The sequence below is a fragment of the Erysipelatoclostridium sp. MSK.23.31 genome (genome assembly GCF_019125875.1).
Lineage (GTDB): Bacteria > Bacillota_I > Bacilli_A > Erysipelotrichales > Coprobacillaceae > Thomasclavelia > Thomasclavelia ramosa.
In genome coordinates this window covers 1-57,671 of the sequence record NZ_JAHOCB010000001.1, presented here as the reverse complement: position 1 = coordinate 57,671, position 57,671 = coordinate 1, and the positions used below count along the sequence as shown (strand labels likewise).

General features: G+C 31.5%; 53 protein-coding genes and 5 tRNA genes. 48 read left to right on the top strand and 10 right to left on the bottom strand.

Annotated features, from left to right (window positions below; genetic code table 11):
* Positions 1-43 precede the first annotated feature (43 nt).
* Together KSU54_RS00280 and KSU54_RS00275 are read right to left on the bottom strand one after the other, a co-directional pair.
* Positions 44-976: an AAA family ATPase gene (locus KSU54_RS00280; protein WP_117791856.1), complete on the bottom strand. Its 933-nt coding sequence runs from the start codon at positions 974-976 to the stop codon at positions 44-46.
* Positions 973-1,209 carry a hypothetical protein gene (locus tag KSU54_RS00275; RefSeq protein ID WP_003537166.1) on the bottom strand — a complete coding sequence of 79 codons (237 nt, stop codon included), beginning with the start codon at positions 1,207-1,209 and terminating at the stop codon, positions 973-975. Before KSU54_RS00275 ends, KSU54_RS00280 begins: the two co-directional genes overlap by 4 nt.
* 301 nt (positions 1,210-1,510) lie before the next feature.
* On the opposite strand from KSU54_RS00275, the gene KSU54_RS00270 reads away from it, so the two are divergent.
* On the top strand, positions 1,511-1,981 hold the full coding sequence (locus KSU54_RS00270; RefSeq protein WP_003537168.1) for a helix-turn-helix domain-containing protein: 471 nt from the start codon (positions 1,511-1,513) through the stop codon (positions 1,979-1,981).
* Between the two features lie 505 nt (positions 1,982-2,486).
* Here the strand turns inward: KSU54_RS00270 and KSU54_RS00265 are convergent.
* Entirely contained in the window at positions 2,487-2,702 is a 216-nt protein-coding gene (locus tag KSU54_RS00265) for a helix-turn-helix domain-containing protein (protein WP_008790957.1), read from the bottom strand.
* A gap of 11 nt (positions 2,703-2,713) precedes the next feature.
* A complete protein-coding gene (locus KSU54_RS00260) occupies positions 2,714-3,877 on the bottom strand; it encodes an AIPR family protein (RefSeq protein ID WP_008790958.1) in 1,164 nt (387 codons plus the stop codon).
* 482 nt (positions 3,878-4,359) lie between these two features.
* Between KSU54_RS00260 and KSU54_RS19260 the strand changes: the two genes are divergently transcribed.
* The 14 genes from KSU54_RS19260 (at position 4,360) to KSU54_RS00195 (ending at position 18,307) form a co-directional block, all read left to right on the top strand.
* Positions 4,360-5,304: a PDDEXK nuclease domain-containing protein gene (locus KSU54_RS19260; RefSeq protein WP_226816553.1), complete on the top strand. Its 945-nt coding sequence runs from the start codon at positions 4,360-4,362 to the stop codon at positions 5,302-5,304.
* A gap of 169 nt (positions 5,305-5,473) precedes the next feature.
* Positions 5,474-6,625, top strand: coding sequence for an HNH endonuclease signature motif containing protein (locus KSU54_RS00250; RefSeq protein ID WP_008790960.1), 1,152 nt, complete (start codon positions 5,474-5,476; stop codon positions 6,623-6,625).
* Positions 6,585-6,911, top strand: coding sequence for a hypothetical protein (locus KSU54_RS19255; protein WP_003537178.1), 327 nt, complete (start codon positions 6,585-6,587; stop codon positions 6,909-6,911). Before KSU54_RS00250 ends, KSU54_RS19255 begins: the two co-directional genes overlap by 41 nt.
* Positions 6,912-7,255: 344 nt before the next feature.
* Positions 7,256-7,783 (top strand): putative immunity protein, encoded by a 528-nt coding sequence (locus KSU54_RS00245; protein ID WP_003537179.1) that lies wholly within the window; start codon positions 7,256-7,258, stop codon positions 7,781-7,783.
* A gap of 217 nt (positions 7,784-8,000) precedes the next feature.
* The gene (locus KSU54_RS00240; protein WP_003537180.1) at positions 8,001-8,429 is read left to right on the top strand and encodes a hypothetical protein; all 429 of its coding nucleotides are present in this window, start codon (positions 8,001-8,003) and stop codon (positions 8,427-8,429) included.
* Positions 8,430-8,503: 74 nt separating this feature from the next.
* Entirely contained in the window at positions 8,504-9,244 is a 741-nt protein-coding gene (locus tag KSU54_RS00235) for a hypothetical protein (protein WP_003537183.1), read from the top strand.
* Between the two features lie 828 nt (positions 9,245-10,072).
* Positions 10,073-10,369 carry a transcriptional regulator gene (locus tag KSU54_RS00230; protein ID WP_003537186.1) on the top strand — a complete coding sequence of 99 codons (297 nt, stop codon included), beginning with the start codon at positions 10,073-10,075 and terminating at the stop codon, positions 10,367-10,369.
* Between the two features lies 1 nt (position 10,370).
* Positions 10,371-10,967 (top strand): hypothetical protein, encoded by a 597-nt coding sequence (locus KSU54_RS00225; protein WP_003537187.1) that lies wholly within the window; start codon positions 10,371-10,373, stop codon positions 10,965-10,967.
* A gap of 750 nt (positions 10,968-11,717) precedes the next feature.
* Positions 11,718-13,031 carry a PTS sugar transporter subunit IIC gene (locus tag KSU54_RS00220; protein ID WP_117791855.1) on the top strand — a complete coding sequence of 438 codons (1,314 nt, stop codon included), beginning with the start codon at positions 11,718-11,720 and terminating at the stop codon, positions 13,029-13,031.
* Positions 13,032-13,049: 18 nt separating this feature from the next.
* The gene (locus KSU54_RS00215; RefSeq protein ID WP_003537189.1) at positions 13,050-13,472 is read left to right on the top strand and encodes a zinc ribbon domain-containing protein; all 423 of its coding nucleotides are present in this window, start codon (positions 13,050-13,052) and stop codon (positions 13,470-13,472) included.
* 11 nt (positions 13,473-13,483) lie between these two features.
* Positions 13,484-13,933 carry a zinc ribbon domain-containing protein gene (locus KSU54_RS00210; RefSeq protein WP_003537190.1) on the top strand — a complete coding sequence of 150 codons (450 nt, stop codon included), beginning with the start codon at positions 13,484-13,486 and terminating at the stop codon, positions 13,931-13,933.
* Between the two features lie 212 nt (positions 13,934-14,145).
* Entirely contained in the window at positions 14,146-14,898 is a 753-nt protein-coding gene (locus tag KSU54_RS00205) for a class I mannose-6-phosphate isomerase (RefSeq protein WP_254878342.1), read from the top strand.
* Between the two features lie 11 nt (positions 14,899-14,909).
* Positions 14,910-16,349, top strand: a complete 1,440-nt coding sequence (locus tag KSU54_RS00200) for a glycoside hydrolase family 1 protein (protein WP_003537193.1) — start codon at positions 14,910-14,912, stop codon at positions 16,347-16,349.
* Positions 16,350-16,360: 11 nt separating this feature from the next.
* Entirely contained in the window at positions 16,361-18,307 is a 1,947-nt protein-coding gene (locus KSU54_RS00195; RefSeq protein ID WP_117791854.1) for a BglG family transcription antiterminator, read from the top strand.
* A gap of 64 nt (positions 18,308-18,371) precedes the next feature.
* Here the strand turns inward: KSU54_RS00195 and KSU54_RS00190 are convergent, their stop codons facing one another.
* Positions 18,372-20,303: a putative bifunctional diguanylate cyclase/phosphodiesterase gene (locus KSU54_RS00190; RefSeq protein ID WP_050754563.1), complete on the bottom strand. Its 1,932-nt coding sequence runs from the start codon at positions 20,301-20,303 to the stop codon at positions 18,372-18,374.
* 187 nt (positions 20,304-20,490) lie between these two features.
* Here KSU54_RS00190 and KSU54_RS00185 point away from each other — a divergent pair, with 187 nt between their 5' ends.
* The 3 genes from KSU54_RS00185 to KSU54_RS00175 all read left to right on the top strand — a co-directional run bounded on the left by KSU54_RS00185 (position 20,491) and on the right by KSU54_RS00175 (position 22,797).
* On the top strand, positions 20,491-21,351 hold the full coding sequence (locus KSU54_RS00185; protein ID WP_003537199.1) for a helix-turn-helix domain-containing protein: 861 nt from the start codon (positions 20,491-20,493) through the stop codon (positions 21,349-21,351).
* Between the two features lie 121 nt (positions 21,352-21,472).
* Positions 21,473-22,207: an N-acetylmuramoyl-L-alanine amidase family protein gene (locus KSU54_RS00180; protein WP_009009626.1), complete on the top strand. Its 735-nt coding sequence runs from the start codon at positions 21,473-21,475 to the stop codon at positions 22,205-22,207.
* Between the two features lie 281 nt (positions 22,208-22,488).
* Positions 22,489-22,797, top strand: a complete 309-nt coding sequence (locus tag KSU54_RS00175) for a hypothetical protein (protein ID WP_008790970.1) — start codon at positions 22,489-22,491, stop codon at positions 22,795-22,797.
* Between the two features lie 12 nt (positions 22,798-22,809).
* Here the strand turns inward: KSU54_RS00175 and KSU54_RS00170 are convergent, their stop codons facing one another.
* Positions 22,810-23,304: a putative ABC transporter permease gene (locus tag KSU54_RS00170; RefSeq protein WP_003537203.1), complete on the bottom strand. Its 495-nt coding sequence runs from the start codon at positions 23,302-23,304 to the stop codon at positions 22,810-22,812.
* Positions 23,305-23,492: 188 nt separating this feature from the next.
* The gene (locus tag KSU54_RS00165) at positions 23,493-23,969 is read right to left on the bottom strand and encodes a glutathione peroxidase (RefSeq protein WP_003537204.1); all 477 of its coding nucleotides are present in this window, start codon (positions 23,967-23,969) and stop codon (positions 23,493-23,495) included.
* Between the two features lie 180 nt (positions 23,970-24,149).
* Between KSU54_RS00165 and KSU54_RS00160 the strand changes: the two genes are divergently transcribed.
* The 10 genes from KSU54_RS00160 to KSU54_RS00115 all read left to right on the top strand — a co-directional run bounded on the left by KSU54_RS00160 (position 24,150) and on the right by KSU54_RS00115 (position 35,251).
* Positions 24,150-24,226, top strand: a tRNA-Ile gene (locus tag KSU54_RS00160).
* A gap of 26 nt (positions 24,227-24,252) precedes the next feature.
* Positions 24,253-24,329 (top strand) — tRNA-Ile (locus tag KSU54_RS00155).
* Between the two features lie 26 nt (positions 24,330-24,355).
* Positions 24,356-24,432, top strand: a tRNA-Ile gene (locus KSU54_RS00150).
* 18 nt (positions 24,433-24,450) lie between these two features.
* Positions 24,451-24,526: transfer RNA gene (locus KSU54_RS00145), tRNA-Ala, on the top strand.
* A 56-nt stretch (positions 24,527-24,582) separates the two neighbouring features.
* Complete coding sequence (locus KSU54_RS00140; protein WP_009009628.1) at positions 24,583-25,338, top strand: putative ABC transporter permease; 756 nt, start codon at positions 24,583-24,585, stop codon at positions 25,336-25,338.
* Positions 25,339-25,340: 2 nt separating this feature from the next.
* The gene (locus KSU54_RS00135; protein WP_226814572.1) at positions 25,341-26,702 is read left to right on the top strand and encodes an MATE family efflux transporter; all 1,362 of its coding nucleotides are present in this window, start codon (positions 25,341-25,343) and stop codon (positions 26,700-26,702) included.
* Position 26,703: 1 nt separating this feature from the next.
* A complete protein-coding gene (locus tag KSU54_RS00130) occupies positions 26,704-27,699 on the top strand; it encodes a PTS transporter subunit IIC (RefSeq protein ID WP_217746572.1) in 996 nt (331 codons plus the stop codon).
* A gap of 103 nt (positions 27,700-27,802) precedes the next feature.
* Positions 27,803-28,570, top strand: a complete 768-nt coding sequence (locus KSU54_RS00125; RefSeq protein WP_008790974.1) for a MurR/RpiR family transcriptional regulator — start codon at positions 27,803-27,805, stop codon at positions 28,568-28,570.
* 285 nt (positions 28,571-28,855) lie between these two features.
* Positions 28,856-33,247 carry a fibronectin type III domain-containing protein gene (locus KSU54_RS00120; RefSeq protein ID WP_003537217.1) on the top strand — a complete coding sequence of 1,464 codons (4,392 nt, stop codon included), beginning with the start codon at positions 28,856-28,858 and terminating at the stop codon, positions 33,245-33,247.
* Between the two features lie 12 nt (positions 33,248-33,259).
* Complete coding sequence (locus tag KSU54_RS00115; RefSeq protein ID WP_117791853.1) at positions 33,260-35,251, top strand: glycosyl hydrolase; 1,992 nt, start codon at positions 33,260-33,262, stop codon at positions 35,249-35,251.
* 156 nt (positions 35,252-35,407) lie between these two features.
* On the opposite strand, the gene KSU54_RS00110 is transcribed toward KSU54_RS00115, so the two are convergent.
* Together KSU54_RS00110 and KSU54_RS00105 are read right to left on the bottom strand one after the other, a co-directional pair.
* Positions 35,408-35,629 (bottom strand): hypothetical protein, encoded by a 222-nt coding sequence (locus KSU54_RS00110; RefSeq protein ID WP_003537221.1) that lies wholly within the window; start codon positions 35,627-35,629, stop codon positions 35,408-35,410.
* A gap of 113 nt (positions 35,630-35,742) precedes the next feature.
* Positions 35,743-38,949 (bottom strand): SNF2-related protein, encoded by a 3,207-nt coding sequence (locus KSU54_RS00105; RefSeq protein WP_003537224.1) that lies wholly within the window; start codon positions 38,947-38,949, stop codon positions 35,743-35,745.
* A gap of 133 nt (positions 38,950-39,082) precedes the next feature.
* On the opposite strand from KSU54_RS00105, the gene KSU54_RS00100 reads away from it, so the two are divergent.
* The 10 genes from KSU54_RS00100 (at position 39,083) to KSU54_RS19090 (ending at position 44,850) form a co-directional block, all read left to right on the top strand.
* Positions 39,083-39,158 (top strand) — tRNA-Thr (locus tag KSU54_RS00100).
* Between the two features lie 131 nt (positions 39,159-39,289).
* Positions 39,290-39,640 carry a hypothetical protein gene (locus KSU54_RS00095; protein WP_008790977.1) on the top strand — a complete coding sequence of 117 codons (351 nt, stop codon included), beginning with the start codon at positions 39,290-39,292 and terminating at the stop codon, positions 39,638-39,640.
* 342 nt (positions 39,641-39,982) lie between these two features.
* Positions 39,983-41,338 (top strand): hypothetical protein, encoded by a 1,356-nt coding sequence (locus KSU54_RS00090; RefSeq protein ID WP_117791852.1) that lies wholly within the window; start codon positions 39,983-39,985, stop codon positions 41,336-41,338.
* Between the two features lie 82 nt (positions 41,339-41,420).
* Positions 41,421-41,657: a hypothetical protein gene (locus KSU54_RS00085; RefSeq protein ID WP_008790980.1), complete on the top strand. Its 237-nt coding sequence runs from the start codon at positions 41,421-41,423 to the stop codon at positions 41,655-41,657.
* Between the two features lie 39 nt (positions 41,658-41,696).
* Positions 41,697-42,416 (top strand): ParA family protein, encoded by a 720-nt coding sequence (locus KSU54_RS00080; protein ID WP_054322147.1) that lies wholly within the window; start codon positions 41,697-41,699, stop codon positions 42,414-42,416.
* A gap of 1 nt (position 42,417) precedes the next feature.
* Positions 42,418-43,416 carry a ParB/RepB/Spo0J family partition protein gene (locus tag KSU54_RS00075; RefSeq protein ID WP_117791851.1) on the top strand — a complete coding sequence of 333 codons (999 nt, stop codon included), beginning with the start codon at positions 42,418-42,420 and terminating at the stop codon, positions 43,414-43,416.
* A 31-nt stretch (positions 43,417-43,447) separates the two neighbouring features.
* Positions 43,448-43,879 (top strand): hypothetical protein, encoded by a 432-nt coding sequence (locus KSU54_RS00070; protein ID WP_009301161.1) that lies wholly within the window; start codon positions 43,448-43,450, stop codon positions 43,877-43,879.
* Positions 43,876-44,421, top strand: coding sequence for a hypothetical protein (locus KSU54_RS00065; protein ID WP_054322148.1), 546 nt, complete (start codon positions 43,876-43,878; stop codon positions 44,419-44,421). The genes KSU54_RS00070 and KSU54_RS00065 overlap by 4 nt, the downstream gene beginning before the upstream one ends.
* Positions 44,414-44,719, top strand: a complete 306-nt coding sequence (locus KSU54_RS00060; RefSeq protein ID WP_117791850.1) for a hypothetical protein — start codon at positions 44,414-44,416, stop codon at positions 44,717-44,719. Before KSU54_RS00065 ends, KSU54_RS00060 begins: the two co-directional genes overlap by 8 nt.
* Entirely contained in the window at positions 44,716-44,850 is a 135-nt protein-coding gene (locus KSU54_RS19090) for a hypothetical protein (protein WP_264291920.1), read from the top strand. The genes KSU54_RS00060 and KSU54_RS19090 overlap by 4 nt, the downstream gene beginning before the upstream one ends.
* A 409-nt stretch (positions 44,851-45,259) precedes the next feature.
* Here KSU54_RS19090 and KSU54_RS00055 read toward each other — a convergent pair whose 3' ends face one another.
* Positions 45,260-46,093 carry a hypothetical protein gene (locus KSU54_RS00055; RefSeq protein WP_117791849.1) on the bottom strand — a complete coding sequence of 278 codons (834 nt, stop codon included), beginning with the start codon at positions 46,091-46,093 and terminating at the stop codon, positions 45,260-45,262.
* A gap of 88 nt (positions 46,094-46,181) precedes the next feature.
* On the opposite strand from KSU54_RS00055, the gene KSU54_RS00050 reads away from it, so the two are divergent.
* From KSU54_RS00050 to KSU54_RS00005, 10 genes are all read left to right on the top strand, one after another.
* A complete protein-coding gene (locus KSU54_RS00050) occupies positions 46,182-46,382 on the top strand; it encodes a helix-turn-helix domain-containing protein (protein WP_054322150.1) in 201 nt (66 codons plus the stop codon).
* 30 nt (positions 46,383-46,412) lie between these two features.
* The gene (locus KSU54_RS00045; RefSeq protein WP_054322151.1) at positions 46,413-46,715 is read left to right on the top strand and encodes a hypothetical protein; all 303 of its coding nucleotides are present in this window, start codon (positions 46,413-46,415) and stop codon (positions 46,713-46,715) included.
* A 320-nt stretch (positions 46,716-47,035) separates the two neighbouring features.
* On the top strand, positions 47,036-47,257 hold the full coding sequence (locus KSU54_RS00040; protein ID WP_117791848.1) for a hypothetical protein: 222 nt from the start codon (positions 47,036-47,038) through the stop codon (positions 47,255-47,257).
* Positions 47,258-47,389: 132 nt separating this feature from the next.
* Positions 47,390-47,725 (top strand): hypothetical protein, encoded by a 336-nt coding sequence (locus KSU54_RS00035; protein WP_009301149.1) that lies wholly within the window; start codon positions 47,390-47,392, stop codon positions 47,723-47,725.
* 592 nt (positions 47,726-48,317) lie between these two features.
* Positions 48,318-49,499: a hypothetical protein gene (locus tag KSU54_RS00030; protein WP_117791847.1), complete on the top strand. Its 1,182-nt coding sequence runs from the start codon at positions 48,318-48,320 to the stop codon at positions 49,497-49,499.
* 204 nt (positions 49,500-49,703) lie between these two features.
* Positions 49,704-52,427, top strand: coding sequence for a SpaA isopeptide-forming pilin-related protein (locus KSU54_RS00025; RefSeq protein WP_117791846.1), 2,724 nt, complete (start codon positions 49,704-49,706; stop codon positions 52,425-52,427).
* Positions 52,417-54,228, top strand: coding sequence for an isopeptide-forming domain-containing fimbrial protein (locus tag KSU54_RS00020; protein WP_054322154.1), 1,812 nt, complete (start codon positions 52,417-52,419; stop codon positions 54,226-54,228). Before KSU54_RS00025 ends, KSU54_RS00020 begins: the two co-directional genes overlap by 11 nt.
* A complete protein-coding gene (locus KSU54_RS00015) occupies positions 54,215-55,039 on the top strand; it encodes a class C sortase (protein WP_117791845.1) in 825 nt (274 codons plus the stop codon). Before KSU54_RS00020 ends, KSU54_RS00015 begins: the two co-directional genes overlap by 14 nt.
* Positions 55,027-55,650, top strand: a complete 624-nt coding sequence (locus KSU54_RS00010; protein ID WP_117791844.1) for a hypothetical protein — start codon at positions 55,027-55,029, stop codon at positions 55,648-55,650. The genes KSU54_RS00015 and KSU54_RS00010 overlap by 13 nt, the downstream gene beginning before the upstream one ends.
* A gap of 217 nt (positions 55,651-55,867) precedes the next feature.
* Positions 55,868-57,671, top strand: a 1,804-nt coding sequence (locus KSU54_RS00005; protein ID WP_217749060.1) for a prealbumin-like fold domain-containing protein, incomplete at its 3' end; no start/stop codon positions are given.

Genomic DNA, 57,671 nt, shown 5'->3' with positions numbered 1-57,671 from the left:
TTCATGCAATCTTAATCGTTTAATATCCAACACCATGAAGTACCTATTTTTTTGAGCGGACATTTAATTCTGCCTTAGCTTGATTGAGAGTTCTTTCACATATATTATTTATTTTTGCTTGCTTAAATATTTCTACAGAGGCAACTGGACCAGATGAAAGTTGTTCTAAGATAAATTGGGTGGCTCTTGATTTTTCAGATTCTTTATGGTATCCGGCTAATAATTCATCGGAATTAATATCATATTTGCCAATCCATTGAAATCCTTTTTCTTTGCTTAATTTGAATGCAAATGCATCACCTTTTGGAGCAAGACTACTTTTATCATGAATAACTGCTCTAATATCTAGGTTGCTTTTTAATTCACCAACTATTAACACACTTCTAGCTGCAGCAGGAATATCAATGGTACCTATACCTCGATATATTGATTTATTACCTCTTGTTTTATTCATATGACCAACTAAAACGATTGCACAATTTTGTCTACTTGCAATATTTGCTAGATTTTTCATAAGTGGTCGAATTTCATTGGCTCTATTCATATCAACATTTGAACCTAGATAGGCTTGAATTGGATCAAGAATAAATAATTTTGCTTGAAGTCTAATTATTGCTTCTTCAATTCTTTCATCTAACATAGTTAAAGGTATATCCGCTTCATTAATAAATTGAATTTGAGAACAATCAGCATTAGCATCAAGTAATCTAGGTTTAATGGTATCATCATAACCATCTTCAGCAGTTTGATAAATGATTTTAATAGGTTCTTTGTTTATATCTTGATTTTCAAAAGGAAGAGGTTTACCTCTAGATAGGAGGGAAGAAAGACGGAGAATTAATGTTGTCTTTCCTCCGCCAGGATCACCTTGAATAATTGTTACCTTTCCTAATGGAATATACGGATACCATAACCAATCTACGCTTTTAGCATTAACTTCCTCTAATGAAATCAATTCTAATTTTGGTTTACTCATACACGAACCTCTTTAAAATATCCTGTTTCTTCCCATACTTTTTTATCAGGACAATAATAATTAAATTCTGAAGAATTTTCTCTTTTCAATGCATATCCAAATTTTAAGATACCCATTTGTAATCCGATACGAATGTATTGAGCATCTTTACCTATAGCTTTTGCTAATTCACTAATCGGTACATTTCTACCAGTAAAGGCTGGTAATTCAATATATACTCTTTTTTCTTCCATAAACTTATACCTCCTTTGTAAGAGTATTTGAATACGAAAGAATGTTTTGATATAATGTTCAAAGAAAGGACATTATAAAAACTGTTCTTTCGATACATAGTTCATTAGACAAAGTTTGGTCGCGGAGTCTAATGAATTTTTTTATTTTAACAATTTATCACCTCCAATTATATTTCAGAGCAATTATTGCTCTATAAAAATATTATACAGAGCATTATATACTCTGTCAACGATATTATAAAGTTTTATTGTAAAACTAAAATAGTATGATATAATTATAAGATATAAAGGAGACGTTATAATGACAACAGGTGATAAAATAAAAAAAATCAGAAATTATAGAGGATTAACACAAAAGCAATTAGGAGAGCTTTCGGGTATTCATGAGGTTGCTATTCGAAAGTATGAGTTGAACAAGGTTATGCCAAAGCAAGAACAGTTATTAAAAATTGCAAATGCATTAAATGTACCATTAAATACTTTTTATGAATATCATATTGATGAAAAACCTGATATATTACCTTTATTATTTGCAATAGATGAGAAGTTTCCTTTGAAAATACAAAGAAAAGGAACTAAATACACTTTAGAGTTTGATGATGATGATCTTAATCGTTTTTTACATAATTGGATGAGTTTAAAAGAAATGTTAACTGAAGGATTTGAAACGCATCAAAATTATGAATTATGGAAATTATTATGCCCATTTAATGAAAAGACGTATATTGATGTGGAAGATACAAGAAATGAAAACATTTCTAATAGAGATTAATTTAAATATTTTAAAATAATAAAAAGATGGTGTGATTTAATAAAATTAGAAAAATATTATTTAAAAAAATTTAATGATAAAATTTTTTATAGCAATATATTTGTTTATTAACTAAAAGAATATATTGAAAGCTAACTATATAGATATGGAAATTTTACAGAATATTATGGTTTTGATGATGTAAATAATATAAAGGTATTTCACATATGTTTTACATTAATATGTTATTTATTATGATTTTTTAAAGGGAACAACGTTTAGTTGTTTTAAATTAATACAGAAAATTTATATTGTTGAATGGTTTTGATTTTAATTTAAAGATTAGAATATTTAATAATTACATATATCAGATAGTTAACTAAATTTTATAATAAAAAAGCACATTAAAATGTGCTTAAAACAGATATTTAAATTTTTACGAGTGACAAACCCCGTCAAAATTTAGAGACCCATTAAAACAAATGGGTATTAATCTTTTTATTGAAAAACAAAAATTTTATCTCTGTTATTTTTTAGTGAGTTCAATTAAATCGCTAATATCTGTTATTTTTAGAACTTCTGCAATTTTGGCAATATGTTCAAAATTCATTACTGTTCGAGTTCCACGACAAATATCGCTTATTGTTGATTCTCTAATATTAGCCATTTTGGCAAGCTCTTTTTGTGTGATGTTTCTACTATCTAAAATTTCTTTTAATCGAATGTGTATAGAATAGCTCATAAACTCTCCTTTTACTCTTTTTGAAATAATACAGTCATATATGCTAAATCCCAAATATTTTGATCCTTACCAACTGCATTTGGATTATCACCAATTGAATTAGCAAAACTCATTATTTTATTTACTAATTCTACTTTGCATTTTTTCCAAATTTTAATTGGATCCACTCCATTATACCACTCATATTTTCCTGTTACATTGTTATCAACAACTAAAGTTCTAAAAGCAGCCACTACTGGATATAGAAGACCATCTGGTATTTTGTATGTAAGTTCATTTTGCTCAAATTTACTTTTTCCAACAATGCGTCCATCTTTATAACCAGAATATTTTTTTCTACCATATCGTCCTCCTGCTTCGTTATAAGCATCTGCAAACTCAGTTTCTATTGCATCATAAAGATCAAAAATATCTGGTGCAATATTAACGAATTTTCTATAGTGCTCAGGATTTTCAAGATATATGGATAACATTTTTGCTTTAGAAGAATATGCTTGAGTTGGGTGTGTTTTGAAATCAAAACGATCGATATTAAACATATTTATAATAGCAACAATTTCTCTAGCATCAATCATTTTTAAATTTTTTCCATTTGTGTTATCAATTTCTATTTGATTTTGTTTGAAAGCAATTCTATTATAGAATGGCATTCCTTCAAGTCCTTCTTTAATTGGATCAAATTTATTAGCTAATTCAGCCATGGATTTTTCATCGACTTGTACAGATGTATTACGTGCCCTAGCCAAATCTTCTATAATATCTTCTACACCTGTCATAATCTCAAATTGTACATATTGATCAATTTTTGAATCATCTTTGTGTTCGCAAATAATTTTATATGTATGACCACCATCAATATTTCCATGGAGGGCGTTATCATCAAATTCAATCGTTACTTCCTCTTTCTTGTTATTAAAAATGACTTTTCCTGCTGATATTACAATACCACGATTTTTTAAATGAAAGTACCCATCATTGCTACATAATGATTCCTCAATGGCTTTAGCAACAGATGAAGATAATTTTTGTTCACGTGGATTGGTTGCCATAGGAATTCCCTCAGGGATATCCGATGTTTTTACATAAAATACATATTTTTTTGATTTTCCATTTTCAAATGGATCATCTAATTTTCTAAATGTATTTGCTTTAACTTTAAATGTTTTTGTAATCATATTTGTCTCCTTTTCTCTACTTAACACCATAGTGTTAACAGAATTAATATTTTATAAAGTTAGCTTTTATAATTACATTATAGCGAAATATCGTTATAACGTCAACATCAAATGAGATTTTTTTAAAATACTAATAATAATTTTAATAAAACTAAAATATTAAAAAATCATAGTAATAAATTGGTTTGAAGTGGTTTGGCAAATAAGCAGGTAAGATGCAAAATCAATAAAAAGTGCTGATTTTATCATATCTAGGAATTAACAAAACGTTAGTAATAACAGTAATGAGATGTTTAGAGAAGTATTTGGACTTTGTGAGAAGTTTAGATACTTCTTTTTTTCTTTTTAAAATAAGGGTATAATAAGAATAATTAATATTGAAAGTAGTAGTTGATTGTGGGAAATAATTTGTTAAACAATGAAGCATTAGTAAATGAAATCGCTAGTATTATTACAAATGCTAGAACTAATGTCATTAAAATATTAATACTGAGTTAATTAATGCATATTGGAATATAGGACGTATTATAGTTGAGGATGAGTTAAAATCTCAGCGTGGCGAATATGGAAAAAAACAATTACTTACACTATCGAAAACTCTTACAAATAAATTTGGAAAAGGATTTTCTCGAGCAAATCTTCAAAATATGAGATTGCTTTATTTAAAATATCCAAATTGCCAGACACTGTCTAGCAAATTAAGTTGGTCACATTATTGCGAATTATTATATATATCTGATGATGACAAACGTAGTTTCTATGAAAAAGAAGCAATTAATGCAAATTGGTCAGTAAGAGAGTTAAAAAGACAAATTAGCACTTCATTACTTGAAAGATTGTTATTATCAAATGGGGAGACTAATAAAAAGAAGGTTCTTGAATTAGCGTTAAAAGGAAATGAAATTGCTAAACCAGAGGATATAGTAAAAGATCCTTATGTTTTTGAATTTCTTTGTCTGCCAGAAAATAAACCAATGATGGAATCTGATTTGGAAGAAGCTCTTGTTAGACAAATTGAAAAGTTTCTTTTGAAACTTGGAAAAGGATTTATGTTTGTAGGAACTCAGCAAAGGATAACATTCGGAAATACGCATTATTATGTGGATATGGTTTTCTATAACAAAATTTTAAAATCTTATGTATTGATAGAATTAAAAACTATCAAATTAATGCCTGAAGCAGTTGGGCAACTTAATATGTACTTGAATTATTATACAGCAGAAATTAATGATGAAAATGATAATCCACCAATTGGATTGATTTTATGCACTGATAAAGGCAATGTTGATATGCAGTATGCATTAGGAGGATTGAGTAATAATATTTTTGCTTCAAAATATGTAACATATATGCCTGATAAGGAACAATTAATTGCTCAGGTTGAAGCTGTATTATCATCTAATGATAATAAAAACGAATTGACTTAAATTATTTTGTTTTGATAATGTAACAAAACCACTTTAAAAATCTTGTTTTATCGTATTTTACAGTTGTCAAAACGTAAATGTTGTCATGAGAAGATTAGATACTTCTTTTTATGAATAGGAGTATAATCTCTCTCATTTAAGATGAACTATGGAAAGGAGCAATTATACGATGAGTAGAGAAAGTATATCAGAAGATGTTAAAAGAAAATTATATGCAGAATCAATGGGAAGATGCATGAATCCTAGCTGTCAAAGAGAATTGTTTAGAAAAGATGGAGATATAATTGAAAAGGCACATATTCTTCCTTATTGTGAAACTGCTGATAATTCATTTGAAAATCTAATAATCTTGTGTCCTAATTGTCATAAGGATTTCGATAAAAATTCTTTGTTTACAGCTGATGAAGTTAAAGAATGGAAGAAAATTAGAGAAAATGAGGTTAATAGATTTTTTCAAAGAAAATTTGAAACTTTTGATGAATTAAAGAAAGAAGTAGCACCACTTCTTTTAGAAAATAAAACAATTTATGAAAATTATTATTTAGGTCATAATAAGAAATTATGGGATAAATTTGAACTTAAAATATTAGTAAATAATAGAAAAATAAAAAAACTGTTTGAGAAAAATTTTGACTTGATTCAACGTCATCCAAAAAAAGAATATTCAAATTTAGCATATATACATAGATTTATGTTACATATAGATGAATTTGAAACCACTCGTGGTGAAGATGAAAAGAATAGACAGGTTCTTTTTCCTAAAATAATTAACTCTATGTTTGGAATAAAGCCAATTGAAGAGTTTCTTTTACCATCTACAGAAACCTTAGAAGATTTAATAACAAAATTAACAGCTGATGGTAAATTTGAAACTATAGTTTTGGGAATAGATAATCCATATATTCAATTAATTGAGAACGATGAATCAAGTAAATTGTATTTATTTGATACCCCCAGATTGAGGCAATTATATTTTGACTATGATTGTTGTAAATATGCTAAGGTTAGATTAGAAAGTTTAAACTTTGCATTAAAATATATGAAATCCAGAGACGTATTTTATAGATTTTTTACGTACAACAATTTAAGAGAAGTTGATGTGAATGGTGTCAAATTAGTTTTTGTATATGAATATTGTTTGAGTGAGGTTGAACTATTAAATCTAATGCCAGAAGAAAATGATGTTATTGTTAATTTACATAATTGGAACGGGGAATCTTGTATTTCCAAACAAGCATATGAACTTGCCGAAAAAATGAAAGTAACATTGTTAACTATGAATGATTTTTATAAATACATATATGAGATTAAAAAGCAATAAAGAGATAAGTAGATTAATTAAACAACATATTACATTGTTTGAAAATTTCAATTATGTTTATTTGTTTGGGTCATTATTAGACGTTAATAAAGTTCCAAATGATATTGATATATTACTTATTTATTCAGAGAGATCGGATAATATAATACACGATTTAAATTTTATTTGTTCCATTTTAGAAAAGGAATGTGGATTACCAGTTGATTTTACAGTGTTAAGTATTGAGGAGGAAAGAGAAACTAATTTTTTAACAAGAATTAGTTCGTCATATCTAAAGTTGAAATAAATAATTGAAGTAATTAATAATATTAAATAATAAATCACTTATGAACAACAATAAAAATTTGTGATTATAAAAATCTGTTTTAATAGATAGTGTTCACTTGTTTTAGCAATGCAACAAGTAAGCGACAAAAAGACTTTAAAACACTTATTTTATAAAGTTTCGGAGTTCTCAAAACGTTAATTTTATCAAATGTGTTGTTTATAAAATCCTTGATTATTCAAGGATTTTTTCTTTTTATAAGTAACTAAACAGAAGTAGGATTAATAACAATTTAATCGCTTGGAGAAGTTGATATGGGTATAATATTGTTATCGAAGCAATAGATTTAAGAAGGAGATAATTTTATGGTAAAATTAAAAAGAATGTTAGGCGATATAGATGATCCTACGGTGGTTGTATTAATGGCTTTAATTGAGAGTCAAAGTGCTGAAACATTAGCAAATTGGAGTTTGAATTACGTGGAACAAAATTTATTAAGTATTTATCAAGATAAATATCCTGATGATGCAAGGTTAAAACATATTATTTGTGAAACTAGAAAATATTTAGCTGGTACTAAAACAAAAAAAGAACAAAGAATGCTTTTAAAAGAAGCTAAGGAGCTTATCAAAGATGTTGAGGAGACAATTGTACCTTTGGCAATTGTGCGAGCAATTTTAATTGCATGTGCAACAAAAGATTCACCAACAAATGCTCTAGGTTATACTTTTTATGCTGTGGCAGCAATAGTGTATCATCAAGCTGGCTTATGTGAAAATAAAGAAATATATGATCAGCTTGCTAAAGAAGAGTTTAAAAAAGTATTAAAATCACTGCAACTGATAGCAATAGATAATGAAAATAATCCAGTTAAAGTTAAATGGTATTGTTAATTAAAAAAGAGGTATAAATGAGAAATTTTTATTTAATATATAGGTCTATTTTTGTGTTAAATTGTTTTCATCAATATTAATGTTAAATCGTCAATAAAAAATTTTTTATCATTACTTTTTCATAAAAATTATTTGCCTTTATAATTCTCAATATTACAAAGTACTTGTTAATAAAAAGTACTTTTGATATACTTAAATTAGAAAGGGGAGAGAAGAAATGAAAAAGGTTATCATATCTATATTTATTATTTTATTTCTATTTCTGGGAATCTCATATTTTTATTATGTCCATAATTCAAATGCGAGAAAATACATTAATAATTGGAACATTGAACTATCTTCTAACTTGAAATCACTATATGAGAAAAAAACAGAAATCGGATTTCAGGGAGACGGAACTATTTATGAAATTTTTGAGTTAGAAAAAACAAGTAAACTTCCAAACAATTTGTCTTCTAACAAAAATACTGATTTTGAAGCATTATTTAAGGAATACTTAGTTAACTTGAAAATTAATACAAATCAATATCCAGATTTCAAAAATGATTATTATTGGAAATACATTGAAAAAAATAATTCCGATAAATTGTTAGTAATTATTAACAAAAATAAGACAAGGCTATACATTATTCAATCTTTATCATAACCATTATAATTTATAAGAAAGAATATTCAAAATCTATATATTTTTAGGTAATATTTATAGAAAGAAGGAAGAATATGAAAAATAAAATTAAGCTCATCCGATGTATTAGTGTTGTTACTTGTATGTGCCTGCTGCAAACTAATGTTTATGCACAATCAATTAATCAAGAAGAAAAAACTTATGAATTATTAGAGCAACAAATAGAATCAGAACATATAGATATTATTGCAGAGTTAGACAAATTGACTAATGAGTATCAAGAAATACTTGTAATTGAGACACAAAATAAAAATCTGACCGAAATTAATAAGATTAAAGATTTAATAAGCGGTTTAGAGAAAATAAAAAAAGAGTACATGGCTTTTATTCAAAATACAACTAGAGCAAATCAGCCTAATACCGCTGTTGCTGCAGTAATTGGTTATTTTAGCAATAAAAATTATAAATTAGCCTCTGAATTACTAATACATGCTACTGTAAATACAAACAAAAACTCCACATATAGTCCAACTAACGGCAGTAGAGTTAAGTCTCACAGTGTATTTGTTAAAATAGCAAATGGTTCTAAGACAAATGGAAGTGACATTTTCACAAATACTGGAGGAACTGCATCAAAGGATTGTTATTATGCACTTCATAGTTTTAACTATAGCAAACCGACTTCTAGTAGTAAATTAGTTAATATCTCAGATTATTATGATTATGCAAGTGGTGATTATAATGGAATGGAAGGTATTGCAGTAAATGCGATGTATCTAGCACAACAGTCGGGAGCCATCGTTCCTTATAATGTATTAATTTCCCAAAGACTATAATTTTAAATCATCTACTATATAACTATCTAAATAGTAAATAGATATGATACAAAATAAAGAGCTAAACTGTTATATGGGGGCAGTTTAGCTTTAAATTGTAGATTTATATAAAATAAGTTATAATATCCTTATATATAATCGAGGTTATACTAATGAGCAAAAATAACGATATTAATAAATTAAAAATAATAAATCAGGCTATTAAAGATACAGAGTATATTACAACGGAGTATTCACCATATCGTGGAATAATTAGTGTGTTTTGTAAATGGCTTATATGTTATTCTTCAATGATGTTACTTATATATGTAATCGATATCTTAAACTTTAAATTTGGTTTTTATAACTACAAATATTTCTACAATTTGTATAATGGGGGAAAAGTATTATTTAATATATGCATAAATTTATATATTTGGAAAACAATATGTTTAAAAGAACTATCGGTAAAAGAGCGTAGGTTTTTGAAATTATGGATTATTTTCCCTATTTTGTTTTCCATAGAAATAATTATCCCGATATTAACAAACTATCTAAACACTGATGCAATGATATCTTTTTATCAAACTATTTCTTTGTCCTATATTATAGTTTTAATTGAATTATTTTATATTTATTCCTACTTTAGAAACAAGAGAACAATGATTATAACTTTATTGTTTATATGTTATATTGTTGTATCTTTTATTCTTAAGGCTTACATTTATAGTTCAAGAGCTATTTCTAATTCTTTTGGTGTTTTTATGAATATATTTTATGATTTTGATACATATGGACTTGTAGCCATTATTATGTTATTTACTATTATTTTTCTAAAGAGGGATACGGATGATAAAAGGAAGAGAAACCTTTAAAATTTTTGAATCAAATATTAGGCTAAAAATGGTTGCAGGATTATCAAAATCTAATTTGACTTATAATCAGCTACGAGAGCTTTGCAATTGTAGTGATGGTAATATAGCAACACATACTAAAAAACTAGTTTCTGCTGGTTTTATAGATGTAAAAAAAGAATTTGTCAACAATAAACCAAAAACAACTTACAATTTGACAGAATATGGGCAAAAGGAATTTAAGGAGTACATTAAATTTTTAAAAAAAATTATTGAAGAAACGGAGAAATAAAATGAGAAAAATAATGTTTACATTCCTTTTAACACTATCAATGATAATGTTAATTAATATAGTTCCGACAAAAGCTTTTGATAATGAAACTGAGTTAGACTTATTAATAAGACGGATTGACCATATTAATGAAATTTATAATTCCAATTATTACATTTTATCTGAGGAAGAGTTTATTAACTCAGAAATTACGGATACTTTCAAGTCTTATGATGATTATGTTAAACATTTATTAAATTATGACTTAAACGAACTAGAAAATGAATTAATAGTCAATATTACAGTTGATAGTGAAACTATTAATGTAAATATCGAAACATATTTTCGTTCAACTTCAGGAAGTAGAACTTTATCATTTTATAACGGAAATAATAAAATGATATTAAAATATAAATATAGTGGTAGTAAATTTGATACAAGCTATAAACCAGGGGTAACTGTTACTAAGGTAAATACTAAAAACTTCTTTGAAATGAGTAGTCATACTGGGTCATTTAAGAATTCTAATAAAACATATAGCATTATTGCAAAGGGAAGAGTCATAACTCCTTCAGGAGTTGTATCAAACAAATCTTTTACAGTAAACTTTAATTTATAAGAATAAAAACCTGTTAACTAAAGTGTTTTTTAGTTCACTTCAGTTAACAGGCTTTTTGTATATAAACTTCTCTGGTAAGATGAATAAAGAACATCGCGTATTTCTTTATTCATCTACATGTCCTTCTATACATGATTGAGAAATGAGAACTTTGGGACGGATACTTATTTTCCTAAATATTATAACAATTATTTTTTATACTGTTTATTTTAAGAATTCTAAATCAAAAAATCTTTTGTAGTCAATTACTACTTCATCTTTGTCCTCAAAAGATGCTAGTATATATTTTTTATTGATCTTTGCTTTTACTAATATACTGCATCTATCATCTACGTTTTTGTATCTTTCAGCAAACCATTTAGTCTGTTTTAAAGAAGTTGATCAAGAAATACCTTTGTGAGCATCTTCTATTTTTTCTCAGTACTTATTTCCCGGAGAAATTGCGATGTTATCAAAGGTAAGTGTCAAAGAGTTTGTTTTATAAACTAGTACGTTGTTTGGTAAAGAAAAAAGTTATAAAAAGATTATTACAAAATTAAAAAATATAAATGATTATAAAACTGTAATATTACCAATAAGATGAGCAATTGGTGTGTTACAGTTTTTTCATAAATAAGAGTGAATATAGACATGTAATAAAACGGCACATATAAGCTCGTTTAGAAAAATTGATAAAATAGACATTAAAATCTATAATGATTTTAGAAAAAAGAAAGCGCTTATTTTTCGATTGAAGAGGAGGAGAGTATCATGTCTAAAAAGGAAAAAAATTCTTTTGTAGATAAGATTATGGGACCTATGGATAAAATTTCCAGTCCGTTAATCAAATTTGGTCGAATTCCATTTATTCAAGGTTTACAAAGAGGAATGGTTTCGTCAATTGGTGTTACAATGGTTGGATCAATCTTTTTGGTTATTTGTTTATTTGGAGCTGATGGAAATATTACAGAAAAAGCATTATTACCGTTTTTAACACCATATATTGACCAATTGTCATTAATTAATAGTTTGTCAATGAATATCATGGCAATTTATATGTGTGTGGCAATGGGAGCTGAATATGCTGATATTAAGGATATTAATAAAACTACTGGTGCTGTAGGAGCGTTATTTGCGTTCATTTTATTAAACTATAACGGTATCGCAGCAACTTCTGAAGGTGTAAATGCATTAGAAATTACATATTGGGGTAGTGCGGGGATTGTTACTGCTATTATTGCGATGGCGATATCTGTAAATGTTATTCATTTATGTTACAAATATAACATTATGATCAAATTACCAAGTAGTGTACCACCGGCAATTTCAGATAGTTTTTCATCTATTGTGCCATATTTATTTGTTGCTTTAATTTGTTGGTCAATTCGTACTATTATGGGATTCGACATTCCTGCAGTAATCACAAATATTTTATTACCAGTTCTTTCCGGTGCGGATAACATCTTTGTTTTCTGTTTTGCATATTTCTTTGCCTCATTATGTTGGGTATGTGGTATTCATGGTGATAATATTGTGGGGACAGTTATCTCTCCAATGTTACAAACTTGGATGATTGAAAATACAGAAGCATATACAGCTGGTTTAGCAGCACCTCATATATGGATTGATCAATTAAATAGATTATTCCAATATGTATCTACTTGTTGGCCGATCTTAATCTACATGTATATGAGTTCTAAAAAGTTACCACAATTAAAACCACTAGCTGTGTTATCAACACCATCAATGATTTTCTGTATTGTGGAACCTTTGATGTTTGGGTTACCTATTGTATTAAATCCTTTCTTAGCAATTCCATTTGTGTTAATTCATACTATTACTGCTGCAGTAAGTTATTTGTTAACCTCAATTGGTTTCGTAGGAAGATTTGTTATAAGCATTCCGTGGGCAACACCTTCGCCAATTTTAGCATATTTGGCAACTGCCGGATCAATTGGTGCAGTATTATTAGTATTTATTAACTTTGCAATCGGTATGGTTATCATGTATCCGTTCTGGAAAGCATATGAAAAGAACGAAATAAAAAAATTAGAAGAGCAGAAAGCTACTGAAGTAGCTGTTTAATGAAAAGGAGAAATTAAGATGAAGACTTGTCCATGCTGTCATAACGAAATACTCGATGATGCAATATATTGTGATTATTGTGGGAAGGAATTAACAAAAAAAGAAGAAGATGTTTCTAGAGTTGTTGAATTAAAAGAGAATCCACAAAAAAACTATTTCTGCCAACTGGGTCTTATCTTATTTCTATTTTCAATGGTTATTTTAGATTTTTTTATGGCAACTGTAGTTCATAATACTGTCGGAAACTCTCGTATTGTTTTCTATATTAGCAGTGTTTTCTATATACTAGCTTTAGCAACTGAAGGGTTTGCGCTTTTTGTTGATTACAATGCTGTTAAACAAGGATATAGAAAGAATGGTAATTTAGGATTAGCGTTAGCTACTATGGCTTTAAGTTCGTATTTTTTACTCGTAAATATATTTGGTGTTATTTTAAAATAAAGGAGAATTCTATGTATTGTCGAAAATGTGGGAATCCGATAGATAACAAAACAGTTTTTTGTAAAATATGTGGCGAGAAGATTATCAAGTTGGAACAAAAAAGTTATGAAGAAAAGTATTTAGAAAAAAATGCAAAAAGTGATTTGAAAAAGCAAGACAAATATTGTGATTTAAAGAATCCATATGTTATCCCAGCAATTACAGTTTCGTGTATTGGGTTTATACTAGGTGTTTTTCCTTATCCAGCAGCATGGGAAGTTGGTACAAGTCTATGGTTAAGTGTTGTTATTCTAGTCTTTGCATTATTGGGGGCTTATCATAGTGTAAAAGCAACCCAAGTTAATAGATTTTATGCACAAAAATACTGTTATACCATTAAAGAAAAAACAGTTAAGGTAGCGAGAATATTGTCAACAGTCACAATTTTAGCGGATCTTTTTGTATTCATGTCAAGAATTTAAAGACAATTTAAATTGTCTTTTTTTCAAAGGAGAATATAAATGAGTATATTATTTTTTAAGCCTATACCTCGTCCTGCAATATGGGGACATACACTTGTCAAAGATTATTTTGACTATTGCGATTTCCCGGATGGTATAGGGCAATCATGGTCTTTTAGCGGCAAGAAAACGCTTCTACAGTTTGTATTACTGAACCATTTGTTGGTAAGACATTGCATGAATTATGGAACGGTCATCAAGAATTGTTTGGTCATCCAAACGAACCATTCCCAGTTATTATTTCATTGGTTGGTCCTGAAGATGATTTAAGTATTCAAGTACATCCCGATAATATTTATGCTTTAAAAGAAGGTTTTAATAGCGGGAAAAATGAGGCTTGGTACTTTATTGAAGCAATGCCAAATTACAATATTGTTTATGGTCATAATGCTTCAAGTCCAGAAGATTTAAAGGATTATATAAGAAACGAACACTGGGATGATCTAATAAGATATCTAGATGTGAAATCTGATGATTTTGTATATTTGCCGGCTGGATTGTTACACGCCTTGAGAAAAGGGAGTGTAGTTTATGAAATACAACAAGCAACAGATATTACTTATCGTTTTTATGACTATCATCGAAAAGATTCTCAAGGTAATGAACGTGAATTACATTTAGATAAAGCTATTGAATGTCTAAATTATGATCAATCAAAAATGGAAAATAATGTTCAACCAATTGAAAAAAAATATGACAACATTAAGGAAACTGTCTATATATCCAATGACTCATTTACAGTTACAAAGTTAGAAGTAAATGGATTGAGTAGCTATATTTATAATAACTATCAACTAGCAACGGTTGTTAAAGGTTGTGGAAAGGCTGATGGTGTTGAAATAAAAATGGGAGATAATTTTATCATTCCTATAAATAATAAAGTAGAATTTGATGGTCAGATGATAATTATGATGACCACAAAATAAGAGGAAAGACGATGAAAAAGAAAGAATTAAGAAAAGATTTTTTATGGGGAGCTGCGTTAAGCAATGTTCAAGCAGAAGGTGGCTACCTAGAAGATGGAAAGGGATTAAATGTATATGACACACTTGTTGTTACACCTGAACCTGGGATTGAATCTCAATATAGTGATACTAAGGTTGCAACAGATCATTATCATCATTTTAAAGAGGATATTGATTTAATGGCCGAAATGGGCATTAAAGCTTACCGTTTCTCAATTATTTGGTCACGGATACATCCTAATGGCGACGATGAAGCTAATGAAAAGGGATTAGACTTTTATGAAGAAATGATTGATTATATGTTATCGAAGGGAATTGAACCAGTTGTTTCCTTAGTTCATTTTGATATGCCTGATCATCTGATGAGGGCATATAATGGTTTTTTTAATAAAAAAGTTATAGACTTTTATGTTGAACATGTAAGGTGTATTGCTAAAAGAATGAATGATAAAGTTAAATACTGGATTACTTATAATGAAACAAATCTTGCTCCATATCAAAGTGATTTGGTTGCTGGAACTAATAAGCCTGATTATATGAGTAAAGAAGAATTTTATTCTCAACTATATATTAATATTCAAGTTGCTCATGCAAGGGCAGTTTTAGCAATAAAAAAAGAAATACCTGATGCTATGGTTGGTGGAATGGTTAATTATTGTTTGTTCCAACCTGCAACTACTACTTCAAGGGATATGATTGCTTGTGAATTCTCGCATAAATTCATGAATTATCTTTCCTTTGATATTATGACATCAGGATACTTACCGGAATATTTTGTTTCTTTCATGGAAAAAAGAGATATTGAATGTGAATTTAATAATGAAGAACAAGAGGATGTACTTAAGGCTTCTAAAGAATTAGGATATTTAGCTATATCTTATTATCGTTCAATGATGGTTACATCATATAGAACTATTAAAAATGAATCAATAATAGATTTTGAAAACAATCTTTTATGGGGGAAAGGATTTGTACAAAATCCATTATATAACGCAAGTGAATGGAATTGGACAATTGATCCTGATGCTCTTAGATTGTCATTAATTCAATTACACGAACGTTATCATCTACCTATTTTTATTGTTGAAAATGGAATAGGTATCAAAGAGGAAATGATTAATGGTAAAATTTATGATGATAATCGTATAGATTATTATCAAGAACATATTCAAGCTATGAAAACTGCGATTGAAAATGATGGTGTAGATGTTATTGGGTATCTAGCTTGGAGTAGTATTGATTTTCTAAGTGCCCACAAAGAAATGTTGAAGCGATATGGATTTATTTATATTAATAGGGATGTTGAAGATTTAAAGGACCTAAAGAGATATCCAAAGAAATCATTTTATTGGTATAAAAAATGTATTGCAAGCAATGGTAATGATTTGGAAAATAATGTAGAGTATTGGTGAGGTGATTAATTATGGTTAGAGCTCAAATTTTTAATCAAGAAAGTTACTGTATTCAAATTATAAGATATTTATCTTTCTTAGATGATTATGCAACCTCTTATGAAATCGCAAATCATATTGGAATAAGTAGGAGATTAGTTAGAGATGAAATTATTAATGTGCAAGAATTATTAAATGAATTTGGATATCGATTGATTTCACGTACCCCTAAAGGGTATCGTATAGATTTTACAGATTATTTGGAGGCACTAGAGCTTATTAACAAGATTGAAAACCATGAGCGTAACCATAATTTTGATTACTATCTATATATAAATAGAACTTTTTATGTTGCAAAGCGACTCCTTGAATGCGGCACAGGAATTAAGATAGATGATCTTGCAGAAGAAATTTTTGTATCAAGATCAACTTTATCTAAGGAACTGTCTAATCTTAGAGAATGGTTTGCGAAGCATGAACTGAAAATAAACTCTAAAGCAAATGTAGGGTTGATTTTAGAAGGACGTGAAGAAAACAAACGAATTATATTATCAGATATTATTTTCATTAATTACAAGCACTCATATATTATGTTTGATTTTTTAAAGAGCCTTTATAAAAATAAAGAGATGTTAGATTATAAGATTATATCATTGTTAAAAAAATATAATGTTTCTTTATCTGATACATCTTTAATTGATTTCCTCGTTTACATATTGGTAATGATTTCAAGAGCTAAATCTAAGCATTTATTAACTGAAATTGATATTCCGGAAGAGTTTAACTTATCTATTGAAATGCAAGTTGCAAAAGAGATTGCATTAAAAATTAAAGATACTATAAATTGCCAGATTACCTATGATGAGATTAAACAAATTGCTATTGAATTGTTTGCTAAAGAAGATAAAGGGTCATTTTATTATAATAAAGAAATGTCTTTAACGATTGTCAATGAATCATTAAAAGCAATTGAAAATGAGTTTTTTATTATATTTAAAGAACCGCTTTTGAAAGATTTAAAGGAAGAATTGTTTACTATGGTAGATAAGACATTGTTTCATTGTAGTTTTAATACAAAACAGCGTAATACATACTATAATAAAGTTGAGAAGAATTACTCCAATTCATTTCAACTTGCTTTATGTCTCAAGAATATAATAGAGCAAAAAACAATCCACCATGTTTCGATGAGCAGTATATCGTCTTTTACAATTTTGTTCGAAAAGTTCATTTGTTTAACAAAACTCCAAAAACAGAAAGTTTTATTTGTATGTACGCTAGATCATCAAAATAGAGATTTATTATATAGGCAGTTATTGTTTGATATAGGATCGTATGTTGATATTGAACTATTTGGTAATGTAGGTAATATTTTAGAGTGTGACATAAATCAATATGATTATATCATTTCAACAATTTCAATGGATATTGATATCAATATCCCAATTGTTTTAATATCTGAGTTTTTAGATAACAATACAATGAGATACTTTAAAAATCTTGTAATGGAGACAAGACAAATCGAAATGAGTGAATTTTTATTTAATAAGAAATATTATTTTAATTGTGTTGATATTGATAATATCAATGGAATTTACGATTATCTCTATAGTGTATTAAAAAAAGAAGTCGCTATTTCATTTGATATATTTAAGAAAAACTTACTAGACAAAGATCAAGTAGAGATTATTGATTCATGTAGCCATAGTCTTATTTTTTCGAGTCATATGAAATTAAATTTAAAAAATCTATTAATTGTATTTGTACTAAAAAACCCTATTATCTATAATAAGAAAAAAGTATCAATAATCATTTTTTCGACTTTACAAGATGATTTTGAAGGAAATGTTAGAACCCAAGGATTATTGAAATCACTAAGATATCTATGTGACAATGAGCAGGGGTTTGATCAATTTATTAATAATCCCACTTATGTTTGCTTTATCAAAGGCATCAAGGATATAAGTGTGAAAAAGTGACCCGCTCCTCATTCGTTGGACTTAATGAATGAGATCGGGTCATTATTATAGACAACCATGTCTATTATTTTTCGGTAATTTTAGTTGTTTTGATTACATTTAAAGCTTCATCAAATGATACTGGTCGAGAAAAATAATAACCTTGCAATAAATCACAGCCGCATTTTTTCATAAATTCCATTTGCTCCTTCGTCTCGATTCCTTCAGCTAAGATATGTAAACCAATTTGATTAAATGCTTCAATCATTTTTTTAATAAGAATTGCAGCTTTCTCATCTTTCATTGCTTGCCAGATTAGGCTTTTATCTACTTTAACGACTTGAAAAGGGATAGTAAGGACATAGGTGATATTAGAATAACCAGTACCAAAATCATCTAGTAAGAATTGGATTCCACGATTAATCATATTTGTCATAAAATTTGTGATTGCATCAAAATTAGTTACCAGCATACTTTCGGTAATTTCAATTTTTATTAATTCATAAGGCAGTTGATGTTTTTCAATAACTTTTAAAACTTTATTTTCAAGATCATCTTGCATAAATTGTAATACTGAAAAATTAATAGAAACACCGGTAAAATCCTTTTTTTCAGCAATCACTTTTTTTATAAAAAGACAAGTTTTATCAAGTACCTGATAAGTAATTGGAGCAATCAACCCATTTTCTTCAGCGATTGGAATAAATTCCTCGGGAGAAATAAACCCAAGTGGATTGTCCGGTAAACGGAGTAATGCCTCTGCCTTGCAATAGCTATGTGTTTTGAGATCATAGATAGGTTGAAAATAAACTTCAAAACTATTGTTTTCTAAACAAATTCTTAATAAGTCAAGAATTTGATATTTTCGTCTAATTTGTTTGATCATTGCAGTAACACAAAAATTAATATTATGAGCATTATCCTTTTTTCCTAACGAAACAGCATATTCTAGACCGTTAATAATTTCTTCTTTGCTATGAGCAACTTTAGGATAAGCAATTCCTCCAGCTACATAACTAATGATAAAGTCAATATTTGAAATCTGCCATGGATTTTTCATTCGTGTTTCAATCTTTTCTAGAGCATTTATTACATTCTTTTTATTATAAAAAATTAATGCAAACTCATCTCCGCCATAGCGATACATTGCCTGCTTAGGCAATAAATAACGTAAATAATGACAAACTTCTAAAAGAATTTGATCACCTATTTCTTGGCCGAATTTATCATTAATAAACTTAAAATTTTTTAAAGAAATAACTACAGCAATAAAAGGTTTGTTATTATCGATTAAGATATCGATCATCTTGTTGAATTCTTGACGATTCAACAAATTCGTTAATGTGTCTGTGAACATTTGCTTGTTTTGTAAATACAAATAAATAATTAAAAGAGCACTAGTGGCTGCGGTACCTGTTAAAATATATTCAGGGTGAATATATTGAAATAGGATTACAAAGGCAGAAATAAAAGGGAATACCCCTAAAATATAACTTACATTTCGTTCGAGCGATTTCCTTTTATGAATTACTAGAATCAATGAAAAAAAGACATAAATATAAAAGACTAAATATGTAATAAATATCCAAGGTCCTTGTTGATAACCGGATACTTGATCAAACGAAAAGAGCAACGACGTATAGAAATTACTAAAAACTAAAAGAACGTATAATATTGATGGTAAACTGCAAAGTGCAGCATATTTCTTGACCTCTTTTTCATCATAAATATTAGCTAGTGCATAGATGAAATAGATAGCGCCCATTAACGGTGTGCTTAAATAGTAAATTAGTAGAAAAAAGCTATTAAAGAATAATGGTACTTGCTTATAATTTTGTAAAAGTGTTGTTGAAATAATATTAGAGCTGACTGAAAGAAAAGTAATGAATAAACAATACTGAAAAACTTTATTTTTTACGGTTGGTAGAAGATTTCCTTTACGGGCATAGACTAAAATAATGCATAATGTTATTGCTGAAACAAGTTCTGCCGTGATATCCCAAATCAATATTTTCACCACATTCCTATAATGTATTCTTTATAGATTATATCACAAATCAATCACATAAAGTTAATAGATATAAAGATTTTTTGACATTCAAAAATTTATTTAACTCTAATTTGTGAATAAAGGCATTGACAGATAAACAGAGAGATAATTTAATTGGTAGACTATAAGTAACTTAAGAAAGGGGTTATTAAATATGTATGCATGGCAAGAGATTCAGGTGACACTTGATTATATTGAAGAAAATTATGATAAAGAGATTGATATTGATAAATTAGCAGCAATTGCTCATTTATCAAAATACTACTATCAGCGATTATTTTTTCGTTTAACTAAAAAAACTGTGAATGATTATGTGAAGCTGCGGCGCTTAGAAAAAGCTGCCAATCAATTAAAAAATACGGAAAAAAGAATCTTAGATATTGCAATAGCCTGTGGTTTTTCTGGACATAGTGCTTTTACTCGGGCTTTTAAAGAAGTCTATAAAATTACACCAGATGATTATCGTAATCAAAAAATTCATTTAGATCATTTCATTAAACCAGATTTACAGCTTAATTATGTTGTAATTGATACTGGCGTGCCATTGATCGTAGAAGGGATGGTTTTAGAGATAAATGAAAAACAAGTTTGTAATGATCGAATTTTTTATGGTAAAAGCAAAATGGCTAAAGTAGATGAATTAGGTGAACCGAAGATAAATAACATAGTTTCTTTGTACCAGGAATTAGATGTTCAAGATGCGGTAGTAGTAGATATTTTAACATTGAGTGATGATCCTGCCTTATTTAATTATTTTGTAGGGATTGAAATTGATAGACCGTCAATTGATTGTGAACAACGAATTATTCCTAGTGGTAAGTATGTAGTATGTAGTTATGAAGCAGAAAATTTTGAATCATTAGTGAATGAAGCTTTATATAAGGCTAGCCGATATTTGTATGAAGTTTGGTTTGTTGAACATCGTCTTGAACCAGATGATCTTCTGGTTCAAAAATATTATAATCCTTATCAGGAAAATTGTTATATTGAACTTTGGGCTAAAGTACGATCATAAAAATACATCATTTTAAATGACGTGTTTTCACTTTATTCGCATCTTTATAGATAAATACTTAAAAAACGTGTAATTAGTTTTACGCGTTTTTAGCATTATTAGAATCGTTACTGCATATAATTTGTTAGGTGATTTTGTGAAGAGAACGTATCTTATAATAGCGATTACAGCAGCATTGTATCTTGCGGGACATTATTTTTATCCTAAAAATGATGTGGCCGTAAGCAAAGATTTACCATTAAAAAATGTATCAGTAGTAATTGATCCCGGACATGGGGGCCTTGATAATGGTGCAAGTGTTGGAAAAATTTATGAATCGGAATTAAATTTAAAAATTTCATATGCCTTGAAAGAAGAACTTGAAAGTCGAGGGGCAACAGTAAATATGACTCGTGAAGACGAGCAGGATATGACCAAACGAAATCATCACTATTCAAAACAGGATGATATGTATTTAAGGGTTAAAAAGATAGATTCATATAAAAGTGATTATTTAATCAGTATTCATTTAAACTCAGCTCCAGCCTCAGGTGCTTGGGGTTCCCAAGTATTTTATTATAAAAACAGTGATAAAGGAAAGCGCCTTGCCAGTGAAATACAAACTACGATGAAAGAAGTTACAGGAAGTGCAAAACGCATTTCAGGTGCAGATTTCCGAGTTTTACGGGCAACCCAGACAGTCGGAGTATTGATTGAATGTGGTTTTATCTCTAATGCTAATGAAAGAGGACAACTGCAAAGTAGTAAGTATCATCAAAAATTAGCAGTCAAAATATGTGATGGGATTGAAAAATATCGTGAGAAATATCCAGAAGATACAATTGATCCAAAGGATTATGAAAAGATATTATCGTAGAAAAACTCCTTTTTTAAGTACACTCTATAATTTAGTTGGCTGAGTTATGGAAGTGTGCTTCATTTTATAGGAGTTTTTTAAATATAAATAATAAAATATATTGTCAAAAACAATAAAAAAATATAATAAATAGTAATGAAAGCATTTACATCTTTTCTTGTAAATGATATATTTGTGTGTATAAAAAATAATTTTTGCTTATAAAAAGTTTTTAATGTGATAAATTAATGGATAAAATACAACAAATTATACCAAAATATAAAAGAAAGGGGTTTAGCAAGATGAAAAAAATTGTTTTATTGTGGGATACAGAAATACCAAGTGATTTTTTTGTTGAAAAGCTGATTGAAGAATCTGAAAAAGGCTCTGTAAAATGTGAAATTCAAGCTTATTCAATTGCTGAAGCATTAGAAAACCGAATTGATGCTGATGTTGTCTTGTTAAGTCCTTTGATTTGTTTTGAACAAATTAAAATTGAGCGTTTAGTACGTTGTCCGGTTGATATAATCGGAATTGGTGCTTATGCTTTATTTGATGTTAAGGCAATTTTATTAAAAGCATTTGATGCGATGAGAAAAAAGAGAATCTAATATGTAGGCAACCTATTTAGGCTGCTTTTTTGTTACTTGAAATTGCTGATTATAAAATTGATATAGGATTATAAGGATATATATGAGTGCGATAATATTAACAGCATAATAATTTAAATTAATTAGAAGGCTATTAATAAATGGATCGATGTAATTAACTAAAATAATTCCTAAAAATCCCCACATCAAGCTATAGAACATACAAATACGGCTAGTATAATTGCTAGGTATTTTACCATAATTCCATACTTCTATTTGTGAATCATATGATAAGAAAAAGTGAGTCAAATATTCTAGGGCAGTACAGCCGAATAGTGAATAAAAAAAGATTTCAAAATTATTAGTATGATAAGGGACAATGCTTAAAATCAATAATGCACCAAAGCCATAGATAGGGATAAACGGTCCTTTTAGTAATCCCGATAGATAGAATTCTTTCTTTAAGATTGAAACATATACTGACTCAAGAATAAATCCTAAAAATGTATAAATTGCAAATTTTACCATTATTACCTCCTTTAATAATATATGTAATTAAAAGAGGAATATACAAGAATCTTATCTTAAAGATGAGGTATCAGATACGATGAATATTAATATTAAAAATGAACTTATTATTTTTGATTTAAAATAATAAGTTCATTCAATTTAGTAGTTTTTATTATGTTGCAATGCAAGTATGTTGTTATAAAGATTTATTTTAATAATTTTTTAATATTATTTTCAATTTCTCTTGGCTTTACTAACGGTTCAAAGCGGGCAACGACATCACCCTCTTGATTAACTAAAAATTTTGTGAAGTTCCAGTCGATTCGTTTTGATAAAGTACTATCTTGTTTTTCTTTTAAATATGTATAAAGTGGTGATTCATTTGGGCCGTTGACTTCGATTTTAGCAAATTGCGGAAAACTAACACCATAAGTATCCGCACAAAAAGACATGATTTCTTCCATTGTTCCAGGTGCTTGTTCACCGAATTGATTACATGGGAAATCTAGAATACAAAAACCATAATTATGATATTTTTCATAAAGTTCTTCTAAATCATCATATTGCTCGGTGAATTCACAATCGGTTGCTGTATTGACGATTAGTAAAACTTGATCTTTATAATTATTTAGTGAGATTGTTTGATTGTTATTATCTAATACTTCTATTTCATATAAGTTCATAATTGCCTCCCTTAAATATAAACTATAATCAAAGTATAACAATATTTAGATATGCAAACAAATAATATGCAATGACGATTTTTTTGATAAAATTAAGAAATAAAAAAAATTGTCAAAATTATAAATAAATGCTTGACGGTAAAGAATCTACATGCTATTATATTAGGGCAGTTGATTGATGGGCCTGTAGCTCAGTTGGTTAGAGCGCACCCCTGATAAGGGTGAGGTCGATGGTTCAAATCCATTCAGGCCCACCATTAGTTAATTGCAAATAGATATATATGGGCCTGTAGCTCAGTTGGTTAGAGCGCACCCCTGATAAGGGTGAGGTCGATGGTTCAAATCCATTCAGGCCCACCATTAGTTAATTGCAAATAGATATATATGGGCCTGTAGCTCAGTTGGTTAGAGCGCACCCCTGATAAGGGTGAGGTCGATGGTTCAAATCCATTCAGGCCCACCATATATATTTTAATATTTTGGGGCCTTAGCTCAGCTGGGAGAGCACCTGCCTTGCACGCAGGGGGTCAGCGGTTCGATCCCGCTAGGCTCCACCAATTGTATATTAAGTCTGCTTTGGCAGACTTTTTAATTTATTTAAAGGAGGCAAAATATGACTGGAAAGTTGATAATTCTTGTGGTTTCATTCTTTATTTATTGTTTAATGGGGTGGATTTGGGAATCAATCATTTTGCCTTTATCACGGCATCAAAAACCATATAATCGAGGTTTTTTAAATGGTCCCTGGATTCCTATTTATGGTTTTGGTGCAATGCTGGTAATTGTTTTATTTGATATTCAGCAGGTTAATTATCCTATTTATACTTTATTTATTAGTGGCGGGGTAGTAGCTTGTTTATTAGAATATATTACTTCGTATGTAATGGAGAAACTGTTCCATCGACGCTGGTGGGATTATAGCCAAAAGGCTTTTAATTTGAATGGTCGTGTTTGTTTAGAGGGTTTTATTTGTTTTGGTTTATTTAGTGTTGTGGCAATCGATTATGTTCAGCCTTTTTTTACTAGTAAGCTATTATTAGTTGATGAAAATATTTTATTTGTCTTAAGTGGGGTTTTATCAGTTCTCTTTATTGTTGATACAATTGTATCAACACATGTAGCATTGGATATTGAAAAGAAATTAGAATTAGTAAAACAAGTACTGGAAGAAAGTGAAAATAGATTGATTGCAAGTATTGAGGAAAAACAAAATGAAGCACGTGCATATATTGAAAAACAGCGTCTAGAATGGCAAAAGCAGCAAATCGTCTTAAAATCATTAATTAGACAAAAGAAGTTGTTTAAATATGGGCACCGGCGTTTGATACGTGCGTTCCCTGATTTATTAAAGAGAAAAAAGGATGAGTGATGATGCTGAAGAAATATTTTGGAACTAAACAATTCTATAGAACTGTTATTAGTATTGCTTTTCCAATTATGGCTCAACAGTTTATCACAACGTTTGTAAATTTAATTGATAATGTAATGATTGGCAGTATTGGCAATATTGCATTAACTTCAGTAACGGTGGCAAATCGTTTTTTTCTAATTATGAACTCAATTTTATTTGGGTTATGTGGAGCGGCGGGAATCTATATTGCTCAATTTTTCGGGGCTAAGCAGAAGAAAAATTGCCAAGAGGTATTTAATATTAATATGGCTTTTGCGGTTGGGGCAGGACTTTTATTTACATTAATAATTTTTATTTTTCCTCAATACGCAATTGAATTGTTTTCTAAAACACCGATTATAGTTGATGAGGCGATTAAATATTTACATCTTGCTAAATATACATATATCCCTTTTGCTGTTTCGTTCACTTGTATGATGGCTTTACGAGCAGTTGGTATTAACAAGATTCAGCTAAAAGTGGGGATAGTAGCAGTAATAACTAATACCGCATTAAACTATTGTTTGATTTTTGGAAATTTTGGATTCTTTAAAATGGGAATTCAAGGGGCGGCTATTGCAACGATTATTGCTCGACTTGTTGAAATGGCAATATATTTGATTATTTTATATCGAAATAAACATTTCTTTAGTTTTGATTTAAAAGGGATAATTAGAATTAATGTCAACTTATTAACCAGTATTGTTCGTAAAGCAATTCCTTTGACAATCAATGAAATTTTGTTTTCATTGGGACAAGCTTTAATTTTTATGTCATATATGCGATGTGACGAATATTTAGTGGCTTCCATATCTGTTGTTGACACAGTAGCTAATATAATGTTTATTGTTTTTGGTGGTCTATCTTCAGCTGTGTCGATCATGATAGGAAATAAATTAGGTGCTAATAAACTTGATGAGGCTAGAGATAATGCGCGTAAATTATTATGTTTTGCATTGATGGTATCGTTAATGATTGGGATGATATGTTTTTTATTGGCACCACTGATTCCTAATCTGTATAATGTTGATATACCAATTAAAGAAGCAATCGTAAGATTGGTTCGAATTAAATCGATAATGATTAATATCTATGCTTTTAATGTCTGCATCTTCTTTATTTTAAGGGCGGGTGGAGATGTTGTTAGTACGATGATTATGGATTCAGGTTTTTTGTGGGCTGCTGGAGTACTGGTTTCAACTCTATTATCGTCATTTACGACTATTTCTTTAATTTCGTTATATATCGTTGTTGAAAGTTTGGATTTGATAAAATTAATAATTGCAACCTACTTCTTTAAAAAAGAACGCTGGGTTAAAAATATTGCAGTTGTAGGAGGTTAGAATGAAAAAAGATAACTATATTATTAAATCATTAAATGGAATGGCATATGGCTTTTTCTGCAGTTTGATCATTGGAACGATTTTTAAACAAATAGGGAATTTTGCTAATATTAGCCAACTAGCTGCTTGGGGTGAGGTGGCAACTTATTTAATGGGACCAGCGATTGGAGCAGGTATTGCTTATGCAATCGATGCTAAAGGATTAAATCTAATTGCGGCAGTAATTGCTGGAACGATTGGAGCAGGAACATTTAATGGTAATACGGCGACAACTGGAAATCCAATCGCAGCGTTTGTAGCCGTAATTATTGCAGTAGAAGTAACAAGATTAGTACAAGGAAAAACACCGGTTGATATTTTGTTAGTGCTTTTTACTTCTATTATAGTTGCGGGAATAGTGACAATATTTATTGGTCCATATATCACTAAATTAATTGTTTGGATTGGTGATTTAATTAATCAAGGGGTAAACATGCAGCCATTTTTCATGTCAATTGTAGTTGCAGTTTTGATGGGAATGGCTTTAACAGCACCGATATCTAGTGCGGCGATCGGAGTGATGTTGGGACTTAATGGTTTAGCTGCTGGGGCTGCTTTAGCTGGGTGTTGTGCTCAAATGATTGGTTTTGCGGTAATGTCGATGGATGATAATGATATTGGTGATGTTGTAGCAATTGGCATTGGAACAAGTATGCTGCAGTTTAAAAATATTGTAAAGCATCCGATAATTTGGCTTCCGCCGATTTTAACAAGTGCTATTATTGCTCCAATTTCTACTTGTTTGTTGGAAATATCTTGTTCAGCAATTGGTTCAGGAATGGGAACTGCAGGACTGGTAGGGATTTTAGAAGCTGTTAATGTGATGGGAAATAATTATTGGATTCCAATCATTGTTATTGATTTACTAGCACCAATGTTGATCAGCTTTGGAATTTATAAAGCTTTTAGAAAATTAAACTATATTAAAGCAGGGTATCTTAAATTAGACCGTTTTTAGTTAATAAATAAATTTTAAACTCTTAAATTTGGTGGATATATGTGTTAGAATTATACATAATCAGGGAAGAAAGCTTCATCCAACAAAAAAAGGGGGCGATAAAATGCTGTTTACATACAAGCAAATTGCTAATTTGAATGAAACAGAAACATTTATTTATCGTTATGTAATGAAGCACATTAAAGTTGTTACAAATATGAGTGTTCGTGATCTGGCTGAATGTACTCATGTATCAACGGCGACAGTAGTACGGTTTTGTCAAAAATTGGATTGTAATGGTTTTGTAGAATTCAAGACAAAGTTAAAGTTATTTAATGATGGACTTACTCTACCAGAAACTGATGATGAAATTGATGTTCTTTTAGAATTTTTTAACTATGCACGAAGTGTAGATTTTAAGGAGAAAATTAATAAATTTGTTAAGTATATCAAGGAAGCTAAGTCGATTTGTTTTTTAGGAATTGGAACAAGTGGTACTTTAGGAAAATATGGGGCTCGTTATTTTTCAAATGTAGGGTATTATTCACAAAGTATCGATGATCCTTATTATCCCCCACCAGTTGATGGTAATGAAAGTTCATTATTAATTGCTTTGACCGAAAGTGGTGAAACTCGAGAAGTAATTGATCAGCTTAAAATGTATCAGAGTCAGAATACAAAAATTGTGGTAATCACTAATAAGCCAGGGTCAACAATTGATCAAATGGCAGATTTGGGAATCTACTATTATGTTAAAGATATTATTTTACCACAAACATATAATATTTCATCTCAAGTTCCTGTTCTTTATATTCTTGAGCGTGTTACTCATGAGTTACAAAATGCTAAGGAAAAATCGCTGCCGTTGAAGTTTACCAGCCGTAATTTATAATGTGGAAAACTACTAAAAAATAAGTAGTTTTTTTTATAAAAAAATAAGCAAACTTGTTACATTTAATGTAACCCGTTACATAACCTCTTGCGTTCATTCCTTCTTATTATTAATTATGTTATTTTATAGGTGTAATGTTAAGCACATTGCATTGAATATCAAATAATCATTAAGCGCTTATAGTATTTGATATTCTAATTGTTATGGATTGTATTGAAGTAGGCCGCTTTGATACAATTCAAATATTGCTTATATACGAAATATATTAAGAAGGGGAAATGGAAAATGATAAAAAGATTAAACAAGAATTTTTTTGCAGCTATTCTGACCTTTGCGATGGCAATTGGTATGATAGCACCTGTAAATGTTGCAGCGAATGACGAATACTTGAATTTTGATCAGGATTCAATTTATGCAATTGTTTCAACTACAACTGGAAAAGCATTAAATATTAAAACAGCTAGCTGGACATCACCTGCAGAAGCAGATGGTGAATATAATGCTAAGACAAATAAAATAAGTAACTCATCACAATTTATGTTTATTAATGAAAATGATGGTTCAGTAACAATTAAGTATACTGGTATAAATGATGGGCAAGATTATTACTTAAGAACAGAGTCTGGGCAAACATATGTATGGGCTGATACTAGAAATGAAGATACCACAGCTAAGTATAAAATAACTAAAACGGCCGATAACCAAGGTATTATTGAAAGTATGAAAAGAACCAATGAATATCTTTCAATTGATAGTAAAGGAAAATTAGTCTATACAAGTGATAGAGATTTGGCTGAAAAATTTAATTTTGTCAAAAATCCTGGAATTATCAGTAATATCGCTTGGATTGAAAATGTGGCTACAGGAAAGTTAGTAACATTTGCTGATCAGCCAGATGAAAACTTTTCTGCAATTAAGGTAACTGGAGATGCTGGTAATATAGGTGATACTGAAAAGTTTAAAGTTACTTTTCACACTAATGACAATGGGATTAAAAATGTAATTTCATTTGAATCGGTTAGTAAACCAGGTTATCAAATTGCATCAGCTAAGTGGGTAGATGGCGCTGTACCTACCATTGGGTCATATAAAAAAGTGGGTGGTGGCTGGGAAGCTATCGCAGTTGAACCGATTGGAAATGGATTGTTTGTATTAAAGGATGCAGCTACAGGAAAATTGGTTACTGCAAATAATGATGAAGTTCTAGAAGGTGGTTATGAAGGGGAATTAACTGATCGAGAAAAATTTATTATCCATAATGCTATTGATATTGCTGATGTCACAGATTTAAAAGCTGATGATAGCTCAAGAACTGAAACCACAATTGATCTTACTTGGACAAATCCGAATAGTTTATATACTGATGTAACCTTATTTAAAAAAGCTTCAAATGAAGTAGTGTTTGATAAAGTTGCTGATGTAACTGGAAAAAACAGCTATCAAGTAACTGATTTGAAAGCGGGGATGCAATATAGTTTTAAATTAGAATATGTAAATGGAAATGGAAATTTATCAGATATTAATAATCCGAAAAATGAAAGTGCTGAATTGAAAGTTAGTACAAGAGCAGGAGCAAAACCAGCGACACCAGCAGATGTTAAATTAGTTGAAAAAGATGGTGAGTTCACAATTAGCTGGGGAGCTGCTGAAAATGCAACACACTATCAATTGTTAAGAGCAGATAGTATGCTTGGGGAATATAATGTCGTAGAGACTGTAACTAGAGATAGTACTTCTGTTACTGTTGCACCTATAGGTGATAAATACGAGAATTATTATCGCATCATTGCTCTAAATAATGGACAAAATAATGATGATGATTTATCAAATGCTGAAATTTCGGAACGTTCTGAGTATGTATCTCTAGAAAAGAATATATTTGGAGAACATACGTTGTTCTTCTCACCCAAAGATGATGTAGCACAACTTGATAAAATATTATTAGATTTATTCAATCAACAAAATGATAGAGGAGCAGATGCTCAATTTAAAGGGCAACAATACCAAGTTTATTTCAAACCAGGTGATTATACTGAAACTACATGTATGTATTTAGGGTTCTATACATCATTTAATGGTTTGGGAAAAACACCAATGGATGTTAAGTTAAATAATATCGCAATTCCATCTTATCTAGATGGTAATAATGCTACTTGTAATTTCTGGCGTTCTGCAGAGAATCTAGCTGTTATAAATACTGGGAATGAACAAGGAAAGGCTGGCTTCGATTGTAATCTTGCCCGACCAGAATATTTTAACTGGGCAGTAGCTCAAGCTGCACCGCTTCGTAGAGTATATTCAAGTCGTCCGGTTGGATATGACTGGAATTATGGATGGGCTAGTGGTGGATACGTAGCAGATTGTATGTTTGAAGGTGTATTTGAAGATCAAGGAAATCAATTATCAGCTGGAACATATAGTGGACAACAATTCTATACTAGAAATAGTAAATTGACAGGAGGCGGATATGGAACTACTTTAAATAATTTCTTCCAAGGTGTTGATGCTCCTAATTTACCAACTGAAAAAGATGGTGATGCTTTAGCTAATGGCAATGGATATTCAAATTGGGGTAAAGAAGCTGCGAATGGGGAACAGCAAGTATTCACAAATGTTGAAAAAACAAAGAAACTTAGTGAAAAGCCATTCCTATATTTAGATAATGGTGAATATAAGATCTTTGTTCCTGACTTACAAAAAGATACATCTGGTACAAGCTGGACTAAAGATGGTGATATGGGTAAAGGGAAAAGTTTATCTTTAAGTGAATTCTATATAGCTAAGCCAAGTGATTCGGCTAAAACAATTAATGAACAATTAGATAAAGGTAAAAATATTTATTTCACACCTGGAACATATCATGCTGAAGAATCAATTAAGGTTAATAAAGCAAATACGATTTTAATAGGTACAGGTATGACTTCAATTATTCCTGATAATGATGAAGCAGCAATGGAAATTGCTGATGTAGATGGTATTAAAGTAGCTGGCTTGATTTTTGATGCTGGTGAAAAGGATTCAAATTATTTGTTAAAAGTTGGACCTGCTAATAGTGATAAAGATCATTCTGCTAATCCAACTATACTACAAGATTTATTCTTTAGAGTTGGTGGAACTACAGCTAATCCAACACGTGCAAAAAATGCATTAGAAATTAATAGCAACGATGTAATTACTGATCATTTCTGGATTTGGCGTGCTGACCATGGTAATGGTGTAAGCTGGAGTGGTAATGCTGCTGATCATGGTTTGATTGTTAATGGTGATAATGTAACATGTTATGCATTATTCAATGAGCATTTCAATAAATATGATACATTATGGAACGGTGAAAATGGTGCAACATATTTTTATCAAAATGAAAAATGTTATGATCCTATTAGTCAAGAGGCTTGGATGTCACATAATGGAACAGTAAATGGATATGCTGCTTATAAAGTAGCTAATGATGTTAAGGAGCATTATGCAGTTGGATTGGGAATTTATAATGTATTTATTTATACTGGTGAAGATTATGATTCTTCAAAAGTGCAAATTCAAATGGATAGTGCAATTGAAGTACCAAATAGCAAAGGTGTAATTATTGAAAATGCATGTTTACAAACATTTGCTGATGAAAATAAAGTATTACAAAAATTTAATCATATTATTAATGATGTTGGTCCTGGTGTAAGCAGTGGAACTGATAAAGATGATTTTGCTATTAAAGGTGAAGGCTGGTCAAGAAAATTCTTATTAAATTATTGTGATGGAACTGCTGTTTATGGTAAGATGCCAGCTGCTGATCAAAAAGGAAAATTTATTGGAACAGTAACTGAAGAAAACATAAAAGCATTAGGTGATGATAATATTGATACAAAAACATTGAGTGATCTATATAATGTGAATAAGGATAAAAATGAAAATAATTATACAGTTGATAGCTGGAAGGTATTTGTGAAAGCGTTAGATGATGCTGGTAAACAATTGAATGCTGATTTAAAATATGCATATCAAAAAGATTTTGATAGTGCAAAAGATGTATTGAATGATGCTATTGATAATTTAGTATTAGTTGGTGCTGATTATAGTAAAGTTGATAGTATCAAGGCTGAAGCTGAAAAAGTTTTAGCAAGTGATAACTATACTAAAGATTATTACACAGAGGCAACAAGAGCGACATTTGATAAAGCTAATAAAGCATTAAATGATCTTGCTGATGATTTAACGATTTTAGAACAGAATAAAGTTGATGATGCAATTGAATTATTGACTGAAGCAATTAATGGTTTAACATTAAAAGGTGCCGATTATAGTAAATTAGATGTAGTTAAAAAGGAAGCTGAAAAAGTTTTGATAAGTGATAATTACACTAAAGGTCACTATACAGAAGAATCGAAAGCATTGTTTGATGAAGCTTATGAAGTGTTAAGTAGTCTTGCTGATAATTTAACAATTATTGATCAAGGTATGGTTGATGAAGTAGTAAAGGCATTAGATACTGCGATTAAAGGTTTAACATTAAAAACTGAAGAACCGGGGCAAATTGTAAAACCAAATGAGCCTGGTCAATCAACAAAACCAAGTGATAGCAGTAGTGCTAAAACAGGCGATGATCAAATGATTTATGGTTATGGAATTGTTACTCTCCTTGCACTGGGTGGTTTAATGATGTTAAAAAGACATCATACTAGCTAGTGGAGAAGAATTATGAAAAAAAGTAAAATTATAAAGGTAGCAATACTCGCACTATTTAGTGCGGTATTGCTCACATTAAATAATGTAGGAGCTATTTCAAGTAATCCATATAATGATTGGAAAACTTCAGCGATTAATTATCCTAATAATGGGCAGTTAGTTCCAGCGGGACCAATTACAATAACCTGGGATAGATTAAGTATTGATAGTCATGAAGTAATTGGTTATGAGGTATATCTTGATAATGTTCTTCAAAATTCAACAATTATTGATGAAGGTGATATTTTTAGTTGTGAAGTTTATACAACTAAAGTGGCACAGCATCAAGTTAAAATATTAGCTCAATTGAGCAATAATACTAAGATTTCAACTAGTGCTAGAAATTTTTACATATCTAAAAAAGGTATGGGTTTTTATAGTGGTAACGGCTACAGTGCAATTCAAGATGCACAAAATATGGGATTGTCTTGGTATTACAATTGGGGAACGGCACCAACGTATGCTGGTACTTGTCCAAATCAAAAGATAGATTTTGTTCCTATGATCTGGGGTGCCTATAATGGTTCAAACGAGCAATTAACAACAATTAAAAATGCGGGATATAAAACAGTATTGGGTTATAATGAACCGGATTTTGTAGATCAATCGAATGTTCCAGTAGCTACAGCGATTGCAAATCAACATTATTTTACAAATAGTGGTATGAGAATTGGGGCACCGGCAACGGCTATTCAGGCTCCTAATTCTGAATGGTTTAATGAGTATTGGCAGGGAATTAATACAGATGATATTGATTTTATACCTGTTCATAATTATCCTGGTAATATTGGAGTTACTGATAAAGAAATTAAAGACAATGCTAAAAGTTTATTAAATTTTATTAATGAAACACATAATAAATTTAATAAACCGATTTGGGTTACAGAATTTGCGGTAGCTAATTGGAATCCATATTGGGATGGTTATAATGGTGCTAACGAAGCGAATAAAGCTGAAGTGAGAAAGTTTTTGAATTACGTTATTAATGGGTTCGATAATAATGTAGGACTAAATGATTTAGAATTTGTTGAGCGATATGCCTGGTTTTCATTTGATGCACTAGATCGTTATGGTGGTGATTCAGGATTATTTAATACTAAAGCAGATCATGATAAAAATAGCATGTTAAAAATTGGGACATTAACAACTTTAGGAAATGATTATCGTAATCTTGGTAATCCGGAAGGTTATATATTGCCAAACTTAATGGGGGAAATAGAACCGTCTATTGAAGATGAATATGTTGATGATTATGTTAATGTCATGATTAATGGTCGAAGTGAAAACGTGGTATTGGGTAGTAAATTTGATAAAATCGATACGCCTGTTAAAGATGGATATGTATTTAGCGGGTGGTATAGTGATGAGGCGTGTACTAAAGAATATGATTTTGATAGTATTGTCACTGATAATGTCACAATTTATCCAAAATGGCTTAAGATGCACACAGTAACAATTGATGGTATAGATAATAAAGTAATTGATGGCAATACAGCGGTTAAGCCTCTTCCTTCTGTTAAAGATGGTTATGTATTTAAGGGATGGTATAGTGATTCAGAATATAATAATAAATTTGATTTCAATGAGCCAATTAGAGGCGATATTGCAATTTATTCAAAATGGGTAAAATTGGTAACGGTTTCGGTTGATAATAATAAAGTGCTGATTGAAAGTGGTACAGTTTTATCAAGGCCAGATATGCCAATAAAAAATGGGTATACTTTTGCAGGGTGGTACAGTGATGAAGCGTGTACTAAAGAGTTTGATTTTGCTAAGCCATTGTTAGAAGATGTGACGATTTATACTAAGTGGAAAAAAGTAATTGATCCAATGGAAAAAGAAGACCAAACCACTTCAATTAATAGTGTTAAAACCGGCGATAATTTTGCAATTCAAGGTTATGTCCTAGGTTTGATTGGAGTAATGGTGGCAATTGCAATGATGCAAAAAAAATATAATAAATAAAGATATTATGTATATAATTGACTACTTGATAAAAAACCTCTCCTCATTGAAATTTATCAAATTAAATACAAGTAGTTCAAGATGTTAAAAGGGAAGTGAAGGCCACTTCCTTTTTTGTGAAAATAAAAACAGTATTTACTATTGTTTGAATATTGTTTATAAATCAACGATTATGCAAAGAGTTCTTTCAAAATTATTATCAATTATTTTAGTATTTATAATACTGATATCTTTTTTGTAGAGCTCTAATGCCTTTTTTTCACGGCGATGCAGGCATCGATAACAGGATTCGATTATTTCTCCAGTATTTGTAGCGATTAAATAGTTATTGCAGTCATTTGTCAACAATTGACCTTTCAATAGTTCATCAAATATCATTACCTTTCCCCCTCTTGTTTTATGATATTAAAATATCATAATTAAAAGGTAAATAATATAGGTGGAATGATTGTTGAAAATAGTTACATTAGATGTAACAAAAAGAAGGCATTTTAGCCTTCTTGATCGATTGAAAATAAAGATATGATATCAGCTGTTGACATCTTAGTAATACTCCCGTCATTATTTTCAATAAAAATATTTGATAAATCTTGTTTCTGAGCTTGAAGTTCTTGGATTTTTTCTTCAATACTGTTTTTCATGATTAATTTATAAACTTGTACGTTATTGGTTTGACCAATGCGATAAGCACGGTCAGTTGCCTGGTTTTGAGCCGACATATTCCACCATGGGTCAAAGTGAATAACAATCGATGCTGCGGTTAGATTTAGACCGGTTCCTCCGGCCTTTAAAGAAATTAAGAAAACATCTGTATTGTCATTTTGAAAAGCGTTAACTAATTGATGACGTTTGATTTTATTGGTTGCCCCGGTTAAAACGTAATATGATATATCCTCTTTACGAAGTTCTTTTTCTAATAAATCTAAAGAGCTGGTAAATGATGAAAATAATAGAACTTTTTGATTGTTTTCTTTAGCTTTCTTTATTATATCTAGACAAGCTTTCATTTTTGAACTAGGACCAATAATTTCATTATATAGAATTCTAGCATCGCAGCAGATTTGACGTAATCGTGTCATCATTGCTAGAATTTGAATTTTATCAATTCGTTCAACGTCTAATGCTGTCTTAAGTTCGCTATTAATTTGACTTAAATTAGCTATATACAGATTTTCTTCTTCTTTATTAAAAGCAATCTTAATGTTATTCTCAATCTTATCAGGTAATTCTTCTAAAACTTCTTGTTTTGTTCTTCTTAAAATAAATGGTTCAACCATTTTCTTTAAACGAATTTGAGCATCTTTATCTTCATCGCGAACGATTGGACGCTCAAAATGTTCTCTAAAATAATTGTAATTATATAAATAGTTAGGCATCAAAAAATCAAAAATTGACCATAACTCTGCAAGTGAGTTTTCAATTGGGGTACCTGTTAGTGCAAAACGATGAGTACCATGTAACTCTTTTACTGCTCTGGCATTTTTTGTTGCTTGGTTTTTAATGTATTGAGCTTCATCGAGAACAATATATTCAAATTTAAATGGTTTATATAATTCAAAATCCCTTCTTATATAATCATATGATGTAATGATAACATCGTAGTTGTTTATTTGTTCAATCATCTTTTTACGAACGGATAATGTTCCACTAATACATAGGACATTGAGATCGTTTGAGAATTTTTTTATTTCATCCTGCCAGTTTAATATTAGGGTTGCTGGGGTTATTACAATACTAGCTTTGTGATTCTTTTTAGCGTCTTCTAATACAGTAATCATTTGTAAGGTTTTTCCTAATCCCATATCATCAGCAAGAATTCCTCCGAATCCATAATCGCTCATTGTTTTGATCCATTTATAACCAGTACATTGGTAATCTCTTAAAATATCACTGAATGGTTCAGGAACAGGATAATTATTGATATTGCAGTTAGTTAGATGGTTGATGAGTTCTTGGAATTGTTGGTTACGGTTAAAATTAATTGTTTCGCTATCTTGTATTAATTCGTTTAAGAATAATGCTTTGGATTTATCGACTATGATAGCGCCATCTTGAATATTTTTGTTTTCAAGATTTAAATCTTGAATTAAATTATAGGCTTCATTTAAAGTTTGATCTTCTAAATTCACAAATTCACCATTTTTTAAACGATGATAGGCTTTGTGTTTTTGGTATGATTCTAAAATATCTCGGATTTCATCTTTTGAAACATTAATACTGTCTAAATCAATCTCTAATAGATCATTTTTTAAACGGATACCAATGTTTAAAGAAATGTTTTTAGGTTTATTAATATTTTTAATGTCTTCACTGACAAATACATCACAATATCTATTTAATTTAGGCAAAATATTTTTTATAAAATAGTATATATCTTCATCGTTATTGGTGATTAAATACATATTCGTTAGTTCATCATATTGCGCGTAATCTTCAATCATTGCTAGTGCTGTATCAACGTTGAGTGGCAGCTTGGTTTCATAACTGTCAATATATTTACCGTCAAATAATATATTACCTTCATCATCACGATATTCAAGATTGATTGTTAAATCACCAAAGTTATTCAAATCAACGTAAGTAAGTAAAGTGATCACACTAGGCATATAATCGTCGATATTAGCTCCTGTAATGGCAATATAAGGTAAGATTTGATCAATGATATATTTGCCAAAATAACCAAAATCTTCTTTTGCGACAATGAGATTTTCTTTATCTAATTTAGAAATCAGTTTTTTAGTAATTTTAGACATTTTAAGACTGTAACGATTTAAAATGTTTTTGTCTAAATAATATAAATATTGGTTACCAATAATTAATTGGCCGCCTAATGGCAAAAGTGATATTTCAAAGTAATCTTCTTTATCTTCGATGTTGATTGTTAAATTATTTAGATCAATAGTGGTAAAAAACATATTGATGTTAAGATTTGTGAGATATGTTTCAAAAAATTCATCAATATTATATTTGTTAATATCAATAGAACGATATCTTTCAATATCATCAATAAATTCGCTATTATCCCGAATAAAATCAATTTGTTTTAATGCTTCTGAACTAAATGATTTACGATTGTAATCGGTTGTTAACTGACTACCGTAAGTATATACATTGTGATAACGATAGTTATATATGAATTCTTTAAGATTTTTTATTAAGTAAGTTTTATTTTGACCAATTCGATAACTAATCAAGATTCGATTAAATGAATAATTAATATTAGGAATTAAATCAATCAATGAATCATTTGTTAGTTGAGGATCTTGCTGATTAGTGTAGTCGGTAATTAATTTTTTTGATTCTTCGAGTTTTGTTTGAATTAATTTTTCTTCACGAACGCGTTCAAAGGCTTCAATTTTTGCTTTGTAATCAATTTTTTGATTAAACTGAAAAGGAATTTCAGACATTTCTAAACTATAAAATTTTAATAATAGTACCCCAATATGACCACATGCTAATTCATCATTATGGCAATAAGGGCAATCACATTCAAAATTATTTATTTTTCCTCCAGTATCTACGACGATATGACAAGTACTACTACGACCATATATTTCAACAGTACCATCAATGTGGTACTCATTTCCCTGTTTTAGAACGGACATGTTTGTGATTACATTATCTTTATAATAACTGTGAGCAATTTTCCAGTTTTTTTCATTAAATATCCTATTTATTTCATCATCTTTAATATACATGTTCTTTCCCTCCGATAGAATATTATATCATTATTTTAATGATTACCAAATAGATAACATTAAAAAAAGATAAATAAAAAAAGATATTTTATGACAAGGAATAAAGTGTTATAATATGAATGCGGTTACTTATGCCGGTATAGCTCTAACGGTAGAGCAATCCACTCGTAATGGATAGGTTGCTGGTTCAAATCCAGTTGCCGGCACCATAATTTTATTTCAATAACTCTGTCTGATTATTTGGAGAGGTTATGAATGAATATATACGAAGCGACAAACTGTATTCTGTTAGTCGCTTTTTTTGTTATATTAAATATGTTTTGAAGGGAGGTGAGATAAAATGGTGGCTAAATCGAAAATCAGTCAGGGAATTAAAAATTTACAAAATAACTTGGGGTTCACACGCGATGAAGCAATAAAAATAAGCTGTGACAACATTACGAAGTCTTTTCAAAAAAATCTAATACCTGCACTGATCGAACTGCAGGAAAAGTTCAGATACAGTTCTGCTTATCTCGATAACTTGTATCACCAGGAGAATGAATGCAGAAGCAGATGGTATCAAGGTGTTAAAAATACAGCATCACAAAATATAAAAATGAAGACGTTAATAAAACTCTCTACGGCGTTTGAAATGTCACCTGGAGAATTGATGGATTACATTATTGATTTTGACAAAAAGAAAAAATAGCCTCTCGGCTATTTAGATCTTACCCACTCGGCAAAGTGATAAGTCAAAACAGATAAAATCCATCAATATTCCCAGGTGTCACTTAAAAGTGCAGCAGTGAAACATTAACGAGATCATAATCAGTAATTACTCACCACAAGGAGAGAGATTACATGAATTATCAGGATGCACCCGCAAGCCCTGACGATACCACCAGTGTACCCAGTACCCAGTGTGTCACCCTGTCTGTTTCTAGAAAAATTCTATCAATTTTTGGCCGTGTTTTCAAGTCAAAACCGGCAAATAGATAAAATAAAAATCATTAAAGTCCCTTTAATGTTAATTTAGACGAGGAGATCAGCCATGCCCAATGCAGAGAAAATGCTAAATGAGGAAAAACTATACAACAACGGCAAGTTCGTTAAATACAACACAATCAAAGATAAAAAGTTTATTTATACATTTATAAAAGAAGACTGCTATTCAAATTCTTCTAATCTTGAAGCTGCAGTCAACAAACTTGTGGCGTTTGAAGATACTGTTACCAGAAGTAAAAACTACTGTGTTTATTTACAGGTGATGTATCCAAAGGATCTGTCAAAAAATGATCAGCATGAGTTTATAAAAAAATTCATGTTTGAAATAAGTCTGCATTATAAAAGACTGCTGTTTGCTTATAAGTTTGTAAGAAGAGGTAAAGGACACTACGTGGATGTTATTGCTTTTGAACGTGAGCTTTACATACGTGAACGGGAAATTGAAGAAGTCTATGCCCGTACTATGTATATAAATAAAATTACCGGTAGAACATGCAGTAAAGATGATCCTGAGGCCATCTGCAGATGCAAAAAAGGGGCAGTCAAAACTGATGAAAACGGATGTCCGGTAAAGAAAAAAATTCTGATATCTCCTAAGAAAACAAGATATTTCAATTATAACAGCAGTGATGATGCAGCAGTGAAAAAAGCCAACTTTAATAATTTCAGACTTCGTCTCTGCTTTAAGGCATCAACGGCTCTTTCTAAGATTTTCAGCGGATACCGAAATATACGTACATTAAAGTATGCAAAAAGAAGCTATGGTTTCAGCGATGTGCGAACAGTAAATACACAGATGTATAACGATGCACTCAGTGATATTAATAACGAACTCTGGAAAATACAGCAGATATTAGCTTTAAGAGGGGCAGTGCTTGATAAGGCAGAGGCTCAGAAGCGATTCGACAGCATATGGTACAGTCTTGATTACATAAACAGCTATAAGACGATGAAAGCAAATACAAAAAATAGTTATAAAATCAATCTTTCGCCAACTGCATCGATCAACCAGAATACAGAAAAATATAAAGAAACCGTGAAACTGTTCAAGGATGTGTGTATGGCAAAGATACAGCACTGGTATGCTGTAGAATTTATATACAGCTGCAGGCGTATAGAGAAACGGACTGATTCAAAGAGCAGCAGTATGATTTCTGACAATATTACATGGCTGATCAGAAACCTGTCACACCTTAAAAATTATCAAATTTCGGACAATATGATACAGGCAGTTGAAAATTCAGTGAGCAGATTAAAAGCCTATAAAAAAGAGAAAAAAGTATTTAGATATAATCAGCAGAATATCAGGAACAGACTGGCTGCAGTTATAAATGCCGAGAACAAGGAGCTGGTGGTTATTGGGCTTTTATCTGTTCTGAAACTGCAGAACAGAGGCATATAGACACAGGAGAAGGAGTGAGAAGATGAATTTATGATCAGAACTTTTGGATTGTAACCGAAGGAAAATACATGGAGGTAGAAAAGTGAAAAAAACAGGAGAGTACATAAGAAAAATAATTAATTCCAATTTACCGGCATATATATTTCTGTTTATTTTAACAGCAGCACTGATTATAGATACGGCAATGATTGCAGTATCTATTGCAGCGTATGCAATAAGCGGAAATGCAGCAAATCTTGAAAATATAACAACATATGCCCTGATAATTTCGTTTGCATCTACAGTGAATGTGTATCTTATCAAAAAAATAATGAAATAAAAATGTACCAGTGACTGGTACAAAATGGAGGAAATAAAAATGGCAAAAATTATTACAATCGTTAACCGCAAAGGCGGATGCGGGAAAACAACAACTACAAAAAACCTTGGCTACTCACTTGCTAAAAAAGGTTATAAAGTGCTGTTAGTAGATTATGATCCGCAGTGCAATACTACAAAAGGACTGTCCAAACGAAATTACAGGAAAACAGTTATTGATATGATGAGAGGAACTGATGTAAGAAGATGCATCTATAAGACACGGTATGATATGGATATACTGCCCGGCAATCAGTTTCTGGCATCTGAAGAAATAGCAGATCATGTGATAACAGATCAGATGAATCTGATTTTAAGAGATTATGATTTTATTATTAATGATACATCACCTTATTTTAATAAACTGACCGCGGAGATTCTATTTGTCACAGATATGGCAGTAATTCCAACTGTGGTTGAACCGGATTCCCTTGACGGGATGTCAACAACGATAAATGAACTTGAAGAACTCTGTGATTATGACATAAAATACAAGATCTTATTTACACAGGTCAATGATCTAAAAAGTACGGCAGATGATGTAAAAGTACTCGATGATAATCTGGATGATCTTGTGTTCGATACAAAAATAAGATTTCATCGATATGCGGTGAAGAGGGCAAGAATGAAGCAGCAGCCACTGGCCAAAAGATATCGCAGAGCTTCGGTAACCAGGGATTATGAAAAACTGGCCAATGAAATTGTAAGGGAGGCAGATTAATATGGCAAGCAGTATTTTAGGAGCATTTGAAGGAGTAAAAACTAAAAAGAAGAACAAAGATGATATTCAGTATATTTATTACAAAGATATAAGATCTGCACCAAAAAACAGAGATACTGGTGATATTGAAGAACTTGCAGAAGATATTGCTGAAGACGGCTTAGATCATAATCTGGTATTAAGAAAAATCGACGATGAGGATCATAAGTATGAAATAGTTGCAGGACACAGACGGTATCTGGCAATTTGTCACAACATTAATAAGGGTGATTCTACATATGAATACATTCCCGCAAAAGTAAAAAGCTATGATGATGTAGATGCCGTGAGACGTCTTCACTTGAACAATATAAACGGGAAGCCTTATACACCAGGCGAAATGCTTACTGCAATAGAAGACCTGAAGGAAGTCTACCGTATAAAAAAAGAACGCGGTGAAAAAATGCCGGGGAGAGTACAGGAATTAATTGCCAGAGATACTGGTCTGGGAAAGACACAGGTCGGTAATTATGAAAAAATTATCAACAATGCAGTTGAAACGGTAAAGGAACTTGTAAAGAATGATGAAATTACTTTAAATGAAGCACTGGAAATTTCGGAAATGGATGATGAAAATCAGATGAAGTTTGTTGAAGATAATGCGGGCGATATATCTTTAACAACTATAAAAGATTATAAAGAAACACTGTCTTTAGAAGAAGATACTTCAGATGAAGGTGAAAATGAAGATTACGAAAAGTACGGTGAAGATGATATTAATTGTGATGATTTTGATGATACAGATGATGATGACGATGATATCGACGAACCGTATAGCAGGCCGGATAAAACTGATGAAAGTGTCACTCATTATTCAGTGTCAGAATTAGTTATTGAAATCCAAACAAACCTATATCTGCTGAAAAATAAGATAAACGGTGTTGAGTGGAAAAAAGAACAGATCATGCTTGAGGAAATGATAAAACTAATAACAGAGCTTAAAGAATCAGCAGGTGTATAAATAGAAAAGATATAGTAGAGGGGGGATTGTAATGAGTTATATAGATCTTTTGGATAAAAATAAAAGTATTCAGGCTGCCAGGCATGAAATGGAGCATTTCAGTGATCTGTATAAACTGCACGAATTCAAGGATATTTATGAAATAGGCAGCGGTACAGGAAATGATTCTGTTATAAGCATTATAAACTGTCTGAATTATGATGCAAAGGAAATTAATAAAATAGACAGGCGTGATCGTCAGCTTGAATATATTCAAAAAGTTCTTAAAGCTATATCGAAGCTGAGTGATAAAGATGAGCTTGAATATATCTATTATAAATATGTGAAGTTTTTAAGAAATATTGAAATCGATGAAATGTTGAACAAGAGTCCGCGATCACGAGCTCGTCTTGCCTCTAAAGCATTGTTTAATATGGCTCTTTTACTGAACGTCGAAGTGTATGAAGGTGAGGATAAAGCATGAGAGAAGAACGTGTGTATATGGGTCACATCACTGAGTTCCAGAATAAAAAATATTATTTTAAAGGAACGGCAGAGAATATCGCAAAATTCATTATACAGAATTATCAGTACAGTACTGTAATTACTGATAACGATGGCGCAATAATCTGCGGGTCAGTTGTTGGGGGTTATCTAGATGCAGATAATAAGGAAGTAATGGCTGATATATTACCTGTTTTACTTAAATATCAGCGCGGAGAAAAATTTACGGAACTTGTATTTGAAGAGAAAGAAGAAGGAAACTATTACTCTGAGGAGCTAAATGTACCAGTGACTGGTACATTTAGCGAACCAAAAGAAGTTTCAGGTGACAAGATAACGGATAGTCTTATAAAAAGGAAATATTTTCTTTATCAACGTGATTTGACCGAAGAACGGGTTCGGATTCTATATGAAGAATTAAAGGGGAGCGGATACAGTGTCTTAAAAGTAAAAAATAATGGTCTGTATTCACTGTACTGCAGAAAGAGAAAAGTTTTTGAGGGGAGGAGAGGAAATGGATAAATTTAATTCAGACTATGAAGAATATTTAGAAAAAAATGGAATAGGTGTTGTGAAAAACAACTATATAATCTGGTATCAATGTTATGGTACATATATAGGGACTAAAACTGTCTATAATCCTGATATGACTGATTATTATGAAATCCCATGTGAAAAGAAGGTTGCAATATCGGAGCCAATAGAAACAGATATTGTATTTTATACAAAAAGTGAAGCAGAAAGATACTGTGAGGAACATACTGATGAGGATGTTGAATACTGGTTTGAGACAGAAAAGGGCGGGGTGAACGAAAAATGAGTGATTACTTGAAATATCTTCAAGAAAAACGTGCGGAAGTGTTAAAAAAAATTAAGCCGATATGTAGTGCTACAGGCTTAAATAATAAATGTACCAGCGACTGGTACGTTTTGGAAAGATCGATATACTAATGGATTTTTAAAGGGTAAGGGGATGATTCTGGATGACAAATGAATGGATAAATGAATGGATAAATGATGCTTTAAATTGGTTTATTCCAAATTTTTATACAAAGTTAGAATCCTTAATTTTACTGAGTATTTTGGTTTTTGCAATCAGAATTTGCTGTTTAAAGGGCAGAAGTGAAACTAATTTAGACAAAAGCATACTAGAAAGTATATACTTACCTATCGCGTTTATTATATGTATGATCTATCTGCCGGTGTTATTGGTTATAACATTTAGCTTACCTTGTTTATTTATACCTCTGGTTGAGCTGATGACAAAATATCCTTTGTTCCATAGTGTTGTCTCATTCGTGTTTTGTCATGTTTTTTTATGGGCGGTGCTTATAACATTCGAATGTATTTTATCTTTAATTTATTCTGAATTTGATTCATTTTCGTTTACAGATTTGGAGTTATTTTGGTTTGTAACGGCTTTTTTTGCTACTTTGTGTGTTGTCTGAAAGCATAATGACAAGGCAAAAATCCAATACATTAAAATAGTTATAGCATCTGCTATAGTAAAATGGTAAGTACTGTAAAAAAGCTTGGCAAGTTCCTTGCCGTTTTCGACAGTTATATACCACTCTGCATAATTAATAATTGCATCTTTAAGGCCGAAAAGTGCTGTAAAACAGATACCGATTATAAAATAAAGAAGCGTATTAACTGTATAGAATGCTAAATCACTGTTTGAATTTTTATAAAACACATAATTATATAATAATGATAATAACATCATAGCAAATAAACTAGAAAATAAACAGGTGAGTATATAGGCAAAAAAATCATTTTCTGAAATAAAACTGTCAGTAAAAATTACTGCAACTACAAATGATGCTAATGAGAATAAAATGAAGAAAACCAATGTGGCAATAACGATAGATAAAACTTTGAAAAAAACCGGAAGTTTTAAAATTAACTTGCTTATTATTTTTAAAGCTGAAGTCAAGAATGATAGAATTGCATCATAGAGTAGTGTATACATAGAGATAATCAAATAGCAAAGAGCTGCAGTCGAATTTTTAAACATGATAAAAATTACTATAGCGCTAAAAAGGTTTATTATTAAAAATTGTAATAGTCTGTCTTTAGAATTCAGATAATTTCTAATTTTATTTATTTGAGTTGCTGATTTGTCTATTGCTTCTACAATTCGATTGGCGTAAATGTTAATTATATAATAAATTTTTTTAAAAAACTGAAACACAAGTATTCCCCCTCCTCAAAATAAGAACAATTAAATTATACTGTAAAAATTAACAGTAATCAAATGTGTTTGAATATGGAGAGAAAAAATGAATATAGAGAAGATTAAAAAAATAATGGAAGAAAAGAATATTACATTATATAGATTAAGTAAAATTACTGATTTAAACGAATCTAATTTAGGAAAAATTATATCAGGCAAAACAAAGGATCCACGGATCAGCTATGTAAAAGCAATAGCAGATGCATTAGAGGTAAGCATAGATGAGATAGTGATTAGGCATAATTAAAAATAAATATCATATGGGAGAAGTAAAGATATGAAAGAAATATTAAAAATTATTTATATAGCAGTATGTCTGGCAGCCTGTTTATATCATCTATACAGATGGGGAGACGATGCAGTTGATGAAATAAGAGGCAGTTACAGAGGTTCTGCGAGTGACTCTGACAGAAGTAAAAATAAAATTGTAAGAATAGTACTTTCTATAAGAGATTTTCGGGAAGCAGTGTCATGTAACTGGCATAGATATTCTGGTTCTACAGTAATGTTTATATGTTTTTGCGAAGCAGTTTTATTTGCTCTTTTTGCTGTGCTCGGCTGTTATCTATTTTTGTTCTGAACAGTTATAACTGAAAAAGCATAAATAAAAATGTACCAGTGACTGGTACATAAAGAAAGCAAGGAGAATATAAAGATGACTGGAATGACGATCTGGCCGTATTGATTGCGATAGTTTTGACAAATGGATTGATTGTTTTTTTTAGTAATTATTAGCAAGATGAAGGGAGTGGGTGATATTAGGTTGGAATCAAAAATTCTTGTATTTACTATGCTGAGTCTGTTAAGCGGTTTTGCAACAGCGTATAAGTGTATATTTTAATTGGATAATTATTAATAATATGATGATTTGAATTTAAACTTGCAAAGGAGACAGTAAAAATGTGCAATACAATAAAGGCAATAAGTTATGAAGAATATGTAAACACTCCCTCGTTAAGAAACAGTTATAACGATACACTGGTAAATTGTCATCTGTACAATTACGGATGTATCTTTGTTGAAACAATACTGGGGGTTACAGATGTTATGGAAATTGAAGAAGTTGAATATTTAGATGACGTGATCAAGAGTGAGATAATAAATAATCAGGGTACATACTGAACGAATTAGCTGCTCTGTTAGATGAGTCTATTGAATTACTTGAGAAATACGAAAAGAAGATCCAGGTTAATGGATACTTAGTATAAAAATGTACCAGTGACTGGTACAAATGTTAAAGTTGGGGTGAAAGGAATGGAAAGAATAGCTGTTGAGCTGTTTAAAGGAAGACATAAATTTGAAGATATAGAAGGATGTATTTTCAATAAAGAGCTTAGAGATGTTAAGAATATGTATTATATGCAAATGTCAATTAAAAAGGCAGTCGATGCATTAATGAAGAGACATGGGATTCGTGAATATAGAGATATCGAACTGGATGTCTATGTAACAGGACTGACAGTGGCGCTTGTAGAAGTGATAAATTTCTGCAGTCTGTATGACATAAAACTGGTACTGTATCATTACGACAAATATACAAAAAACTATTATACTCAGGATGTGTATTTGAAAAGACAGCAGTACGTTTAAACAGATAAAAATTTTGCGAAATGAAAAAAACATTTCAAAATAACGTTAAAAACCTAAAAACCGGATTTTAATAAGAAAAATATATTAAAAAAATTTCAAAAAAGTTCAAAAAAATAAGCTTGTCAAGGGGTGAAAATTCATTGGTATAAATTTATAAAATGAGAAAAAAATTAGGAAAATAACTAATATAATGATAAAATTTATGAAAATAAGAATGAGTTGGCACAAAGTTGGCACAAAAGGTGGCAAAAAAGTGGCACAAAGTTGGCATTTACAATGACTAAAAAAAGTGATAATATGGTATCATACAGAAGTATATAGGAAACAGAGATGTTCCTAAACAGAATATATGAAGTAATGTACCAGTCACTGGTACATTTTTTGTTGTAATTAATCCGCCTGTAAATAAACAGTAGAGAACTCCCCATCTCGGCGGATTGATATATACAGCTAAGAATTATTATTTTCTCAAAATTCATAGTATTGAAATCAAATAATATAGAGGTATTAGAGTTTCTATATTGTCTAAGCAGATTGAAAAAAAATAAATAGATATATATAATAAAATTAGGGATAAGGAGAATGAGGTAAAATGAAGGTTATTGAAAAATACTTGGATACAAAAAATAAAAAAATTGCTGCAGGTGTAACTGCAGCGGTTATTATTGCGGCTGTTGGGGGTGGTACTTACTGGGCACTTAGAGATACAGCGCCGGAGCTTTTATTAAAGAACAGTAAGACGATTACTGTTGAATATGGTGAAAAATATGAACCAAAATTTGAAAATCTGGTCAAAACGAATGGGTTTGATAAAGAAGATGTTCATACTCTGCAGCACAACACAAAAATTACTTCGGATTTAAAAAATGAAAAGGTTGAAATCAAGGATGAAGCAGGCAATGTCACAGGTGTAGAAGAAAAAGAATATCCGGCTGTTGGAAAATATACCATTGAGTTAAAATATTACGGGGATACTTTTAAACAGAAGGTAGAGGTAAAGGATACTAAAGCCCCATCCATGACAGCACCTGAAAACATAGAAATCCTGCAGGGAACGGATTTAAATACTTTTGATTTTAAATCACTGCTGCCAGTTACTGATTTTTCTGAAATAAGTGATTATACATTTGATCTTTCAGGTATAGATGCAAATGTGCCAGGTGAATATACATTAAAAGTGTCTATTCAGGATAAATATGAAAACAAAACTGAAAAAGATGTAAAAGTAACTGTTACTGCACCGCCGGCAGTAGCTTCTGATGAGGTGGTAGTACAGGAAGAAGTTACTAATCCAGATGGGACAAAGAGTATAAAGAATACAGTTAAGAAGAAAACAGATGCCGGAGGGAATAAGGTAGTAAGCAGCGGTTCAGGATCGTCAGGCGGAACAGGTTCTTCTAATTCGTCAGGAACAGCAGGAGGGAACAGCGGAACGACTGGAGGAAACACAGGCGGTAGTAATAAGCCTTCAGGTGGAGGATCAACCGGAGGAAACAGCGGTGGTTCAAGCTCAGGTGGTTCGTCATCAGGCGGAAATACTGGAGGATCAACGGGCGGAAGCACAGGTGGAAATACAGGTGGAAGCAGTGAAAATAAACCGGTTCAACCGCCGAAAGTATGGGTTTACTGGGCTGAATGCAAACACTGTGGTTTTAGGGTAGAGTCAACTGTTTCATCAAGAGATGCAATCAATAAATTAGAAAGCGACTATAGCTGTACAGGCAATTCAATGGGTGAACATAGAAGATATAGCTATGGTGGGTATGAAAAGTAGTTTTAAATATGTATAAATTAAAATGGATATTCAAACCATAAGTAAGGCAATCGAAAGATTGTCTTTTTTATTTGAATGGTTATTCAATGTGTTTGAATGTAAAACCTATATCAGAGAAGTAAAATGATGTTTTAAACTTGCATCATAATAAATAGTCCTAAGCACGACGATAAAAGGCAAATATAGTAAAGGATAAGCGTATTTATGAAGAAAAAATCAATGTTTTCTGTAATGTGCAAAACTGTAATGATGCTCCTGACGATGTTTTCCCTGTCGTTTAGTAATCAGATCAGTGTAAAGGCATGGGACAGCAGCATACCGCATGAATTTACCAGAGTAAAAAATATTCGCTATCCGGAATGGTGGGCAAGAAAAGTACCAGGCTTGAAGGGATGGAGTACATATTCGACAAAATATGACGGACAGTGGGCATACTGTCTTGAATCAAGTAAAAATACTCCGCCAAACGGGCAGTATGTTGCCGAGGTTATTGAAAATAATGAAGCTGTAAGAAAACTTATGTACTATGGTTTTGGAGGGCCTGGTGCTACAGGAGAATTTGCTCCAGGATATGATTTAAAAGCAGCAATATGTCCTAATGACAGTTATCTTACTAATGATGATGTTAAATATTTGCTGACACATATATTTTTGAGCGGTGCCTACAGCGGGGACTGGAATGGATTCAGTGAGTCAGGATTCAATGCTGCCTTTGGAGGAACATATGGCACTAACATAATGAATATCTGCAGAAGGATAGTCGCTTTGCCGGAACCTGGATATGCAAAATTTAATCCTAGTTCAGCTTCGGATGGTAGTGAAGCAAGCTTTTCTGCTAGTTTAGATATAGCAAATAATATTCAAATTACAAATACTGTTAAATTTGATGCAGGAAATGGTGCAACGGTCAATATACCTCTTAACAGTGATGTTACTATACATATTGCAGGAACAACAGCAACGCAGACTGGCGGTACGGCAGTTGTATATGGAGGACAGAGTTTTTATTTTACTGCCCCTTTGAACGGATCATCGGATATGCCTTTGACTAACGTAACCGGGAGTCAGTGTGGCAGATTTACAGCTTTAGCAATAAAAACTGGTTCGGGTTCTAATCAGACTGAAGGAACGTGGGTATGGGATCCAGATGTTATGAAATTATATACTCAGGTAAAGTGGATTCATGGAACTGAGATACAAATAAGCAAAAGTGATAATTTTGGAGAAAATGTGGCTAATGCAGGATTTGAGTTGAAGCAGTGGAATAAAAATTCAAATACATTTGAACAGTTTTCTTCTCTGAGCTATGATGCACAGAATCGGGTATATAAAAGCGGTATGCTTCAGCATACTGATACAAATGAAGGAAGATTCAGGATAGAAGAAACTGTACCCGATGGTTACAGTGAATCGAGCCGTTATATCAAGGAATTTAGTCTCTATGATGCTGAGGAAAGGAAGGTATTCAATGCTCAGATGGAAGGTCAGGAAGTAACTGTTAAATTTTCGTCAATGCTGATGGACAGGCATAATATTTTATTTGAAGTGTCTGGAGTTCCTGAAGCGGTAACGCTTGTAAAGTTCCCGACATGGTCTGCGGCAGGCGATCAAGATGATATTCAATGGGTCGAACTTTCTAAGGACAGTGATGGAGTATGGAGGGCATGGAAACAGATGCCGGAAGACGGCGAGTACTATATTCATGCTTACTACAATACTGCAAGTCAGGAAAACAAGGTAAGTTTTACAACGTCCTACACCCCGGAAGCGCCTGTAATGAATGCAGTTAACAACCGTATTATGGGTAAAGTCTCGATTGTCAAAAGTGATGAAGAGACAGGAAAAAAACTGGGAGGTGCAGTTTATAATATTACTGCAAAAAATGATATTCTCTCCCCTCAGGGAACTGTTATAAATAAAGCAGGAGATCTGGCAGGAACACTTACAACAGATGAAAACGGGTATGGAGAGTTAAATGGTCTTCATCTGGGACAGTATATTCTTAGTGAGGTGAAGCCGCCTGATGGATATCATACCGGCAAAGATATTGAGTTCAATCTGACTGCAGAAAACAATTCTGCTGATATAGTGAGCAGCGAACTGAATGTTACAGACCGTCCAAACCGCTTCAAAATAAAAAAAGTCGATAAAGACACAGGCGAAGCGCTTAAAGATGCGAAGTTTGAAATTTATGATGTTACTGCCGATAAAACGGTAGGAAGCCTGGTAAGTAATAAAAACGGAGAAGCAGAATTGAGCAGACTGAAGCCGTCGCTGTATTATATTTGTGAAGTAAAGGCTCCTGAAGGTTATAAGCTGAATGAAACTAAATATTATTTTGAAATCGACAGTCTTGGAAATGCATCGGTTTCAGATATGAACGGTACCGAAAACAGCGGTGCTTTTTTTATTGATGAAAATGATGATTTGACAGTTACTGTTAAAAACGAGATCAACCTGTGGAACTTAAGACTTGTTAAAAAGAATGATGCCGGCAAAACACTGGAAGATGCAGAATTCACTTTATACAGTGATAAAGACTGTACCGATCCGATTGGAAAGGGGACAACAGATAAGGAGGGAAGAGTAAATTTTGACCGAATAGTAGCAGGAGAGTATTACCTTCTTGAGACAAAGGCGCCTGCGGGATATAGAAAAATTGAAGCTCCTTTAAAGGTTTCGTTAAGAAGCGAGGATGGGAAATTCAGTTTTTATATAAACGATGAAGCTGTGAAAACAGATGATGAAAATAACAGTCTTACAGTAGAAAACGGATTGTATACCGGAAGTATGACAGTGATAAACAGGCGCGGGTCACTTCTGCCGGGAACAGGAAGTTCTATGATGCTGATCGTGACTGGAGCAGGGGTCTGTATATGCTTATATATTATTAAGAAAAAAAGGGAGAAGAAAAATTATGAAGATTAATTTAAGAAAAATAGGAACGGCAGCACTTGCATGCATTCTTTCATTGAGCAGTGCAGCAGCAGTATCCGTATATAACGGCAGCGGTGATATTTTTTCAAAAGTCAGTGCTGCACAGCAGGGACATATAACTATAAATGCTCATACTGGAGATAACGGCAAGGTGCAGTCACTTGCAGGAAAGAAGTTTAATGTGTATAAGGTCTTTGATGCTCTAAACAGTGACGGGATGGAAAGTATCAATTATACAATTAATCCTTTGTATGTTCAGGCACTTAAGAATGCAACAAAGAAAGACAGTGAGTATGCAATTATCGATTATATCCAGTCTATGAATAATAATCTGGTAACAAATGATGTAAATCATAATCAGAAAAATGAAACAGTATATTCTGATTTCAGGTATTTTGTAGAAAGTCTGAGAAATGAAATAGTAAGACTTGGAAATAAACCTACGCAGATTGTAACGGTTCCAGAAGGCACTGAAGAAAGCTATACCCTGGATGTCGATTATGGATGGTATCTCATTGACGAAGTCACAAATGTTGAGGGTACACACAGTGCAGCATCGCTTTGTATGGTAAACACTGCCAATCCAGATATGACAGTCGATATAAAGTCGGATTTCCCGGTTATTCAGAAACAGATCCAGGAAGATGACAATAGAAAAAATATCGGGATAAACAGTGATGGATGGAATGATGTGGCTGACTTTGAAATAGGGCAGACAGTTCCCTACCGGTATAATTCATATGTACCTGATATGAACGGTTATGATACGTATTATTATGCAGTCCACGATAAAATGAACAGTGCACTTACTTTTGTTCCAGACAGTGTAAAAGTTAAGATAGGAAGCATGACGCTTCAAAAAGATACAGACTATCGTGTGGTTACTGAAGGTATTGATGACGGTGAAACATTTCAGATTCAGATCATGGATCTAAAAGCAGTGATAAACAGGTATTACTACAGTGATGAAGCAGGGAACAAACCGGAAACTGAAAAAGTATATGGTCAAAAGATTCTGATTGAATATGATGCTGTTTTAAACGAAGATGCTCAGCTTGATACAGGGCGGCCGGGATTCGAGAATGATGTAAAACTTGAGTACAGTAACAACCCGGACGCTGATGGTGCGGGACAGACAGGCGAGACACCATGGGATACAGTTGTATGTTTTACATTTAGAATGGATGGTATTAAAGCAAATGATCAGGTGCCAGAAAGAAAACTGGAGGGAGCTAAATTTAAACTATACAGTGATAAAGACTGTACTCAGGAGGTATATGTAAAAAAGGCTTCCAAGAGCGATGGATACACCGTTATCAGCAGGGACAGTGTAGCAGGAAGTGCATCGCCTTCAGAAGCGGTGGAAATAGTCTCAGACGAAAACGGTGCGTTTAATATAATTGGCCTTGATTCACAGGTGTATTTTCTTAAAGAAACTAAGGCCCCGGATGGATACAGACTATTAAAGGATCCAATCGAAATAGATGTAAAGGCTGTTTATGGAGCAGACAACAGAACAGAATACATAAAAGGAGACGGGGCAACTGATAAAACATTAAGAAGTTTAGAGGCAACAGCTAAATTTAAAGAGTTTTATACAGGGGTACACAGTGAGTATGAGAAATCTCTATCAACAAATGTAGATACGGGTACATTTAATATAAAAGTAGTAAACAAAGTCGGGTCTAAACTGCCTGCTACCGGTTCTGCTGCAACTATAGTATTAGTCTGTGCAGGTACAGCAGTTATGGCAGCTGTTCTGATTAAAAAGAAGAAAAATGAAAAAGAATAGTCTTTTCAAATTTCTAAAAAAGGATATTGTGATTTTTATGACAGGACTTGCACTTGTAAGCTATCCTGTCATTTCCAATTGTATTGAATCCAAGTCACAGACTGGGCAGATAGCTACTTATAAAGAAAAAACGACTGATACAGCTGCTGAAGATAAGCGCTGCATGATTGAAGAGGCTGAAAAATGGAACATGGAGCTGTATATGAATCAAAAAGGAATACCTGCCTCCAGAGAATTTAAATATGAGGATATTCTTGATATTGGAAACGGAATGATCGGCAGTATAGAGATACCGTGTATAAATGTCAACATGCCGATATATCATGGAACGAGTGACAGTGTGCTTAGTACCGGAGCCGGCCATATACAGGACAGTTCTTTTCCAACGGGTGGTAAAAATACCCATGCAGCTCTTACAGGACATAGAGGACTGCCGTCAAGCCGGTTGTTTACGCGTCTGGATGAGCTTAAGACGGGTGATCTGTTTTATATAAATGTACTTGATGAAACAATGGCATATAAGATAAGCAGGATTGAAACTGTTCTGCCTGAAAAAGTCAATTACTCTATTCAGGATGATAAAGACCTTGTTTCTTTGATAACCTGTACACCATATGGATTGAATACACATCGTCTGGTTGTTACTGGTTACCGCATTTCTTATAAAGAATCGGTAAAAAAGGAAATAAAAAAGAATATTATCTCATTTCGAGAATTTGTTTTTTATAGTCTGCCAGTTGTCTTTTCAGCAGCTGGTATATTTGTTTTTAGAAAAAAAGAGATGAAGGGGGATAGAGGATGCGAAAAATAATCATTGTAGTATTTATCCTGGTATTCTCTGTAGGATTTGTTTCAAAGAATACTGTAAATACTGAAGAAACAAAAAAAACTAAAGGCTCGATATCGGTATATCTTGAAGAAAGCAGAAATAAAACCAGTAACAGTGATGTTGCTTTAAAACTGATAAAAGCCGGAGAAACTGCTGATGGTAAATATGTGCTGACAGGTGAGCTTAAGACATGCGGTATTGATCTGAATGAGCTTGAAACAGCTGATAAGATGCAAAAAGCTGCAGAGAGTATTTTCAGGGAGGCATCGGCTAAAAAAATAAGCGGTATTATAAAACATACAGACAGTTCAGGATATGTAAAATTTGAAAATTTGGAGAACGGGATATATCTGCTTGCTGCTGAAGATATAAATAAATATGATAATATCTCTCCTGCTCTTATTGCAGTTCCTGTATTTGATGAGGAAAGCAGTGAAACTAATGGAATGAAATATGATATTGCCGTTTATCCAAAACACTGGCCTGTAACCGCTGCTAAGACGGGTGATAACAGTAATTGTGAATTATATATGTCTGGACTGGCAGTGATAGTTTTTATTCCGCTGATTAAAAAAGCTAAAACAGGAGGTTAAGATGAAAATAGAAAAATGGGTATTCAAGCCATAGACAGTCGAAAGACTGTCTATTTGTTTTTAGGGTATCTCACTGCGGCTGAGAGTAAGACCTGAATTAAAGAAGTATTATGATGCTGGCTAAAACAATTAAATACAGTATAGGAAATAATCTCTTTGGCCGTAACTTGCATCATCTGTATTAATGAAATCATAAAAAGATAAGGAGGAAAAACAGATGAAAAAAGCTGTTTCAAAAATTTCTAAAATTCTGTTTGTTTTAACGATGATCTTTTCAATGACGTTTGCACAGATCAGTAATATAGAAGCATGGGACAATACTGTTCCGCATGAATTTACAAAAGTTAAAAAAATAAAATATCCGGAATGGTGGGGAAATAAAGTACCAGGCCTAAGCAGCTGGAGTACATATTCAACCAAGTATAACGGTAAGTGGGCATACTGCCTTGAATCAAGCAAGAAAACACCTGGAAACGGCAATTATGCAGCTGATGTAATTGAAAATAATGAAGCTGTAAGAAAACTGATGTATTACGGTTTTGGAGGACCGGGTGATGTTTTAAAAACCTGGGGACAGGGTGATCCGAATGCTCAGGGAAAGGTTGGATATGACTATCTTAAATTAAGCATCTGTCCTAATGACAGTTATCTGACAAGTGAAGATGTTGCATATCTGCTTACACATATCTTCTTAAGCGGTGCTTACAGCGGAGACTGGAATGGATTCAGTGAGGCAGGATTTAACGCTGCCTTTGGAGGAAACTATGGTACTAATATCATGAACATTTACAGAAACATTATAAATCTTCCTGATATTGTAGAGCCAAAATTTAACCCAAGTGAAGCAACCGAAGGAACAGAAGCAAATTTTTCAGCAGCATATGATAAAGTTGCAAAGCATCAGGTTACAAATACTGTTACATTTGAGGGAAATTCGAGCTCTACGATCAACATTCCTCTTGCAGACAATGTAACAATTTATATCAATGGAAATGCAGTTCAGACTGGTGGTACTGCAACAGTGCACGGCGGTGAAAGTTTTTATTTTACAGCACCGGCGAAAAACAGTCCTGGCGATATGCCGTTAACCAACGTTACAGGCAGCGGGTGTGAACGTTTTACAGCACTTGCGATAAAAACAGGAACAGATTCAGCACAACAGCAGGGGAGTTGGACATGGGATCCTGATAATACGAAATTATATACACAAATAGACTGGATGGATTTTGGTGAACTTGAACTTGTGAAAACTAATGATGTTGGGGATCTGATTGACGGAGCAGTGTTTAATTTGAAATCTTCATCATATGACGGCTATGAAGAAAATATTACTGTAACAAATGGAAAAATCAAGGTGGAAGATCTGCCTGTAGGTGAATATATTTTGACCGAAACAAAAGTCCCAGGGGGGCATGCAATTACACAAAAGATTTTTAAAGTAACTATTAATAAAGATGAAGTTACTCAAAGAGTTGTAGTAAATAAAATAAGACCAACTGGAAATTTAAAGATCAATAAAGCTCTTGAAAATTCTGAAAATGAAAATGCAGTAAATAAGGCAGATTATGATTTTTCAAAAGTACAGTTCAAGATTACCGCAGATCATGATATCTATGATAGTGTTTCTTTAGAAAAATTATATTCTAAAGGAGATGCAGTCACTACTGGTTCGGGTAAAGGAAGCAATGATGATACAGTAAAACTGCTAACTGGTACTGAACTGGGAAATGGTATCTACACACCTGATAATGACGGTAAATTAGAGTTAAGCGGTCTTCCTATGGGAACATATGCAGTTGAGGAAGTGAACAGTCCTGAAGGTTTTGTTCTTGATGGTGGTGCTAAAAAAGTACAATTCCAACAGACTGATTTTGTAACTCTGACATACTTTAATGAATTAAATATAAATAATGAATTAACAAAAACAGTTTTCAGTAAGACAGATGCTGATGGCAATAATCTTTATGGTGTTCCAATGGAAATCGTAGATGCCAAAACTGGTGAACAAGTTTATAACTGGA

Coding starts and splice junctions, on each gene's coding strand:
- KSU54_RS00165 (WP_003537204.1), bottom strand. CDS start 23,969: ATGAACTTATATGAAATAGAAGTATTAGATAATAACAATCAAACAATC.
- KSU54_RS00275 (WP_003537166.1), bottom strand. CDS start 1,209: ATGGAAGAAAAAAGAGTATATATTGAATTACCAGCCTTTACTGGTAGA.
- KSU54_RS00015 (WP_117791845.1), top strand. CDS start 54,215: ATGAAAAAGAATAGTCTTTTCAAATTTCTAAAAAAGGATATTGTGATT.
- KSU54_RS00185 (WP_003537199.1), top strand. CDS start 20,491: ATGTATGCATGGCAAGAGATTCAGGTGACACTTGATTATATTGAAGAA.
- KSU54_RS00010 (WP_117791844.1), top strand. CDS start 55,027: ATGCGAAAAATAATCATTGTAGTATTTATCCTGGTATTCTCTGTAGGA.
- KSU54_RS00120 (WP_003537217.1), top strand. CDS start 28,856: ATGATAAAAAGATTAAACAAGAATTTTTTTGCAGCTATTCTGACCTTT.
- KSU54_RS00105 (WP_003537224.1), bottom strand. CDS start 38,949: ATGTATATTAAAGATGATGAAATAAATAGGATATTTAATGAAAAAAAC.
- KSU54_RS00035 (WP_009301149.1), top strand. CDS start 47,390: ATGGAAAGAATAGCTGTTGAGCTGTTTAAAGGAAGACATAAATTTGAA.
- KSU54_RS00265 (WP_008790957.1), bottom strand. CDS start 2,702: ATGAGCTATTCTATACACATTCGATTAAAAGAAATTTTAGATAGTAGA.
- KSU54_RS00140 (WP_009009628.1), top strand. CDS start 24,583: ATGACTGGAAAGTTGATAATTCTTGTGGTTTCATTCTTTATTTATTGT.
- KSU54_RS00135 (WP_226814572.1), top strand. CDS start 25,341: ATGCTGAAGAAATATTTTGGAACTAAACAATTCTATAGAACTGTTATT.
- KSU54_RS00225 (WP_003537187.1), top strand. CDS start 10,371: ATGAGAAAAATAATGTTTACATTCCTTTTAACACTATCAATGATAATG.
- KSU54_RS00200 (WP_003537193.1), top strand. CDS start 14,910: ATGAAAAAGAAAGAATTAAGAAAAGATTTTTTATGGGGAGCTGCGTTA.
- KSU54_RS00245 (WP_003537179.1), top strand. CDS start 7,256: ATGGTAAAATTAAAAAGAATGTTAGGCGATATAGATGATCCTACGGTG.
- KSU54_RS00220 (WP_117791855.1), top strand. CDS start 11,718: ATGTCTAAAAAGGAAAAAAATTCTTTTGTAGATAAGATTATGGGACCT.
- KSU54_RS00040 (WP_117791848.1), top strand. CDS start 47,036: ATGTGCAATACAATAAAGGCAATAAGTTATGAAGAATATGTAAACACT.
- KSU54_RS00095 (WP_008790977.1), top strand. CDS start 39,290: ATGGTGGCTAAATCGAAAATCAGTCAGGGAATTAAAAATTTACAAAAT.
- KSU54_RS00070 (WP_009301161.1), top strand. CDS start 43,448: ATGAGTTATATAGATCTTTTGGATAAAAATAAAAGTATTCAGGCTGCC.
- KSU54_RS00175 (WP_008790970.1), top strand. CDS start 22,489: ATGAAAAAAATTGTTTTATTGTGGGATACAGAAATACCAAGTGATTTT.
- KSU54_RS00065 (WP_054322148.1), top strand. CDS start 43,876: ATGAGAGAAGAACGTGTGTATATGGGTCACATCACTGAGTTCCAGAAT.
- KSU54_RS00280 (WP_117791856.1), bottom strand. CDS start 976: ATGAGTAAACCAAAATTAGAATTGATTTCATTAGAGGAAGTTAATGCT.
- KSU54_RS19090 (WP_264291920.1), top strand. CDS start 44,716: ATGAGTGATTACTTGAAATATCTTCAAGAAAAACGTGCGGAAGTGTTA.
- KSU54_RS00210 (WP_003537190.1), top strand. CDS start 13,484: ATGTATTGTCGAAAATGTGGGAATCCGATAGATAACAAAACAGTTTTT.
- KSU54_RS00110 (WP_003537221.1), bottom strand. CDS start 35,629: ATGATATTTGATGAACTATTGAAAGGTCAATTGTTGACAAATGACTGC.
- KSU54_RS00270 (WP_003537168.1), top strand. CDS start 1,511: ATGACAACAGGTGATAAAATAAAAAAAATCAGAAATTATAGAGGATTA.
- KSU54_RS00250 (WP_008790960.1), top strand. CDS start 5,474: ATGAGTAGAGAAAGTATATCAGAAGATGTTAAAAGAAAATTATATGCA.
- KSU54_RS00130 (WP_217746572.1), top strand. CDS start 26,704: ATGAAAAAAGATAACTATATTATTAAATCATTAAATGGAATGGCATAT.
- KSU54_RS00075 (WP_117791851.1), top strand. CDS start 42,418: ATGGCAAGCAGTATTTTAGGAGCATTTGAAGGAGTAAAAACTAAAAAG.
- KSU54_RS00170 (WP_003537203.1), bottom strand. CDS start 23,304: ATGGTAAAATTTGCAATTTATACATTTTTAGGATTTATTCTTGAGTCA.
- KSU54_RS00240 (WP_003537180.1), top strand. CDS start 8,001: ATGAAAAAGGTTATCATATCTATATTTATTATTTTATTTCTATTTCTG.
- KSU54_RS00020 (WP_054322154.1), top strand. CDS start 52,417: ATGAAGATTAATTTAAGAAAAATAGGAACGGCAGCACTTGCATGCATT.
- KSU54_RS00025 (WP_117791846.1), top strand. CDS start 49,704: ATGAAGAAAAAATCAATGTTTTCTGTAATGTGCAAAACTGTAATGATG.
- KSU54_RS00260 (WP_008790958.1), bottom strand. CDS start 3,877: ATGATTACAAAAACATTTAAAGTTAAAGCAAATACATTTAGAAAATTA.
- KSU54_RS19255 (WP_003537178.1), top strand. CDS start 6,585: ATGATTTTTATAAATACATATATGAGATTAAAAAGCAATAAAGAGATA.
- KSU54_RS00125 (WP_008790974.1), top strand. CDS start 27,803: ATGCTGTTTACATACAAGCAAATTGCTAATTTGAATGAAACAGAAACA.
- KSU54_RS00050 (WP_054322150.1), top strand. CDS start 46,182: ATGAATATAGAGAAGATTAAAAAAATAATGGAAGAAAAGAATATTACA.
- KSU54_RS00080 (WP_054322147.1), top strand. CDS start 41,697: ATGGCAAAAATTATTACAATCGTTAACCGCAAAGGCGGATGCGGGAAA.
- KSU54_RS00045 (WP_054322151.1), top strand. CDS start 46,413: ATGAAAGAAATATTAAAAATTATTTATATAGCAGTATGTCTGGCAGCC.
- KSU54_RS00230 (WP_003537186.1), top strand. CDS start 10,073: ATGATAAAAGGAAGAGAAACCTTTAAAATTTTTGAATCAAATATTAGG.
- KSU54_RS00060 (WP_117791850.1), top strand. CDS start 44,414: ATGGATAAATTTAATTCAGACTATGAAGAATATTTAGAAAAAAATGGA.
- KSU54_RS00115 (WP_117791853.1), top strand. CDS start 33,260: ATGAAAAAAAGTAAAATTATAAAGGTAGCAATACTCGCACTATTTAGT.
- KSU54_RS00215 (WP_003537189.1), top strand. CDS start 13,050: ATGAAGACTTGTCCATGCTGTCATAACGAAATACTCGATGATGCAATA.
- KSU54_RS00090 (WP_117791852.1), top strand. CDS start 39,983: ATGCCCAATGCAGAGAAAATGCTAAATGAGGAAAAACTATACAACAAC.
- KSU54_RS00030 (WP_117791847.1), top strand. CDS start 48,318: ATGAAGGTTATTGAAAAATACTTGGATACAAAAAATAAAAAAATTGCT.
- KSU54_RS00195 (WP_117791854.1), top strand. CDS start 16,361: ATGGTTAGAGCTCAAATTTTTAATCAAGAAAGTTACTGTATTCAAATT.
- KSU54_RS00235 (WP_003537183.1), top strand. CDS start 8,504: ATGAAAAATAAAATTAAGCTCATCCGATGTATTAGTGTTGTTACTTGT.